Below are 55116 nucleotides of genomic sequence, written 5' to 3' on the forward strand. Positions count from 1 at the left end.
AAGACCTTCCTTTCCGCCATCGCCCTCGCCGCAACCGTCCTGTTCTGGCTTTGACGATCAATGAGTCTGGAGCCTAGTAGACAACATCTCAGAATATCTTGGTGTCGTTTTGAAGGATCAACCGCAAGAAAAGGTTGTCGCTTACCGCGGGCACTCAGACCACACCTTCAAACTTCAGCCAAGGGTGTTTCGGCACAAAAAATCAAAGCAGCATGAGGAACGCATTCTATCCGAACTCCTCACGGAGTCTCCAGACGACTTTAAGGACGACCGGACAGTATTTGAGCAGTTGGTCAGAGCACAGCACTACGATCTACCGACACGTCTGCTCGACGTAACACTAAACCCCCTAGTTGCACTCTACTTTGCGACGCGAGAAAGTATTCATTCTGGCAATGATGGCGAAGTAATCCAATTTATTATTTCGCCGGAGAGAGCAAAGCTATTCGATAGCGATACGGTGAGCTGCATTTCGAACGTTGCTCGCCTCTCCTACGACGAAAAGAATGAGCTATTTAAGTTCCTTAACGCCGCTTCAGGAAAGGGCGGAATATCAGCCTTAGACATAAATGACTTCAACAAAAGGGATGACGTAAAACGCCTTGTTCAATTCATACGCGTCGAAAAACCATACTTTCAAAACACAGTGCGCCCGATAGACCTTCGTCGCTTCATATTCGTGACGCCGAAAAGAAACAACAAGCGCGTTTTGGCGCAAAGTGGAGCATTCATCATCGCAGGTCTACTTAGAAGTGTGGGCGATGAAAGCTCAAGAGCGCTTGAGATTAACAGAATCAGAATAAACAGCCAGCACAAAGATGAAATACTGAGGGATTTGGACAAACTAAACATAAATGAGCGGACGATGTTCCCAGAAGTTGAGAACGCGGCGCGCTATATCACAAAAAAAATCACAAGCTAGTCATCCATCCATCTTCAGCGCATTGATGAACGCCTGCTGCGGGATCTCGACCTTGCCGAACTGGCGCATCTTCTTCTTACCCGCCTTCTGCTTGTCCAGCAACTTGCGTTTGCGCGTCGCGTCGCCGCCATAGCATTTCGCGGTCACGTCCTTGCGCAGTGCCGCGATGGTCTCGCGCGCTATGACGCGGCCGCCGATGGCGGCCTGGACGGGGATCTTGAACATGTGGCGGGGGATCAGATCCTTGAGCTTCTCGACCATGGCGCGGCCGCGGGTTTCGGCACGGTCGCGGTGGACCATGACCGACAGCGCGTCCACCGGCTCGTCATTGACGAGGATCTGCATCTTGACCAGGAAATCCTGTCGATAGCCCGCCATCTGGTAATCGAAGCTGGCATAGCCCTTGGTCACCGATTTCAGGCGGTCGTAGAAATCGAACACCACCTCGTTCAGCGGCAGGTCATAGACCACCATCGCGCGCGAGCCGGCATAGGTCAGGTCAAGCTGTTCGCCGCGCCGGTCCTGGCAGAGTTTCAGCACATCGCCCAGGAATTCGTCGGGCACCATGATCGTGGCCTTGATGCGCGGTTCTTCCAGGTGGTCGACATGGGTCAGGTCGGGCATGTCGGCGGGGTTGTGCAGTTCCAGCATCGTACCGTCGCGCATGTAGACATGATAGACCACCGAGGGCGCGGTGGTGATCAGGTCGATGCCGTATTCGCGTTCCAGCCGGTCGCGCACCACTTCGAGATGCAGAAGCCCCAGGAACCCGCAGCGAAAACCAAAGCCCAGCGCGGCCGAGGTTTCCATTTCAGAGGTGAAGCTGGCATCGTTCAGCGCCAGTTTCTCGATGGCGTCGCGCAGATCCTCGAATTCGTTCGCATCGACCGGGAACAGGCCGCAGAACACCACCGGGATCGAGGGCTTGAAGCCCGGCAGCGGCGTTTCGACGCCCTTTCGTTCCGTGGTGATCGTGTCGCCGACGCGGGTATCTCGGACCTGCTTGATCGATGCGGTCAGAAAGCCGATCTCGCCCGGACCCAGCTCCGCGATGTCCTGCATGGCGGGGCGGAAGACGCCGATGCGGTCGACCTGATAGGCGCCCCCCGTCCGCATCATCTTGATCCGGTCGCCCTTGCGCAACACGCCATCCATGATGCGCACCAGCACGACAACCCCGAGGTAGGGATCGTAATAGCTGTCGACCAGCAGCGCCTTGAGCGGCTTTGCCGGGTCGCCCTCATGCGGGGGGGGCAGGCGGGTGACGATGGCCTCCAGCACATCCGGTATCCCGAGGCCGGTCTTGGCGGAGATCTGGATGGCGTTGGAGGCGTCGATGCCGATCACATCCTCGATCTGGGCGGCGATACGCTCGGGTTCGGCGGCGGGCAGGTCGATCTTGTTCAGGACGGGGACGATCTCGTGATCGGCGTCCAGCGCGGTGTAGACATTGGCCAGCGTCTGCGCCTCGACCCCCTGGGTGGCATCGACCACCAGCAGCGAGCCCTCGACCGCGCGCATGGAACGCGAGACCTCATAGGCGAAGTCGACATGGCCGGGTGTGTCGATCAGGTTCAGGACATAGGTCTTGCCGTCCTTCGCGGGGTATTCGATGCGGACGGTGTTGGCCTTGATGGTGATGCCGCGCTCGCGCTCGATATCCATGGCGTCGAGCAACTGCTCTTTCATGTCGCGCTCGGCGACGGTGCCGGTCATCTGGATCAGACGGTCGGCGAGGGTGGATTTGCCGTGGTCGATATGAGCCACGATCGAGAAGTTGCGGATTTGTGCGAGCTCGGTCATGCGCGGGATATGCGGCGGTTTCGGGGGCCGGTCAAGCGGCGGCGCATTGTGGGGCAACGGATTCTGCGGCAGGGCGCAGGACCGGGTCAACGGCCTTGTTTTTCAGGGCCGGGACGGGCGGCAGGCAATATTGCGGAGCGCCTGCGGCGCAAGACGAGTCCCGGGCGGCCCGTTCCGGGCCGCGTTCGGGTATTTGGACCAGGAAGAAGACGCGGGCGCGGGTCAGCGGCGGGCGATCTCGGCCAGAAGCCCGCGGGCGGCATCCTCGACCAGATCCAGCACCAGATCGAAGCCGCCCTCGTAATAGGGGTCGGGCACCTCGTCGCGGGGGCTGTCGGCATAGTCGAGGAACAGCCGGACGGGGGTGGCATTGCCGGGCGGGCGGATCCTTTCCAGATCGGCAAGGTTGCTGCGATCCATCGCGAGGATCAGGTCGAAACCGTCGAAATCCGCGGCGCGCACCTGCCGGGCGCGCAGCACCGAAAGGTCGTAGCCGCGCCGTGCCGCCTCGCGCGTGGCGCGGGAATCGGGCGGATCGCCCGCATGCCAGCCCCCGGTTCCGGCGCTGTCGATCTGGACCGGCAGGCGGGCGGCCTCGGCCATCTGCGCGACGACCCCGTGGGCGGTGGGCGAGCGGCAGATATTGCCGAGGCAGACGAACAGGATGCGGGTGGTCATGGGCCTCTCCTTTCGGCATTGTGATAGCGGAGGGGCGGGCGATGACCAAGATCGTGATTCTGACCGGGGCGGGAATTTCGGCCGAAAGCGGGCTGGGCACGTTCCGCGACAAGGACGGCATCTGGACGCGCTACGATCTGGCCGAGGTCGCGACCCCCGAGGGCTTTGCCCGCGACCCCGCTTTGGTGCACGAATTCTACAATGCGCGGCGCCGCAATGCCGCCGAGGCGATCCCGAATGCGGCCCATGCGGCGCTGGCGCGGCTGGAACATGCCCTGCCGGGCGAGGTGCGGATCGTCACCCAGAATATCGACGATCTGCACGAGCGCGCGGGCAGCCGGGCGGTCTGGCACATGCACGGGCAGATCACGCGCGCCCGCTGTGCCGCCTGTGGCGAGACCTGGACCGCGCCGATGACGATGCGCGCGGACGATCCCTGCCCGTCCTGTGCCGCCCCGGCGACGCGGCCCGATATCGTCTGGTTCGGCGAGTTTCCCTATCACATGGACGCGATCTGGGACGTGCTGCGCGCGGCCGAGCTGTTCGTGGCGATCGGCACCTCGGGCAGCGTCTATCCGGCCGCCGCCTTCGTGCAGGATGCGGCGCGCGCGGGCGCGCGGACGCTGGAGTTGAACCTGGAGCCGTCCGAAACCGTGGGCGATTTCGCCGAGGCCCGGCATGGTCCGGCCAGCGAGATCGTGCCCGCCTGGGTGGACGAGATCCTGCGCAGGCGGGGTCAGTAGACGCCGAACCCGGCCAGCGCGATATCGGCCCGCTGGTCGCGGCCATAGGCGGCGATGCCGAGGCTGTCGACCGTTTCGGGGTGCAGACTTGCGGCGGCCCCGCCCCGGGGCTGGAAATCGCTCAGCGGGATGCGGATCTCGCGCCAGTCGGGGGTGGTGTCGAACCCGGCCTGATGGAATTGCCAGGGTCGCGTGGCGGCGCTGCGCAGATGGATGAAATAGCGCTGCCCGTCGCCGCGCACATGCAGCACGATGCCTTGCGCATCGGGGGGCAGGGTGACGGGTCGGCGCATCTGGACGAAACCGCCGCGATTGGCGGTGCTGACCATGCCGGTCAGGTGCAGGAAGCCCCTGCCCTGTTCCTCGGCATAGGCGGCGGCGCCGGTCGAAACGCCGCCCATCACCCGGTCGGACAGAAAGGACCAGGCGCGCGCGGTTTCGGGGGTGATGGGCTCGATCATCTCAGCCGCGGCCGGGGCGGCCAGCACAAGGGCAAGGGCCAGCCATGGCCGGATCATCCCCCATTCATCAGCGCGGCGACGATGGCCTTGGCGCTGTCGCTGTCCCATTCGGCATCGCCCTGCATCCGGGCAATCTCCTGTCCTTCGGGGTTCAGGATCACGGTCACGGGCAGGCCCATCACCCCCATCTGCCGGGCCAGCCCCGAATCCGGGTCGCGCCATTTCGGCAGGGTGGCGATGGACAGATCCGAGAACAGCCGGTCGATGCCCTGGGGCGAATTGCGCCCGGTCGCCACCGTGACCACCGCAAAGCCCGCGCCGCCGAATTCGGCATTCAGCCGGTCGAGCGCGGGCATTTCATGGCGGCAGGGCGGGCACCAGGTTGCCCAGAAATTCAGCACCACCCAGCGGCCGCGATGTTCGCCCAGCGCGCGGGGCGCCTCGGCCTCGTCGATCAGGGCGATTGCGGGCACGGGTTTCGGCGCGGCATGGAAGACGAGCTTGCGCATGTCGCCTTCGCGCAGCCCGTTCAGCGCGGCGGGATCGGCGGCGGCGGCATTTGCACCCAGCGCAAGGGCCGTGTAGAGGACGAGCGACCTGACGAACGACATTTTTCCCTCCGAAGGGCCGTGACGATGACCAACGACCAGTCCAACGCGATGTGGGGCGGGCGGTTCGCCGCCGGGCCGGACGCGATCATGGAGGCGATCAATGCCTCGATCTCGTTCGACCAGCGGCTGGCAGCCCAGGACATCGCCGGTTCCCGCGCCCATGCCGCCATGCTGGCAGCCACGGGCATCATAAGCGATACGGATTCGCAGGCGATCCGGGAAGGGCTGCTCACGGTCTTGTCAGAGATCGAAGGCGGGCGCTTCGCGTTTTCCACCGCGCTCGAAGACATCCACATGAATGTCGAGGCGCGGCTGAAAGAGGTGATCGGCGAACCGGCGGGACGGCTGCACACCGCGCGCAGCCGCAACGATCAGGTGGCAACCGATTTCCGGCTCTGGGTGCGCGACCAGATCGACGCCGCGCTGGCGGGGCTTGAGGCGCTGATCCGCGCGCTGCTGGCGCAGGCCGAGGCGGGGGCCGACTGGGTGATGCCGGGCTTCACCCATCTGCAAACCGCCCAGCCGGTGACATGGGGCCACTACATGATGGCCTATGTCGAGATGTTCGCCCGCGACATGGGCCGCTTTGCCGATGCCCGCGCGCGGATGAACGAATGTCCCCTTGGTGCGGCGGCGCTGGCGGGCACGTCCTTTCCCATCGACCGGCACATGACGGCGGCGGCGCTGGGCTTCGACCGGCCGATGGCCAACAGCCTTGACGCGGTCAGCGACCGGGATTTCGCGCTGGAATTTCTGGGCGCCGCGTCGATCTGCGCGATGCACCTGTCGCGTTTTGCCGAGGAACTGGTGATCTGGTCCTCGGCGCAGTTCCGCTTCGTCACCCTCAGCGACCGCTTCTCGACCGGTTCCTCGATCATGCCGCAGAAGAAGAACCCCGATGCGGCCGAACTGATCCGGGCCAAGATCGGGCGGATCATGGGGGCGAATGTCGCGCTGATGATGGTGATGAAGGGGCTGCCCTTGGCCTATTCCAAGGACATGCAGGAAGACAAGGAACAGGTCTTCGACGCCGCCGACAGCCTGATGCTGGCGCTGGCCGCGATGGAGGGCATGGTGCGCGACATGCACGCGAACCGCCCCGCGCTGGAGGCGGCGGCAGCCAGCGGTTTTTCCACCGCGACCGATCTGGCCGACTGGCTGGTGCGGGCGCTGGGCATGCCGTTTCGCGACGCCCACCATGTCACCGGGCGGCTGGTCGCGCTGGCCGAGGCCAAGGGCTGCGATCTGCCCGACCTGACGCTTGCCGACATGCAGGGCGTGCATGCGGGCATCGGGGCGGCGGTGTTCGACGTTCTGGGCGTGCACAATTCGGTCGCGAGTCGGGTAAGCTATGGCGGCACCGCGCCCGATCAGGTGCGGGCACAGGTGGCGCGCTGGAAGGAACGGTTGGGATGACACGGCTTGCCGCGCTGGGGCTGATCCTGCTCGCGGGCTGCGCCGCGCCCTCGGGGCAGGTTGCGGTCACGCCGGACGGGCAGGCCTCGGGGCGGGTGGCCAGCGGGCCGGTGACGGTCTCGGGCGGGCCGGGCGGACCCGGGGCGTCGGTCCGGGTGGTGCAGACGGGGACAAGTGCGGTGCGGGTCGGCACGGATGGGGCGGCGGTGTCGGTGCGGCCCGCCGGATTGCCGGTGCGGATCGGCGCGGGGACTGGAGGGGTAAGCCTTGGCTTCTAGATGGATATGGGCCGCCGTCCTGGTGCTGGCCGGTTGCGGGGTCGACGGACCGCCGGAGCGGCCCCAGACCAGCGTGACGGTTGGCGGCACGGTCGAATTCGGCGTGAAGGGAGGCCATTGATGACGCCCCTGCGAATGATCTTTCTGGCGCTTGCGATCTGGGGCGCCATTCACCCGATGTATTATTTCCTGAGCTGGTATTTCGCCAACGGCCAGGATTTCATGGGCATGATCGACGCCTGGTATGTCAATGACAGCACCACGGGTCTGGTCTGGGATCTGACGATCGCGGCCATCGCGCTGGCGATCTGGATCGTTGCCGACAGCATCCAGCGCCGCGACTGGCTGGGGCCGGTGGCGGTTCTGGCCATCGGCATCGGCGTGTCCTGCGCGCTGCCGCTTTACCTGTTCCTGCGCTCGCGCCCGCGCGACGCCAAGACGGCCTGAGCCCGGAATGGATCATTTCCTCTATCGCGACGGCGTGCTGCATGCCGAGGATGTCCCCCTGCCCGAGATCGCGGCGCAGGTCGGAACGCCGTTCTACTGCTATTCGGTCGCCACGCTGACCCGGCATTACCGCCTGTTCCAGGAGGCGCTGGCGGGCATGGATCACCTGATCTGCTATGCGGTGAAGGCCAATTCCAACCAGGCCGTGCTGAAGCTGATGGGCGATCTGGGGGCGGGCGTCGATGTCGTCTCGGGCGGGGAATACCGCCGGGCACGGGCGGCGGGCATTCCGGGCGAACGGATCGTGTTCTCGGGCGTCGGCAAGACGCGCGAGGAGATGCGGCTGGCGCTGGAGGGCGGGATCCGGCAGTTCAACGTCGAATCCGAACCCGAAATGGCGGCGCTGAACGAGGTGGCGCTGTCCATGGGCGTCGTGGCCCCCATCGCGGTGCGGGTGAATCCCGACGTCGATGCCCAGACGCATGAGAAGATCGCCACCGGCAAGGCCGAGAACAAGTTCGGCATCCCGATCGCCAGGGCGCGCGCCGTCTATGCACACGCCGCCAGCCTGCCGGGCCTGCGCGTCATCGGCATCGACGTGCATATCGGCAGCCAGTTGACCGCGCTCGAACCGTTCGAGGCCGCCTATTCCAAGGTCGCCGACCTGACCCGCGCGCTGCGTCAGGACGGGCATGAAATCATCCGGCTCGATCTGGGCGGGGGGCTTGGCATCCCCTATGAACGCTCGAACGCCGCGCCCCCCCTGCCGCTGGAATATGGCGCCATGGTCAAGCGCGTGGTCGGCGATCTGGGCTGCGAGATCGAGATCGAGCCGGGCCGCCTGATCGCGGGCAATGCCGGGATCCTGGTCGCGCAGGCGATCTATGTGAAGGAGGGTGAGGGGCGGAATTTCCTGATCCTCGATGCCGCGATGAACGATCTGGTGCGGCCCGCGATGTATTCGGCCCATCACGACATCGTGCCGGTGATCGAACCCGCGCCGGGCACCGAACAGGCGCCCATCGACATCGTCGGGCCGGTCTGCGAGACGGGCGATACCTTCGCGAAAAGCCGGATGATGCCGCCCGTTGCCCCCGGCGATCTGGTCGCCTTTCGCTCGGCAGGCGCCTATGGCGCAGTGATGGCCTCGGAATACAACACCCGCCCGCTGGTGCCCGAGGTGCTGGTCAGCGGGGATCACGTGGCCGTCATTCGGCACAGGCCATCCTTTGACGAGATCATAAACCGCGATACCATCCCCGAGTGGCTTTGACCGGCACTCCCGCCGGGATGCCGCGGGATGGCAGGATGACCGAGCCGAAAACGCCCCAAGGCGATGCCCTGAACGCACTGCGCTGGCCCTTGCGGCTGACGCGGGCGGGGATGGTGGCCGAACGGCTGACGCGCGCCTTCTGGCCGCTCGCTAGCCTTGTGCTGGCGGTTGCGGCGGTGCTGTCCTTCGGCCTGCACGAAATGGTCTCGCGCGGCTGGGCGCTGGTCGTGCTGGCGCTGGCCGGGGCGGCGATGATCGCCGCTTTCGCGATGGGACTGCGCCGCTTCCGCTGGCCCTCGCGCGCCGAGGCGCTGGACCGGCTGGACCGCACATTGCCGGGCCGCCCGATCACGGCGCTGCGCGACCATCAGGCGGTGGGCGCGGGCGACGCGGCCTCCGAGGCGGTGTGGCGGGTGCATGTCGCACGGATGGCAGACCGCGCCCGGACGGCGCGGGCGGTGCCGCCCGATCTGCGGGTGGCCGCACGCGATCCCTATGCGCTGCGCTATGTTGCGCTGACGGCGTTTGTCGTGGCGCTGGCCTTCGGCTCGCTCTGGCGGGTGGCAAGCGTCGGCGATCTGGCTGGGGATGGCGGGGCGGCGCTGGCCGCCGGGCCGACATGGGAGGGCTGGATCGAACCGCCCGCCCATACCGCCAAGCCCAGCCTCTATCTGAACGAAATCCGCGCCGAAACGCTGAGCGTGCCGCATGGCAGCCGGTTGAGCCTGCGGCTTTACGGCGAGGTCGGCGCGCTGGAACTGCGCGAAACCGTCTCGGCCCGGCCGGTCGAGGGCACTACCCCCCAAGGCGCGGATGCGATGGCGCAAAGCTTCGAGATGGTCCGCCCCGGCGAGGTCGCGATCGAGGGGCCGGGCGGGCGAAGCTGGCAGATCGTCCTGACCCCCGACACCCCCCCCGCGATCGAGGCGGACGGCCCGCCCGAGGTGCAGGCCAACGGGCAGATGGCGCAGGGCTTCACGGCGCGCGACGATTACGGCGTGGTGGCGGGCCGCGCGGTGGTGACGCTGGATGCGGGGGCCGTGGACCGGCGCTACGGGCTGCTGCCAGACCCCGACCCGCGCGAACCGCTGGTCCTCGATCTGCCGATGACGATCACCGGCGACCGGCGCGACTTTTCCGAAACGCTGATCGAGAACCTGTCGCAACACCCCTGGGCCGGGCTGCCGGTCGAGATGGTTCTGATCGCGCAGGATGCGCTGGGTCAGGAAGGGACCAGCCCGCCCGAGGCGATGATTCTGCCCGGGCGGCGCTTCTTTGACCCGCTGGCGCGCGCCGTTGTGGAACAGCGCCGCGACCTGCTCTGGACCCGCGCGAATGGCGCACAGGTGGCGCAGATGCTGCGCGCGGTCAGCCATGAACCGGACGGACTGTTTCGCACCGAACGCGCCTATCTGCAATTGCGCGTGGCGATCCGGCGGCTGGAGGCCGGGGTTGCCGCCGGTCTGAGTGCCGAGACCCAGGACGAGATCGCCGCCGCGCTATGGGACATCGCCGTTCTGATCGAGGAGGGCGACCTGTCGGATGCGGCCGAACGGCTGCGCCGCGCGCAGGAACGCCTGTCCGAGGCGATGCGCAATGGCGCGAGCAACGAGGAAATCGCCGAACTGATGCGCGAATTGCGCGAGGCGATGCAGGATTACATGCGCCAGCTTTCCCAGCAGCAATCCCAGGACGGCCAGCAACAGGCGCAGAACCAGCAGGACATGCAGGAAATCACCGGCGACCAGTTGGAACAGATGCTGGAGCGGTTGCAGCAACTGATGGAAGAAGGCCGGATGGACGAGGCGCAGCAGCTTCTGGAAATGCTGCGCCAGATGATGGAGAACATGCAGATCACGCAAGGTCAGGGCGGCCAGCAAAGCCCAGGCCAGCAGGCGATGGAAGGTCTGGCAGAGACCCTGCGCCAGCAACAGGGCCTGAGCGACGAGGCGTTCCGGGGGCTTCAGGACCAGTTCAACCCCGGCCAGCAGGGGCAGGACGGTCAGGGTCAGCAGGGCGACGGCCAGCAATTCGGCGAGGGTCAGGGGCAAGGCCAGGGTCAGGGCCAGCAGCCCGGCGCAGGCGGGGACGGGGGCGATCTGGGCCAGCAGCTTGCCGACCGCCAGCGCGCGCTGCAACGCGAGCTTGACCGCCAGCGCGAGGGCCTGCCGGGCATGGGCGGCTCGCCCGAGGGCGAGGCCGCGCGCGAGGCGCTGGACCGCGCAGGCCGCGCGATGGGCCGGGCCGAGGATGCACTGCGCGGCGACGATCTGGCCGGCGCGCTCGACAATCAGGCCGAGGCGATGGAGGCGCTGCGCGAGGGCATGCGCAATCTGGGCGAGGCGCTGGCGCAGAACCAGCAGCCGGGCCAGCAAGGTCAGGGCATGGGGCAGGCGCAGGCAGGCGGCGACCGCCGCGATCCGCTGGGCCGCGATCAGGGCGCGATGGGCCGGGTCGGCACGGATGAGGAAATGCTGCGCGGCGAGGATGGGCACGGCCGCGCGCGCCAGTTGCTGGACGAGATCCGCCGCCGCTCGGGCGAACAGGAACGCCCCGAGATCGAACTGGACTACCTGCGGCGGTTGCTGGACCGGTTCTGAGCCCGCCTTGGCGCGGCCTCAGCCCCCTGCCGATTGCGGCAGCAGCGCATGCAGCCACAGCCGCAGCCCGTCGACCGCCGCGGCATAGCCCTCCATAGGCGCCTCAAGCGCGGGATGCAGCGCGCCGATTTCGGGCGCCATCAGATAGGCCCCCAGCGCCACCGCGGCGACCAGCAGGACAAGGACAAAGCCCAGCCGGAAGCCGCTGCGCTCGGCCCTGGCCTCGGCCTCGGCGGTCACGATGCTGTCGGCACCGCGGTCGGAACTGGCGTCGAGGCTTGCGTTGATCTCTGCTAGGTCCGGCAGCAGGTCACGGCCAGCGGCCGCCGCCCCGCCATCCGGCCCGGGCGCAGGCGCCGGGGCCGAAACGGCCGCCATGACCGCATCCGCAGCGGGCGCGGCGCGGCGCGGCGGCGCGCTGTCGAGCCCCAGATCGGGCTGCGAGGAAAACGTCTCGGTCGCCGCCTCCTGCTCGCGCACGCGCTGTTCGCGCGCGGCCTCCTCCTGAAGGATGTTCAGCACCGAGGCATCTAGTGCGCGCCGCGCGGCGGCGGATGGACCCGGCTCTGGCGCGGGGGCCTGCGGCGCCGTGGTCTCGCCATGCCAGCCGATATCCTCGGCTTCCGGCACGGGCGGCGCGACGGCTGCGGCCCGGGCCGCATGCTGGAACCAGGTATGGCCGCAATTCGAACATTGGACGTCGCGCCCCTCATCGGGGATCACTGCGTCGTCAACCTCGTACTGGGCGTCGCAGTTCGGGCAAATCAGTCGCATTCCGCACCCTGCCTCGACCCGTCGCTGCGCGCGGGCCCTGCCTGTCATTTTGCGGCATGTTGTATCAGCCCCGGCGGAAATTCAAAGGCTTTGAGGGCGCGGCCGATTGAAACCGGGGCGGCTGTCGGGCAATAGGGAAGCCGTAGCAGCGGCGGAGCGGTCCCGTGATCGAGCTGGAAGACGTGTCCCACAGCTATGGCGGAGCCGAGCTTCTGTCGGGCATTTCGCTGCGGCTTCAGCCCGGATCGTTCCATTTCCTGACCGGCCCCTCGGGTGCGGGCAAGACCACGCTGCTGAAACTGTGCTATGCCGAGCTTCGGCCCACACGCGGGCGGGTGCGCCTTTTTGGCGCAGAGCTTGGCGGGATGGATCGCGACGCCGTGGCGCGCACGCGGCGGCGGATCGGCGTGGTGCATCAGGATTGCCAGTTCCTGGACCATCTGCCGCTGACCGACAATGTCAGCCTGCCGCTTCTGGCAGCGGGGCGCGACATGGCGGCCGCAGCCGCGAACCTGCGCGAATTGCTGGCCTGGGTGGGGTTGCAGGCGCATACCGACGCGCTGCCGCCGCAGCTTTCGGGGGGCGAGCGTCAGCGCGCGGCGCTGGCCCGCGCGCTGATCATGGACCCCGACGTGATCCTGGCCGACGAACCGACCGGCAATGTCGATTGGGAAATGTCCTTGCGCATCCTGCAATTGCTGGTCGAACTGAACCGCATGGGCAAGGCGATCCTGGTGGCGACGCATGATCTGAACCTGATCCGCGCGGCCAAGGCGCAGCTTTCGGCGCGGGTGTTGCGGATCAAGGGGCGGCAGGTGCAGCTTGCGGGGGCGGATCTGTGAGGCGTCTGCCGGACCTTGCCGCGGCGCTGGCGGGCGATGCGCGCGCCGACCGGGTGGTGCCGCCCTCGGGCTTTACCGCGCATCTGACCCAGTTCACCGCGGCGGCGATGGCGTTCCTGGCGGTCTTTGCGCTGGCGCTGTCGCTGGCGGCGGGACGGCTGGCCGACCATTGGGACGAGGCGATGGCGCGCACGGCCACGGTGCGGCTGTCAGCCCCCGAGGGGCAGATGGCCGCCCAGACCGAGGCCGTGCTCGAGGTGCTGCGCACGACCCCCGGCATCGCCTCGGCCCGGACGATCCCAGACGAGGAACAGCGCGCGCTTCTCGCGCCGTGGTTCGGCCCCGATCTGCCGGTCGACACCCTGCCCCTGCCCCGGCTGATCGAGATCACCGAAACCGCCGCGGGCATGGATGCCGACGCGCTGCGCTTTCGGCTGGCGGGCGAGGCGCCGGGCGCGGTGCTGGACGATCACACCCGCTGGCGCCGCCCGCTGATCGAGGCGGCGGGGCGGCTGCGCCTGCTGGGCTGGCTGTCGATCGGGCTGATCGGGGCGGCAATGGCCGCGATGATTGCGCTCTCGGCCCATGCCGCCCTTGCCGCCAATGCCCGCGTGATCGAGGTACTGCGGCTGGTGGGCGCGCGCGACGCCTTTATCGCGCGGGCCTTCGTGCGCCGCTTTACCCGCCGGGCGCTGGAGGGCGCCGCCGCCGGAACGGCGCTGGGCATGCTCGCCCTGGCGCTGTTGCCGCGGGCCGATGCCGCGGCGGGGGTGCTGGCGGGCCTGGGGTTTCGCGGCGCCGACTGGCTGGTGCCGCTGCTGTTGCCGCCCATCGCCGCCGCCGTGGCCCTTGTTGCCACGCGGGTCACCGCGATGCGGGTTCTGAAAGGGATCACCTAGGATGCGCCATGCCGTGCAATATCTGCGCTCGCTGGTCTTTGTCGGGCAGATGTACCTGGCCATGCCGGTCATCGGTCTGATCTACGCGCTGCCGACGCTGTTCTCGCGCAGGTTTGCCTTTCGCGCCATCCACGATTATGCCCGCTGGGTGCGCTGGACCGCGCATTGGATGGTCGGGCTGCGTTCCGAAGTGCGGGGCGAGGTGCCGGTGGACGAGGTGCTGATCGCCTGCAAGCACCAGTCCTTCTTCGACATCCTGCTGCTGGTCAGCGTGGTGCCGCGGCCGCGCTTCATCATGAAGGAATCGCTGAAACGGGCGCCGGTACTGGGCTGGTACGCGATGCGCATCGGCTGCGTGCCGGTTGACCGGGGCAAGCGCGGGCAGGCCATATCGGCCATGGTCGAGGGCGTGGCGAGCGGGCGGCATGAGCCCGGCCAGCTCATCATCTATCCGCAGGGCACCCGCGTCGCGCCGGGCGTCAGCCGACCCTACAAGGTGGGGGCCGGGGTGCTATACCAGCAGTTCAACCATGATTGCGTGCCCGCCGCCACCAATGTCGGCGTGTTCTGGCCGCGCACCGGCATCTACCGCAAGCCCGGCCTTGCCGTGGTCGAGTTCCTACCGCGGATCCCGGCAGGCAAGCCCATCGGCGCCTTCATGTCAGAGCTGGAAACGGCGGTCGAACAGGCATCGAACCGGTTGATGGACGAGGCCGGGTTCCGGCCGGGCGGCTGACCCGCCCGGTGCCGGAGTACCGCCCCGCCCCTAACCGGCGATGGCGGGCGCGGGCTGATGGATGTCCAGCGTCGGGCGCAGCTTGCGCACCTTGCGCGGACCGTCCGAGGTGCTGACCCGGCGCGGCTGAACCGTGATCTCGATCGGATCGTCATAGCGCGGCGCGGCCCGTTCCGGCGTGGCCATGCGCTCCTGCATCCGGTCAAGCCGGGACTCGCGGGCGCGGCGGAATACCAGAACGCGGCGCTCGGCACTGCGCGCAAAGGGCCAGCGGCCCACCCGGCAGGGCACGCTTTCGACGCCCGCGAAATCCCATCCGGCAACGCCCATCTCGTTCATGATCTCGGTCAGGGCCGCAGAAAACGTCTCGTCCCCGCGCATCGGACCGTTCCGAAGAACCCTGGCCGGCGCCGGCAAAACCGCAAACTCGAACTGCTGCATCACAATCACCACAATGCCCACTGGGCCCCCACATGGCGATCAAACCCGAACCGGATGCCACGATCAAGCCACAGAGCGGCGGGCCGCCGGCAAAACTGTGTCCACAATATGGCAACGTCCGCCACAATTGCGGCAGCGGCCCGGGCGGGCTCAGGCAGCCAGCCCCTTCGAGCCGATATCGAGGAACTTGCGCCGCCGCTCGGTCACAAGCGCGGCACGGTCCATCCCCTCAAGCTCGGTCAGCATGACGCGCAGGTTGCGCCCGACCGCAGCGACGGTCTGCTCGCGCCCGCGCTGGGCACCGCCCAGCGGCTCCGCGATGATCCGGTCGATCACGCCCAGCTTCAGCAGATCCTGCGCGGTCAGGCGCAGCGCCTCGGCCGCCTCGCGCATCTTCTCGGCATCCTTCCAAAGGATCGAGGCACACCCCTCGGGCGAGATCACCGAATAGACCGAATGTTCCAGCATCGCGACCCGGTTGGCCGTGGCGAACGCGACAGCGCCACCCGATCCGCCCTCGCCGATCACCACCGAGATCAGCGGCACCCCGATCTGAAGACATTTCTCGGTCGAGCGCGCGATCGCCTCGGACTGGCCGCGCTCCTCGGCGCCCTTGCCGGGATAGGCGCCGGGGGTGTCGACCAGCGTGATGACCGGCATCCCGAACCGGTCGGCCAGATCCATCAGCCGCACCGCCTTGCGATAGCCCTCGGGCCGGGCCATGCCGAAATTGCGTTCAAGCCGGGTCTTGGTGTCAAAGCCCTTTTCATGCCCGATCACCACCACCGGCCGGTCGTCAAACCGCGCGATGCCGCCCATCACGGCATTGTCCTCGGCAAAGTTCCGGTCGCCCGCCAGCGGCGTGAACTCGGTGAACAGCGCCTCGATGTAATCCTTGCAATGCGGCCGGTCGGGGTGGCGGGCGACCTGGCATTTGCGCCAGGGCGTGAGGTTCTTGTAGAGATCCTGCAAGAGCGTCGCGGCCTTGCGGTCGAGCGCGGCGGCCTCCTGCTCGACATCCATTTCGGGATTGGCCCGGGCCATCGCCCGCAATTCCTCGGCCTTGCCCTCGATCTCGGCCAGCGGCTTTTCGAATTCGAGATAGTTCATCGGCGGCCCCTCTTGTGGATGGCGGCTATATGACCGCGGCGTGCAGCTTTTGCAACATGACAGCATGGCGCCGGCCTGCGCGGCGGCACTAGCGCGCAGCGCGCCTTCCCCTTGCCAGCATGCCGCACCACCGTATACCGATTAGCACAGGCGCGCGTCATGCACGCGCAGCAAGGACATCCCGAAGGAGGCCGTGCCCTTGACCGAATTCAAGAAAATCCTCGTCGCCAACCGCGGTGAAATCGCCATCCGGGTGATGCGCGCCGCCAACGAGTTGGGCAAGCTCACCGTCGCCGTCTATGCCGAGGAGGACAAGCTGGGCCTGCACCGCTTCAAGGCGGACGAGGCCTATCAGATCGGCGAGGGGCTTGGCCCCGTGCAGGCCTATCTGGCCATCGACGAGATCGTGCGCGTGGCGAAGATGTGCGGCGCCGATGCGATCCATCCGGGCTACGGGCTTCTGTCCGAGAACCCCGCCTTTGTCGAAGCCTGCGCAGCGGCGGGCATCGCCTTCATCGGACCCAGGGCCGAAACCATGCGCGCGCTGGGCGACAAGGCTTCGGCGCGCAAGGTGGCGATGGCGGCGGGCGTTCCGGTGATCCCGGCAACCGAGGTTCTGGGCGAGGACATGGACGCGATCCGGGCCGAGGCCGCCGAGATCGGCTATCCGCTGATGCTGAAAGCCAGCTGGGGCGGCGGCGGGCGGGGCATGCGGCCGATCAACGGCCCCGACGAGCTTGAGGACAAGGTGCGCGAAGGCCGGCGCGAGGCCGAGGCCGCCTTCGGCAATGGCGAAGGCTATCTGGAAAAGATGATCCTGCGCGCCCGCCATGTCGAGGTGCAGATCCTCGGCGACAGTCACGGCAACATCTATCACCTGTGGGAGCGCGACTGTTCGGTGCAGCGGCGCAACCAGAAGGTCGTTGAACGCGCCCCCGCCCCCTATCTCAGCCATGCCCAGCGCGAGCATCTGTGCAATCTGGGCAAGAAGATCGCCGAACAGGTCGGCTATCAGAACGCCGGCACCGTCGAATTCCTGATGGATATGGAGACGGGCGCCTTCTACTTCATCGAGGTGAACCCCCGCATCCAGGTCGAGCATACCGTGACCGAGGAGGTCACGGGCATCGACATCGTGCGCGCCCAGATCCTGATCGCCGAGGGCAAGTCGCTGGTCGAGGCAACCGGCATCGCCTCGCAATACGATGTGGAGCTGACCGGGCACGCGCTGCAATGCCGGATCACGACCGAGGATCCGCTGAACAACTTCATCCCAGATTACGGCCGCATCACCGCCTATCGCGGCGCGACGGGCATGGGGATCCGGCTCGATGGCGGCACCGCCTATTCCGGCGCGGTCATCACGCGCTATTACGACAGCCTGCTGGAAAAGGTCACCGCCTGGGCCCCCACCCCCGAAGCCGCCATCGCGCGGATGGACCGGGCACTGCGCGAGTTCCGCATCCGCGGGGTGTCGACGAACATCGCCTTTGTCGAGAACCTGCTCAAGCACCCGACCTTCCTGAACAACGAATACCACACCAAGTTCATCGACCAGACGCCCGAGCTGTTCCAGTTCGAGAAGCGGCGCGACCGGGCGACGCGGCTCCTGACCTTCGTCGCCGATGTCACCGTGAACGGAAACCCCGAGACCGAGGGCCGCCCGCGCCCGCCCGCCGATATCCGTACCCCCCGCCCGCCCGAGAACCGGCACGAAAGCTTTCTGCCCGGCACGCGGCAGATCCTGGATGAACAGGGGCCGCAGGCGGTCGCCGACTGGATGGCCGCGCAGAAACGGCTGTTGCTGACCGACACGACGATGCGCGATGGCCACCAGTCGCTGCTGGCCACAAGGATGCGCTCGATCGACATGGTGCGCGTGGCGCCTGCCTATGCCCATAACCTGCCGCAGCTTTTCAGCGTGGAATGCTGGGGCGGCGCCACCTTCGACGTGGCCTATCGCTTCCTTCAGGAATGCCCCTGGCAACGGCTGCGCGACATCCGCGCGCGGATGCCGAACCTGCTGACCCAGATGCTTCTGCGCGGCGCGAACGGGGTGGGCTACACCACCTATCCCGACAATGTCGTGCAGGGCTTCGTCCGGCAGGCGGCCGAAACCGGGGTCGATGTCTTCCGCGTGTTCGACAGCCTGAACTGGGTCGAGAACATGCGCGTGGCGATGGATGCGGTACTGGACACCGGCAAGGTTCTGGAGGGCGCGATCTGCTACACGGGCGACATCCTCGACCCGAACCGCGCGAAATACGACCTGACCTACTACGTCGAGATGGCCCGGCAGCTCAAGGCCGCGGGCTGTCATGTGCTGGGGCTCAAGGACATGGCGGGCCTTCTGAAACCCGCATCCGCCAGCGTGCTGTTCAAGGCGCTGAAAGAGGAAATCGGGCTGCCGATCCATTTCCACACCCATGACACCAGCGGCATCGCGGGCGCCACGATCCTGGCCGCGGCCGAGGCGGGCGTGGATGCGGTGGACGCGGCGATGGACGCGTTCTCGGGTGGCACCTCGCAGCCCTGTCTGGGCTCGATCGTCGAGGCGCTGCGCAACACGCCCCGCGATACCGGCATCGACATCGAGGCGGTGCGCGAGATCTCGGATTACTGGGGGCAGGTGCGCGCGCAATATGCCGCCTTCGAATCGGGGCTGATGGCCCCCGCCTCCGAGGTCTATCTGCACGAGATGCCGGGCGGCCAGTTCACCAACCTCAAGGCGCAGGCCCGCAGCCTGGGGCTGGAAGACCGCTGGTCCGAGGTTGCCCGGACCTATGCCGACGTGAACAGGATGTTCGGCGATATCGTCAAGGTCACGCCCAGTTCCAAGGTGGTGGGCGACATGGCGCTGATGATGGTCAGCCAGGGGCTGAGCCGCGCAGATGTCGAGAATCCCGACCGCGAGGTGGCCTTTCCCGATTCCGTGATCGACATGATGCGCGGCAATCTGGGCCAGCCGCCCGGCGGCTTCCCCGAGGCGATCACCCGCAAGGTGCTGAAGGGCGAAACGCCCCTGACCGAACGTCCCGGCGCCAGCGTGCCGCCCGCCGATCTGGACAGGCTGCGCGCCGAGCTTGAGGCACAGTTCGACGGGCTGAAATTCGATGACGAGGATTTCAACGGATACCTGATGTATCCCAAGGTCTTCACCGACTACACCCATCGCCACCAGCTGTACGGCCCGGTGCGCACCCTGCCCACGCGCACCTTCTTCTACGGGATGGAACCGGGCGAGGAGATCACCGCCGAGATCGACCCCGGCAAGACGCTGGAAATCCGGCTCTCCGCCATCGGCGAGACCACCGAGGAGGGCGAGGTGCGCGTCTTCTTCGAACTGAACGGCCAGCCGCGGGTGATCCGCGTGCCGAACCGCAAGGCCAAGGCCACGGTCGCCAAGCGGCCCAAGGTGGAACTGGGCAATCCCGCCCATGTCGGCGCACCGATGCCGGGCGCCGTGGCCTCGGTGGTGGTCGTGGCGGGCCAGAAGGTCAAGCTGGGCGATCTGCTGCTGACCATCGAGGCGATGAAGATGGAAACCGGCCTTCATGCCGAACGCGACGGCACGGTGAAGGCGGTGCATGTCACTCCGGGCGCGCAGATCGACGCCAAGGATCTGCTGGTCGAGTTCGAATAGGGCGCCCCCCTGTTCCGGCCCGGTCCGGCCAGCGCCGCCGGGCCGTACAGGAAAAATTCCTGCAAGCGAGATTTTCCGCTTGCAGCCCCCCGACGGAGTTTATAAATCACGCCTCACCCAATGGATGCGGGCGTAGCTCAGGGGTAGAGCATTACCTTGCCAAGGTAAGGGTCGTGAGTTCGAATCTCATCGCCCGCTCCAAAAAAACTCAATGACATGATGGAAATAGCCCCCTTCGGGGCCATTCCCTTCGGGCGCACCGATGCCGTATCGCCGGGCCGCACGCCCTGCCCGATGCCGAACAGGCAGGGGCGGCCAGCCCGCTTTGGTCAGGCCGCCCGCCCGTTTCGGCGCCGCGCCTCAGCCCAGCCGGTAACCCGGCGTCGAGGCGGAAATCGCGCGTTCCTCGTCGTCCATGTCCTCGGGGATGGTCTCGAACAGGGGCGTCGACAGGTAACGCTCGCCGGTATCGGGCAGCATCGCCAGGATCACCGAACCCGGTTCCGCACGCTCTGCCACCTGCAAGGCAACCGCGAAACTCGCACCGCCCGAGATACCGGTCAGGATGCCCTCCTTGCGCGCCAGCTCCTGCGCCCATCGGACCCCCTCGGCCCCGGCCACGGGCACAAGCTCATCATAGAAGCCCTTGTCCAGCGTCTCTTGCAGCACCAGCGGGATGAAATCGGGCGTCCAGCCCTGGATCGGGTGCGGCTCGAAGGCGGGGTGGCTGGCCGCGGGCTCGCCTTCGGAATTGCGCGCCTGCCCCTGCCCCGAGCCGATCAGCCCGGCATTGGCGGGTTCGCTCAGGATGATCCGGGTCTCGGGCCGTTCACGGCGCAGCACCCGGCCCAGCCCCGTCACCGTGCCGCCCGTGCCATAGCCCGTGACGACGTAATCCAGCCGCTGCCCCGCGAAATCGGCCAGCACCTCGCGCGCGGTCGTGGCCTCGTGGATATCGGCATTGGCCTCGGTCTCGAACTGGTGGGCCAGGAACCAGCCATTCGTCGCGGCCAGTTCCTGCGCCTTGCGGACCATGCCCATCGCCTTGTCGGCCTTGGGCGTCAGCACGACCTTGGCGCCCAGCATGCGCATCAGCCGGCGGCGTTCGACCGAGAATGTCTCGACCATGGTGATGACCAGCGGATAGCCCTTCTGTGCGCAGACCATCGCCAGCCCGATGCCGGTATTGCCGCTGGTCGCCTCGACCACGGTCTGGCCGGGTTTCAGCGCGCCCGACCGCTCGGCGGCCTCGATGATGTTCACCGCCAGCCGGTCCTTGACCGAACCTGCCGGGTTGAACGCCTCGGCCTTGACGTAGATCGTCACGTCCTTCGGGCCCAGATTGTTGATGCGGATCGCGGGCGTGTCCCCGATCGTGTCGAGCACGCTGTCGAAAAGCCGCCCGCGCCCTGCGGTGGTCCGGATGCCGGCAAGATCGGCCATTCTAGTCTCCCTGTCTGGTGTCGCGGATCGGCGCGACCATAGCAGAAAGGGCGGCGGGCGCACGGGGGGCGGGCCATGCGGGCGACAAAAGGGAGGCTGTCGGCCCCTGCCCCGCGCGGGCCGGACGGCGTTCCGCCGGGGCCGGGGCAGACAGGAAAACGGGGCCTTGCGGCCCCGTTTCGTGGTGTCGGCGTTCGCGCGGCATTACTTTCCGGCGATCATCTCGGCCTGCTTGACGATCACCTCGGCCTGCTTGATCGAGGCGATATCGACCAGACGGCCCTTGTAGACGGTCGCGCCCGCGCCTTCGGCCTTGGCCTTTTCCATCGCGGCCAGAATCTCGCGCGCTTCGGTCACGGCTGCTTCCGACGGCGTGAACACCTCGTTGGCCAGCGCCACCTGCTTGGGATGGATCGCCCATTTGCCGACCATGCCCAGCGTGGCCGAGCGCCGCGCCTGGGCATAGAACCCCTCGTCATCCGAGAAATCACCAAACGGCCCATCGACCGGCAGCACGCCATGGGTGCGGCAGGCGGCGACGATGCTGGCCTGCGCCCAGTGCCAGGGATCGGACCAGTATTTCGCGCCCGCATGGTGCATGTAATAGTTTTCCTGCGTGCCGCCGATGCCGGTGGTCTGCATCCCCATCGAGGCGGCGAAATCGGCCGCGCCCAGCGACATCGCCTGAAGCCGGGGGCTGGCGGCGGCGATTTCCTCGACATGGGAAATCCCGGCGGCCGATTCGATGATGACCTCGAAGCCCAGCGGCTTGGTGCGGCCCATCGCCCGCTCGACCGAGGTAACCAGCGCATCGACGGCATAGATATCGGCCGCGCAGCCCGCCTTGGGGATCATGATCAGGTCAAGCCGGTCAGAGGCCTGTTCCAGCAGGTCGACCACATCGCGATACCAGAACCCCGAATCGAGCCCGTTGATCCGCACGCTCAGCGTCTTGTTGCCCCAGTCGATATCGCCGATGGCCTGGATCACGTTCTTGCGGGCCTGCGCCTTGTCGTCGGGGGCGACCGAATCCTCGAGATCGAGGTTGATCACGTCCGCGGCGCTGGTCGCCATCTTGGCGAACAGTTCGGGCCGCGAACCGGGGCCGAAAAGCTGGCAGCGGTTCGGGCGCGCGACGGGGGTGGGCTGGATGCGAAAGCTCATGGTCGGGTCTCCTTGAAAGGATCTGTCCGGTCGTTCGCGTCCGGGGATAGAAAACTGCGCCCGGCTCGGCAAGGGATTTCGCCGCGCCGCAGCGTCAAGCCCCGCGATTCTGCGGATCGGGCGGCCCGAACGGGGGATGGTTCGCACAATTCCGCAATCTGTCGAATATTCTTGTGCGTCACGGCCATTCACAGCGGGAACCTTCACGCCGCAGGCGCATTCCCGGCACAGATCGGCAGGACATCCCCGCGCCGCTCGCTAGGCTCTGGCCGACAAACGCATGGAGCCCCGCGATGATCCGGACCCCCTATCTGCTGTTCCTGGGCGACGCGCCCGATCCGCTGGCCGCCAAGGTCGCGCAGGGCATCCGCGACTGGCGGCCCGAAAACGCGCTGGGCCAGTTCCGGATGGCGGGTTGCAAGGCCGATCTGCGCCTGCCCGACATGACGCTGACCGAGGCGCGCGATGCGGGCGCCAGAACGCTGGTGGTCGGCGTCGCGAACCGCGGCGGGGTCATCAGCCCGGCCTGGAAAAAGGTACTGGTGGCCGCGCTGGAAGAAGGTTTCGATCTGGCCAGCGGGCTGCACAACCTTTTACGCGACGAACCCGATCTGGCCGCGGTCGCCGCCGCCTGCGGGCGGCAATTGCATGACGTGCGGGTGCCCACGGTCGCCTATCCCATTGCCAACGGGGTCAAGCGCAGCGGCAAGCGGTGCCTCGCGGTCGGCACCGATTGTTCGGTCGGCAAGATGTATACCGCACTGGCCATGGATCGCGAGATGCAGGCGCGCGGGATGAAGGCGACTTTCCGCCCGACCGGACAGACCGGGATTCTGATTACCGGGGACGGCGTGCCGCTGGATGCGGTGGTGGCCGATTTCATGGCCGGTGCCGTGGAATGGCTGACCCCCGACAACGACCCCGACCATTGGGATCTGATCGAGGGGCAGGGCAGCCTGTTCCACCCCTCCTATTCCGGGGTCACGCTGGCGCTGATCCATGGCGGGCAACCCGATGCGCTGATCCTCAGCCATGAACCCACGCGCGCCCATATGCGCGGGCTGCCGCACTTTGCCCTGCCCCCGCTGGAGGCGCTGCGCGACCTGTCGCTGGCCATGGCCCGGATGGTCAACCCTGCGGTCCAGGTGGTCGGCATCTCGATCAACACCGCCGCCATGGGCGAGGACGAGGCGCTGGCGCATCTGGAAAGTGTCGAGCGGCAGATGGGGCTGCCCACGGTCGATCCGTTCCGGCAGGGCGCGGGGCGTCTGGTGGACGCGCTGGCGGCGCTGTAGGCTGCGCCCATGCAGATCGTCGTCACACCCGAAAGCTTCGCCCTGAAAGAACCCTTCGCCATCTCTCGCGGCAGCCGAACCGCGGCCGAGGTGCTGACCGTGCGCATCGCCGCCAATGGCGCGATGGTCTGGGGCGAATGCGTGCCCTATGCCCGCTATGGCGAATCGCCCGACAGCGTCGCCGCCCAGATCGCGGGTTTGCCCGACCGCCTTGACCGCGCGGCCTTGCAGGATCTGCTGCCGCCGGGTGCTGCCCGCAATGCCGTCGATTGCGCGCTGTGGGATCTGGCAGCCAAGCGGGCCGACCGGCGGGTGTGGCAACTGGCGGGCCTGCCCGCGCCGAAACCCGTCATCACGGCCTTCACCCTGTCGCTGGACGCGCCCGAAAACATGCGCGCGGCGGCCGAGCGCAACGCGCAGCGCCCGCTGCTGAAGGTCAAGCTCGGCACCGAAGACGACATGGCCCGGATCGAGGCGGTGCGCGCAGGTGCGCCGAAATCGCGGATCATCGTCGATGCGAACGAGGGCTGGACGCCCGAGATCTATACCGAGCTTGCGCCGCATCTGGTGCGGCTGGGGGTCGAGATGGTGGAACAGCCCCTGCCCGCCGGGTCCGACGACATGCTGGCCGAGATCGCCCGCCCCCTGCCCGTCTGCGCCGATGAAAGCTGCCATGACCGCGCCTCGCTGCCGGGGCTCAAGGGCAAGTACGACATGGTCAACATCAAGCTCGACAAGACCGGCGGGCTGACCGAGGCGCTGGCCCTGAAAAAGGCCGCCCGGGCCGAAGGCTTCGGGATCATGGTGGGCTGCATGGTCGGCACCAGCCTTGCGATGGCGCCCGCCGTGGTGCTGGCCCAGGGCGCGGCGGTGACGGATCTTGACGGCCCGCTGCTTCTGGCCGAAGACCGCCCCAATGCGCTGCGCTACGACGCAAAGGGCGTGCATCCGCCCGATGCGTTCCTGTGGGGCTGACGCCGGGCCGCAAGAGCGAAAGGACCAGAGCGATGAGCCGGATCGTCTATGTCAATGGCGAGTATCTGCCCGAAGATCAGGCCAGGGTCTCGGTCTTCGACCGCGGCTTCCTGTTCGCCGACGGCGTCTACGAGGTGACCAGCGTCATCGACGGCAAGCTGGTCGATTTCCCCGGCCATGCCGCGCGGCTGGAACGCTCGCTGGCCGAACTGGACATGCCCTCGCCGATGACATCGGGCGAGTTGCTGGCGATCCATCGCGAACTGGTGGCGCGCAACGATGTGACCGAAGGGATGGTCTATCTTCAGATCACCCGCGGCGCCCCCGCGGACCGCGATTTCGTCTTCCCCGATCCGGCCGAGACGCCGCAGACCGTGGTGCTGTTCACCCAGTCCAAGGGGCTGGTCGACAGCCCCGCGGCGCAGACCGGGCTCAAGGTGATCTCGATCCCCGATATCCGCTGGGGCCGGCGCGACATCAAGACCGTGCAACTGCTCTACCCGTCGGTCGGCAAGATGATGGCCAGGCGCGCGGGCGCGGACGATGCCTGGATGGTCGAGGACGGTTTCGTGACCGAAGGGACCAGCAACAACGCCTATATCGTCAAGGATGGCCGGATCATCACGCGCCAACTGGGCAACGAGATCCTGCACGGGATCACCCGCGCCGCCGTTCTGGCCTTTGCCCGCGAGGCGCAGATGCAGGTCGAGGAACGCCCCTTCACCATCGAGGAGGCACAGGCCGCGGACGAGGCGTTCATCACCTCGGCCTCGACCTTCGTGATGCCGGTGGTGTCGGTCGACGGCGTGGCGCTGGGGGACGGCAAGCCGGGTCCGGTCGCGCGGCGGCTGCGCGAGATCTATATCGAGCAAAGCCGCAAGGCCGCGGTCTGAGACGGCACCGGCGCGGGGGGGCGCTGCCCCCCGTCCTTGCGGACTCCCCCCGGGGTATTTTTGCCAAGAAGAAGGCAGATCGCGCGGGACTTGCTGCGCGGGCCTGCCGATCCCCGCTTCACTCCGGCCGCTTTGCGCTTTAGGCAGGCGGCATGGAAAGCCAAGCCGATCCGGAGATCTTTCTGGCCGCCCCCCCGGGACTGGAGGAGGCGCTGGCCGACGAGGCGCGCGCGCTGGGCTTTCGCGGCGTCGCGCCCTGCCCGGGCGGCGTCGCGCTTTGCGGCGGCTGGCCCGAGATCCGGCGCGCGAATCTTTGGCTGCGCGGTGCGGGGCGGGTGCTGGTACGCATTGCCGCCTTTCGCGCGCTGCACCTGGCGCAACTGGACAAGCGCGCGCGGCGCGTGCCTTGGGCCGATATTCTGCGCCCCGACCGCCCGGTGAGGGTCGAGGCCAGTTGCCGGGGATCGCGCATCTATCATGCGGGGGCAGCGGCGCAGCGGATCGAGCGCGCCATCGCCGAAACGCTGGGCGCGCCCATTGCCGACGATGCGCCGATCCGGGTGCTGGTGCGGATCGAGGATGACCTGTGCACGATCAGCCTGGACAGTTCGGGCGAGCCGCTGCACCGGCGCGGCCACAAGCAGGAAGTGGGCAAGGCGCCGCTGCGCGAGACGCTGGCCGCGCTGTTCCTGCGCCAATGCGGCTATTCGGGCCGCGAGCCGGTGGTCGATCCGATGTGCGGCTCGGGCACCTTCGTGATCGAGGCGGCCGAGATCGCGGCGGGGCTGGCGCCGGGCCGCGGGCGCGGCTTTGCCTTCGAGGAATTCGCGGGCTTCGATCCGGCCGCGTGGGGCGCGATGCGGGCGGTGCCCGCCCCTGCCCTGCCCGATCTGCGGTTTCACGGCTTCGACCGCGATCAGGGCGCCATCGCCGCCAGCCGGGCCAATGCGGAACGGGCGGGCGTCGGCGCGCTGACCAGCTTCACCTGCCAGCCCATCGCCGCGCTGACCCCGCCCGATGGCCCGCCCGGGCTGGTGATGGTGAACCCGCCCTATGGCGGGCGGATCGGTAATGCCCGCGCGCTTTATCCGCTATACGGAACGCTGGGCGAGGTGCTGAGGACGCGGTTTGCGGGCTGGCGGGTCGGGATCGTGACCAGCGAACCGCAGCTTGCCCGCGCGACCGGGTTGCCCTTTGGCCCGGACGGGCCGCCAATCCCGCATGGCGGGCTGAAGATCCGGCTCTATCGGACCGGCCCGCTGGGATGACCGCGCCCGTTGCCGGACGCGGCCCGCGCGCTTACTCGGCGCTGGCAACCTCGACGCTGGCGAAGGCGGCCATCATCTGTTCATAGGCCTTGCCCACCGGCGTCGGTTTCAGCCGGTCATCGACCAGGTTGATCCTGGGTGCGCTTCCGCCCCAGGGATAGGGATTGGCCGCGAACCAGGCATAGCGTTCGACAAAGGGCAGTTCCTCCATCATCTGCATCGCGGACGCGGCAAAGGCGGCGTTGCGTTCATAGCTGGCCGCGCGCGGGCGGTTCCAGTCGATATAGGCGAATTCGGTCACCCAGATCGGCCTGCGATATTCCCGATGCACCTGGATCAGCCAGCGGCGGAACGCCTCGACATCGCCATCGGTCGTGTAATAGTGCACCGCCATGAAATCGACCCGCATGCCGCGCCGCTCGATTTCTGTCATGAAGCGGCGCTGCCAGGAATTCGGCCCCAGCGTCTGGTCGCGCGTCGTTGCCGGGCTGCCAAGCCGAAGCCCGCGCGCCTGAAGCTTGGGCCAGAGCGCAATGGCCTCGGCCACCGTCATTCCCGCCTGATGATCGCCGCCATAGCCGTCGGGCTCGTTGAAGCCCAGGAGCGTCGTGACCCGCCGTTCCGACTGGATCGGCTTGTTCACCTCGCGGGCGTTATGGATCATCGGCACGAATTCGACATCGCGCCGATGTTTCTGGCGCGACCAGATCTGATCCGCCCGCCAGTTGTAATACCAGCCAAGCCCCGGCGCATCCTCGATCCAGCGGATCATGGTATAGCTCGGGTTTTCCCAAGCCCCCACACCCGCCTTCTGAGCCATGCCAGGAGCCGCCGACAAGAATACCCCCACCACGATTAGGATGAGCTTCCCGATCATGATAATACCTCACACACCAAGGATGAGGCTAGGCGGGGTATTGGGTAGGAATTTGTTCGGAATCGTGAATAAGCGTGATGCGGGTCAGGCAGGAACAAGGCTCAACCCAGGGTGATTGCGCCGGGATCGTGTCCACCGCCCGACCGCGCCAAGGGCGTTGCGAGCCTGCGGCCCGATTGGTAAAGCGCCTTGACCAATGTCAGGGAGTCGCAGAATGCCCGTGATCACCACCATCGAGGACCTGCGCCGCATCCATGCCCGCCGCGCGCCGCGGATGTTCTACGATTATTGCGAGTCGGGAAGCTGGACCGAGCAGACCTTTCGCGACAATATCTCGGATTTCGCTCAGATCCGGCTGCGCCAGCGCGTCGCGGTGGACATGGCGGGGCGGTCGACCGCCGCGCGCATGATCGGGCAGGATGTGGCGATGCCGGTGGCGCTGGCGCCGGTCGGGCTGACGGGCATGCAATCGGCCGATGGCGAGATCAAGGCCGCGCGTGCAGCCGAGAAATTCGGCGTGCCCTTCACACTCTCCACCATGTCGATCTGTTCCATCGAGGATGTGGCAGCGCACACGACCAAGCCCTTCTGGTTCCAGCTTTACGTCATGCGCGACGAGGATTTCGTGGCCCGCATCCTGCAACGCGCCAAGGATGCACGCTGTTCGGCGCTGGTGCTGACGCTGGATCTGCAAATCCTCGGCCAGCGGCACAAGGATCTGAAGAACGGGCTGTCCGCCCCGCCCAAGCCGACGCTGCGGACGATGGCGAACCTGGCGACGAAATGGCGCTGGGGGCTGGAGATGCTGGGCACCAAGCGGCGCTTCTTCGGCAATATCGTGGGCCATGCCAGGGGCGTCAGCGATGCCTCGTCGCTGACCGACTGGACGGCCGAGCAATTCGACCACTCGCTTGACTGGGACAAGGTGCGCAAGCTCAAGGAGCAATGGGGAGGCAAGCTGATCCTCAAGGGCATTCTGGACGCCGAGGATGCCCGGCGTGCGGTCGATGTGGGCGCCGATGCGATCGTGGTGTCGAACCATGGTGGGCGGCAGCTTGACGGGGCGTTGTCCTCGATCCGCGCGCTGCCCGGCATCGTGCGCGCCGTGGGCGATCAGGTCGAGGTGCATTTCGATGGCGGCATCCGCTCGGGCCAGGATGTGCTCAAGGCGCTGGCGCTGGGGGCCAGGGGCACCTATATCGGCCGCGCCTTCGTCTACGGGCTGGGCGCGATGGGCGAGGCGGGCGTCACCCGCGCGCTGGAGGTGATCCACAAGGAGCTGGACACCACCATGGCGCTCTGCGGGCGCAGGTCGGTCGCGGCGCTGGACCGCGACATCCTGCTGGTGCCGTCGGATTTCGAGGGCAACTGGGCCTGAGCGCCCGGATTCGCCCTTCCCAAGCGGCGCCGTCTCGGCTAAGGGCACGGCTTCAACCGGGCATACACCCTTGGAGGATGCCCAGAACCTAGGAGAATGACCAATGGCTGGTGAGATTCCGGATCTCTTCGCCACGGAACGGACGGGGACAGGCAAGGGGGCCGCTCGTCAAGCTCGCCGCGAGCAACTCGTTCCGGGCATCGTCTATGGCGGCGGCGCCGAGCCCCTGCCGATCAACCTGAAATACAACGAACTGCTCAAGCGCCTCAAGGCGGGCCGCTTCCTGTCCACGCTGTTCAACCTCAAGGTCGAAGGCCAGGAGGATGTGCGCGTGATCTGCCGCGGCGTGCAGCGCGATGTGGTCAAGGATCTGCCGATCCATGTCGACCTGATGCGCCTGCGCCGAACCTCGCGGATCAATCTGTTCATCCCGGTCGAGTTCGTTGGCCACGAGAAATCCCCGGGCCTCAAGCGCGGCGGCGTGCTGACCGTAGTGCGCCCCGAGGTCGAACTGATGGTGACCGCGGGCGAGATCCCCGAAAAGCTGATCGTGGATCTGAGCGGCCTGAACGTGGGCGACATCGTTCACATTTCGGACGTCGCGCTGCCCGAAGGCACGCGCCCCACGATCACCGACCGCGATTTCGTGATCGCGAACATCTCGGCGCCGTCGGGCCTGCGCTCGGCCGACAGCGAGGAAGGCGAAGAGGGCTGATCGCCCCCGCCTGCCACAGACAGGAACGGGGCCCTGCGGGGCCCCGTTTCCGTTCGCAAGGGGGCAATGCCGCCCTCAGAATCCCGGCGGCGCGTCGGGGGTGATCGTTCCCAGAAGACCCGGCAGGCCGGTGCAGAAACGGTGCATGCGCATCGCCGCCGCGCTGCCCGCCTCTGTGCGCACGCCATCGGGCCACCAGAGGGCCAGCAGGTCGGTCTGGCTGGCGGCGTCGATCACCGGGCGCACCTGCTGCGCCTCGAATTCCTCGACCCAACCGGCCTGCATCCAGAGTTGCTGACGCGCCCGCGACCAGGTGCCCGGCCCGTCCAGCGCGTCGAGCACGCGCCAATGCTGCGCGATCATGTCCCGCGCCCAGGCAACGCACAGGATCCCGGCCTTGAGCCGGGCGGTATCGGACAGATCGGCCTCGCCCGCCGCAATCGCCAGCGGCGCCAGTTCGGCCAGCGCCGCCTCGGGATCGAAGGGTGCCTCGCCGGCCCTCGCGGCGGTGCCGATATTCAGCGCCATGGCCAGCGCACAGGCCGCAACCGCGCCCCTGCCCCGCCGCAGCGCCCCGAAAAGCCGGAAAAGGAAATGCAACATGCGCGTCGCCTCGCTTTTGCACAAGACTAGCGGCGGCGGGGTTTCCAATTCCTTGTCCCGGCGCACGCGCGCAACGCGGCCCGGGGGGGCGCGCCCGATTCACAGGCATTTGCCGTCAGATTGCGCAGAAACGCGGCGGTTCTCAGGCCAGATGCTGCACCGACTCGAACAGTTCCAGCTCGGGCGGCTCGACATACAGATCGGACGGCCCCCTGGCCCCCTTATGCGCGGCCCGGAACGCCTCGGATTTCGTCCAGGCGGCAAACGCGGCCTCGCTGTCCCAGAAGGTATGCGAGGCGTAAAGGCGATAGCCCGCCTTCTCGGGGCCTTTCAGCAGGTGAAACGCGACAAAGCCCGGCACCGATTTCAGATGGCTGTCGCGGCTCTTCCAGACTGCCTCGAACGCCTCTTCGCTGCCCGGTTTCACCTTGAAACGGTTCATCGTCAGATACATTGCGCGTGCCTCCCGGTCTTGCCGCTCTGGAATCCGCGGCCAGTTCACGGCATCAAGGGCAAAGGTTCAAGCAGGGAGAGCGCGCATGCGCCTGTTCGTGGGGCTCGGCAATCCGGGTGCGAAATATGCGGGCAACCGGCACAATATCGGCTTCATGGCCGTCGACCGGATCGCCGCCGATCACGGCTTTGCGCCCTGGCGCGCGAAATTCCTGGGCCAACTGGCCGAGGGGCGGCTGGGGCGCGAAAAGGTCGTGCTGCTGAAGCCCGAAACCTTCATGAACCGCTCGGGCGATTCGGTGCAGGCGGCGATGCAGTTCTTCAAGCTCACCCCGGCCGATCTGACCGTGTTCCATGACGAGCTTGACCTTGCGCCCGGCAAATGCCGGCTCAAGCAGGGCGGCGGGCATGCGGGGCATAACGGGCTGCGCTCGATCCAGTCCCATATCGGGCCGGATTTCGAGCGGGTGCGACTGGGCATCGGGCATCCGGGCCACAAGGACCGGGTTTCGGCCTATGTCCTCAGCGATTTCGCCAAACCCGAGCAGGAGTGGCTGGCGGATCTGCTGCGCGGGATCTCCGATGGCGCGGCGGCGCTGGCCGAGGGGGACGGGGCGCGGTTCCTGAACGCGGTCGCGCTGCGCACCGCCCCGCCGCGCAATGCCGGGCGCGAGGCCGCGGCCCAGCCCGCGCCGGTGGCGGAGCCTGCGCCCGCCGACAGCCGCTCGGCGCTACAGAAACTGGTGGACCGCTTCAGATAGGAGACGAACGATGGCGATGCAAAGGGCCCCTTCGGTCAATGTTCTGGGCGGACCGCTTGCCCCCTGTTCCACCACGCCGCTGACCGGGTTCTTTCGCAACGGCTGCTGCGACACCGGCCCCGACGACCGCGGCAGCCATACCGTCTGCGCGGTGATGACGGCCGAATTCCTGGCCTATTCCAAATATGTCGGCAACGACCTGTCGACCCCGCGCCCGGAATGGGGCTTTCCGGGGCTGAAACCGGGCGATCGCTGGTGCCTGTGCGCAGGCCGCTTCCTGCAAGCCCATGACGAAGGCTGCGCGCCGCGGGTGGATCTCAGCGCGACGCACAGGGCCGCGCTGGAAATCGTGCCGCTCGACGTTCTGGAACGCCACGCCCTGCCCTGAGCGCCGTCAGTACCCGCCCATGTCGAAGCCCAGATGGCGGGCGACGGTAAAGATGTCCTTGTCGCCGCGGCCGCACATGTTCATGCAGATCAGGTGATCCTTGGGCAGCCCGGGCGCGATCTTGGCGACATGGGCCAGTGCGTGGCTGGGTTCCAGCGCGGGGATGATGCCCTCGGTCTCGCAGCACAGCTGAAACGCCGCCAACGCCTCGGCATCGGTGATCGCGACATAGTCGGCGCGGCCGGTCTCGTGCAGCCAGGCATGTTCCGGCCCGATCCCGGGATAGTCGAGCCCGGCCGAGATCGAATGACCTTCGAGGATCTGGCCATCCTCGTCCTGCAACAGATAGGTGCGGTTGCCATGCAGCACGCCGGGCCGCCCGCCGGTCAGGCTGGCGCAATGCTCCATCCGGTCATCCACGCCATGCCCGCCCGCCTCGACCCCGATGATCCGCACATCGGGATCGTCGAGGAAGGGATAGAACAGCCCCATCGCGTTCGAGCCCCCGCCGATGGCGGCGACCAGCGTATCGGGCAACCGGCCCTCGGCCTCGAGCATCTGGGCCCGGGCTTCCTTGCCGATGATCGCCTGGAAATCGCGCACCATGGCCGGATAGGGATGCGGGCCCGCCACGGTGCCGATGCAGTAGAAGGTGTCGCGCACATTGGTCACCCAGTCGCGCAGCGCGTCGTTCATCGCGTCCTTCAGCGTGCCGCGCCCCGAGGTGACGGGAACCACCTCGGCCCCCAGCAGACGCATGCGGAACACGTTGGGCGCCTGCCGCTGGACATCGGTCGCCCCCATGTAGACCACGCATTTCAGCCCGAACTTGGCGCAGACGGTGGCGGTGGCAACCCCATGCTGGCCCGCGCCGGTCTCGGCGATGATGCGGGTCTTGCCCATGCGGCGGGCAAGGATGATCTGGCCCAGCACGTTGTTGATCTTGTGCGCGCCGGTATGGTTCAACTCGTCGCGCTTCATGTAGATCTTCGCGCCGCCCAGCCGCTCGGTCAGCCGTTCGGCATGGTAAAGCGGGCTGGGCCGGCCGACATAATGCTTCCACAGGAACGCCATCTCGTCCCAGAAGCTCTGGTCGGTCTTGGCATGTTCGTATTGCGCCTGAAGCTCTAGGATCAGCGGCATCAGCGTTTCCGACACGAACCGCCCGCCAAAGATGCCGAAGCGCCCCCGCTCGTCCGGGCCTGTCATGAAGGAATTGATCAGATCGTCGGGCATCTCGCGCGCTCCTCCTCGGTCGAGCCTCTGTCTATCGCGTGTCCCCGACGCGGTAAAGCCAGCCCCTCGCCCGGTCGCGCATGGGCCGGGCCGTCACCGCTCGGTGCAGAAGATGCGGGTAAGGGCCCCGATGCAACTGGCGCTTTCGGCATTGCCCAGCCGGACCTCGGCGCGCGAGAACAGCACCTTGTCCTCATATTCCAGCGCGATCAGCGAGCGGATCAGTTGTGCGCATTGCGCCCGGCCCAGCTTGCAGGTGGTGAGCAGGATCGCCTCGACCGGATCGGCCGCCGCCTCGGGATCGGCGGCGTCGATCCGCGCAAGAAGCCGGGCTTCGAGCTGGGCCTCGAAAGCCGCCTGGGTGGGCTTGGTAAAGGCCATGGCCAGCGCGCCAAGCGCCAGCACCGCGATCAGTCCGGCAAGCCCCTTCATTGCGTCTCCTCCCCGCGCGCGGCCGCCACGAACCGCGCGATCAGCGCCGCATCCTTGACCCCCGGCGCGGATTCCACGCCGGAAGACACATCGACCTGCCGCGCGCCGGTCAGCCGGATCGCCTCGGCCACGTTTTCGGGCGTCAGCCCGCCCGCCAGCATCCACGGCACCGGCCAGCGCCGGTTCGCGATCAGCCGCCAGTCGAAGCTGAGCCCATTGCCGCCGGGCAGCACGGCATCCCGTGGCGGCTTTGCATCCACCAGAAGCTGGTCGGCCACCCGGGCGTATTCGGCAAGCCCGGGCAGATCGCCTGCATCGGCCACGCCCACCGCCTTGATCACTGGCAGCCCGAACCGCGCACGGATCTCGGCCACGCGCGCGGGACTTTCATGGCCATGCAGTTGCAGCATGTCGATCGGCACCCGATCCAGCATCGCGGCCAGCGTGGAATCATCGGCATCGACCGTCAGCGCCACCTTGGCGATCCCCGGCGGCACCTCGGCGGCAAGCGTGCGGGCGGCCTCGATCTCCAGATGCCGCGGCGATTTCGGAAAGAACACGAAGCCCAGATAGGCCGCACCCGCGCCCACCGCCGCGGCCACCGCCGCAGAATCCGTCAACCCGCAGATCTTGACCCTGATATCGGACGACATGACGCCGCCTAGCCGGTCTTGCCGCTTGCCTCAAGCAGCGCCAGCACCTCGTCGCGCCCCTCGGTCTTGTGCTTGTCGGCCTTGACCTTGTCGAGTTCGCGCTTGAGCCGGGCCGCCTCGCGGCGCTGCCGGCTGGCCTGCGAACGATACTTGGTCTCGCGCAGCCATTCCCAGAAGAAGCCCAGCAGAACCCCCGCCAGAAGCCCGCCGAACCCGACGACGTAAAGCGGCAACCCGATCGACCAGGCAATCCCCGAAAAGGCGGCCAGTTCGTCGGGCAAGAGGTTCAGCGTCACCACCTGACGGTTCGCCATGGCGACGACGACAAGGCAGATCGCAAGAAGCAGCAGAAAGAGGTAGCGGATGGCGCGCATGGTCTGACTCGGTCATTTTCCGTTCAGGCGATCGCGTAGCAGCTTCCCCGTCTTGAAGAAAGGCACGCATTTCTCGGACACATCCACCGACTCGCCGGTGCGCGGGTTGCGCCCGGTGCGCGCGTCCCGCTTCTTGACCGAGAACGCACCGAATCCGCGCAGTTCCACCCGGTCGCCCCGCGCCATGGCGGCGATGATTTCCTCGAAAATCGTATTCACGATGCGTTCGACATCGCGCTGGTAGAGATGCGGGTTATCTTCCGAAATCTTCTGGATCAATTCGGATCGGATCATTGCTCTGTCCCTGTTCTGCGCCTTTCTGGCCTGCACGGCAGAGGCTTGCGGAATATAGGCATGTTTTGCCCTTCGGAGAAACAGAAAGCCTTTGAAATCCGTGGGGGAAGCGGCGGAAAGACGCGTCACGCAGGCCCGGTGCCCACGGTTTCGGGCGCTGTGCAGGGCTTGCGGCCCCGATAGGCGGGCTCGCGAATTCGTGATTCGGTCAACGGAAAACGGCCCCGCAATTGCTTGCGGGGCCGCGATACGGCCGGCGGGGCCGGTCCCTGTTACCTGCCTTCGCCTTTCAGCGCGGCACCAAGGATGTCGCCCAGCGAGGCACCCGAATCCGAGCTGCCATACTGTTCGACCGCCTCTTTCTCCTCGGCGATCTCGCGGGCCTTGATCGACAGGCCCAGACGACGCGACTTGGAGTCGATGTTGGTCACGCGCACATCGACCTTGTCGCCGACCTGGAACCGCTCGGGGCGCTGTTCCGACCGGTCACGCGACAGATCCGAGCGGCGGATGAAGGACTTCATGCCCTCATACTCCACCTCGATCCCGCCTTCCTCGATCATGGTCACGGTCACGGTGATGATCGAGCCGCGCTTCACGCCGCCCACGGCATCGGCGAACGGGTCGCCTTCAAGCGCCTTGACCGACAGCGAGATGCGCTCCTTGTCGGTGTCGACCTCGGTCACGACCGCCTTGACCATGTCGCCCTTGCGGTAGTCCTGGATCGCCTCTTCGCCGCGCTGGTCCCAGCTCAGGTCAGACAGGTGCACCATGCCGTCGATGTCGTTGTCCAGGCCGATGAACAGACCGAATTCGGTGATGTTCTTGACCTCGCCCTCGACCTCGGTGCCGACCGGGTGCGTCTCGGCAAAGACTTCCCAGGGGTTGCGCATGCACTGCTTGAGACCCAGCGAAACGCGCCGCTTGGCGGTGTCGATCTCCAGCACCATGACGTCGACTTCCTGGCTGGTCGAGACGATCTTGCCGGGGTGGACGTTCTTCTTGGTCCAGGACATTTCGGACACGTGGACCAGACCCTCTACGCCCGGCTCCAGTTCCACGAAGGCGCCGTAATCGGTGATGTTGGTCACGCGGCCCTTGTGAACCGAACCCAGCGGGAACTTGGCCTCGACCGAATCCCACGGATCTTCCTGAAGCTGCTTCATGCCCAGGCTGATGCGGTGGGTGTCCTTGTTGATCTTGATGACCTGAACCTTCAGGGTCTCGCCGATCGACAGGATTTCCGAGGGGTGGTTGACGCGGCGCCAGGCCATGTCGGTGACGTGCAGCAGGCCGTCCACACCGCCCAGATCGACGAAGGCGCCGTATTCGGTGATGTTCTTGACCACACCATCCACGGCATCGCCCTCGGCCAGCTTGCCGATGATCTCGGCGCGCTGTTCGGCGCGGGATTCTTCAAGGATGGCACGGCGGCTGACCACGATATTGCCGCGGCGGCGGTCCATCTTCAGGATCTGGAACGGCTGCTTCAGCCCCATCAGCGGACCGGCATCGCGCACGGGGCGCACATCGACCTGGCTGCCCGGCAGGAACGCCACGGCGCCGCCCAGATCGACGGTGAAGCCGCCCTTGACCCGGCCAAAGATCGCGCCGTCGACGCGGGCATCCTCGGCATAGGCTTTCTCCAGCCGGTCCCATGCCTCTTCGCGGCGGGCCTTGTCACGGCTGATGACTGCCTCTCCGCGGGCATTCTCGACCCGGTCCAGATAGACCTCGACCTCATCGCCCACGGCGATGTCCGGGGCCTCGCCCGGATTGGTGAATTCCTTCAGATCGACGCGGCCTTCCATCTTGTAGCCGACGTCGATGATGGCCTGGCCCGCCTCGATGGCGATGACCTTGCCCCTGACGACACTACCCTCGGCGGGCGTGTCGATCTCGAAGCTCTCCTTCAGAAGGGCTTCGAATTCTTCCATAGCGTTCTTGGCGCACATATGCAGTTGGTCCTTTTCAGATGTTTTCCGGCCAGGCGGTTGGATCCGCCGGTCTTTGATGGCCCCGGTCAGACATGACGCCTATGCCCGGGGATTCCGGGTCAGGGCGACTCGTCTCAAGGATGGGGGCCTATAGCCCGAACGCCCCTCGCTGACAAGCATTCCGGCCACGCACCGCTTAGGGAATTCGCAATATCTGATGCCTATTCCCAAGGCAGTTTGCGAACCAGGCGAGAGGACACCCCATGTTCGGCAGCGCGCGCATCCGCATCGTCTCGGGCCTGATGCTGGCCCTTGCCGCTGCTGCGGTCGGCTACATGATCTTCAGCGCAACCCGGATGGGGCAGGCCAACGAGGCGGTGCGCGACGCCTGGGCAGACCGCTACCAGTCCTACCTGCTGGCCGACGAGTTCAGGCAATCCAGCGACGACCTCACGCGCCTGGCCCGGACCTATGTGCTGACCGGCGATGACCGCTACGAAACGCAGTACATGGACATCCTCGCCATCCGCAACGGCCAGCAGGAACGGCCCGCCGCCTACCATCGCATCTACTGGGATTTTCTTGCCGCCGACCGGCCCGCCTCGGGTGGCAGCGGCGTGACCCGCCCGCTTGCCGACCTGATGAAGGATGCTGGCTTCACCGAGGCCGAATTCGCCCTTCTGGCGCAGGCCCAGGCCAATTCCGACGGGCTGGTGGGGCTGGAGGTGCGGGCGATGAACGCGGTCAAGGGCATCTTTGCCGATACCGCGGGCGCCTACACCGTGCGGGGCGCGCCCGATGCGGCGCTTGCCGCCGGGCTGCTGCATTCGCGCGACTACCATGCGTTCAAGGCCGACATCATGGCTCCGGTGAACGAGTTCCTCGCCACGATGGAACAACGCTTCGACACCCGCATCGCCGCCCTTCAGGCCGGGGCCGACCGGGCGCGGACCCATGTCATCGGTGCGGCCATCCTGCTGGCCGGGGTCACGGCTGCCCTTGCCGCAATGCTGGCCGTGATGATCCTGCACCCGCTCAGCCGGCTCAGCCGGACCATGGCCGCGGTCGCCCGCGACGAACCTGTGGACCAGGTGCCCTGTATCGGCCAATCCGACGAATTCGGCCTGCTCGCGCGCGAGATTGCCGCCGCCATCGCCACGGGCGCGGCCAACCGGGCGATGGTATCCGATGTGGCAATGCTGGTCGACGCGGCGCGCGAGGGCGATTTCAGCCGCACGATCCCGAACCGCCCGGGGCGCGAGGATCTGCAACGCATCTGCGACGGGCTGAACCAGATGATGGCCGCGCTGGACCGCGCCTTTGCAACCATCCTGAACGCGATGCGGGGTCTGGCCGAGGGCGACCTGACCCGGCCCATCGACAGCCGCCTGCCCGGCCGTCTGGGCGAGGTGCTTGCCAATGCCGAAGCCGCACGATCCGGGCTGGCCGAACTGATCCGGCAATCCCGCGACGGCACGCGCGAACTGTCCGGCCGGATCGGCGACATGTCGCATGCCATCGACCAGCTTCAACACCGAACCGAAAGCTCGGCCGCCGCGCTGGAGGAAACCTCGGCCGCGCTGCTCGAACTGTCCTCCTCGGTCTCCGAGGCCAGCAAGCGCGCCACCGATGCCGACCGCATCGCCGACAACGCGCGGCGAACCGCCGGCCACGGCCTTGAGGTCATGGGCGAAGTGACGGCGGCGATGCAGGACATCCGCGGCTCCGCGAACGAGATCACCGCAATCGTCGACATGATCGGCTCGATCGCCTTCCAGACCAACCTTCTGGCGCTGAACGCGCGGGTCGAGGCGGCGCGGGCGGGCGAGGCAGGCAAGGGCTTCGCCGTCGTCGCCTCCGAGGTCAGCGCACTGGCGCTGCGCGCCTCCGAAGCCACCGAATCGATCGGCGCGCTGATCGGCAAGTCGGGCGAACAGGTCGAACGCGGCGCGACCCTGATCGACAGCGCCGCCGGAACGATCAACGAGATCTCGGCCGCCATCGGCGAGATCAGCGACCTGGCCGCGGTCATCGCCGCCGCGATGCGCGAACAGTCTGTTGGCCTGGAAGAGGTGACAACGGCCGTCGGCGAACTCGACCGCTCGACGCAGCAGAATTCCAGCATGGTCTCGTCAACCACCGCCGAAACCGAGGCGCTGCGCAGCGTCGCTGCCGACCTGACCTCGGGGATGGACCGGTTCCGGCTGGCCGAGACCGGCCCGGGCGGGCAGGCGGATTACCGGCTGGCATCCTGAACGGGCGGCGCGCTAGCGCGCCGCCTTTCCGGCAAGCCGCGCCGCGACATGGGCACAGGCCGCCGCAACCGCCCCGTCGATATCCAGGGCGGTCGTGTCGATCAGAACCGCATCCCCGGCTGCCTTGAGCGGCGCATCCTCCCGGCCCGTGTCGCGCGCATCGCGCGCATGCACATCGGCCAGAACCTGCGCCGCGTCGCCGCCCTCTTCCAGCCAGCGCCGATGCGCCCGCACCTCGGGGCTGGCGGTGACGTAAAGCTTCACCTCCGCCTCCGGGCAGATCACCGTCCCGATATCGCGCCCGTCCAGCACCGCGCCCCCCGCCTGCCGGGCAAAACCCCGCTGGAACGCCACAAGTGCCGCCCGCACCTCGGGGATCGCGGCAACCTCGCTGGCCGCCCGGGCGACATCGGCCGCGCGCAGGTCGGACCGGGCCAGATCCGCCGGGGCCAGCCCGCGCGCCGCCGCGACCGGATCGGCGCCCTCCAGCATCCGCGCCCCCACCGCACGGTAAAGAAGCCCGGTATCGAGATGGGCGAACCCGAACCGCGCCGCCACCGCCCGCGCGATCGTGCCCTTCCCCGCCGCGGCGGGGCCGTCGATGGCAACGGTAAAGCTCATGCGCCCACCCGGGCAAAGACCGCGCCCAGCCGCTCCATCAACGGCTCGAACACCGGAAAGGACGTGGCAATGGGCCCGGCATCATCCACCGTCACCGGATGCTGCGCCGCCATCCCGGCGCAGAGAAACGACATCGCGATCCGGTGGTCCAGATGCGTGGCGCAGGTCGCGCCCCCCGGCAACCCGCCCGGCCCCCTGCCGGTCACCGCCATCCAGTCCGCCCCCTCCTCGACCATGGCACCGCAGGCCCGCAAGCCCGCCGCCATCGCCGCGATCCGGTCGCTTTCCTTGACCCGCAATTCCCCGATCCCCGGCATCCGTGTGACGCCTTCGGCAAAGGCCGCGACCACGGCCAGGATCGGGTATTCGTCGATCATGCTCGGCGCCCGCTCGGCCGGCACCTCGATGCCCTTCATCGCGGGCGAAAACCGCGCGCGCAGATCGGCAACCGGCTCGCCGCCCTCCTCGCGCGGGTTCTCATAGCTCAGATCGGCCCCCATCTCGATCAGCGTCGTGAACAGCCCCGCCCGCGTCGGGTTCAGCCCGATCCCCGGCACCAGCACGTCCGAGCCCTCGACGATCAGCGCCGCACAGACCGGAAAGGCCGCGGAACTGGGATCGCGTGGCACCGCGATGCTTTGCGGCCGCAATTCCGGCTGGCCCGTCAGCACGATGACCCGGCCCTCGTCCGTCTGCTCGATACGCAGCGACGCCCCGAACCCCGCCAGCATCCGCTCGGTATGATCGCGCGTCGGCTCGCGCTCTTTCACCACTGTCTCGCCCGGCGCATTCAGCCCCGCCAGCAACACCGCCGATTTCACCTGTGCGGACGGCACCGGCACCGCATAGCGCACCGGCACCGGCTCGACCGCGCCCACCACCGTCATCGGCAGCCGCCCGCCCGCGCGCCCATAGGCCGCCGCCCCGAACAGCGCCAGCGGCTCGGTCACCCGCCCCATCGGCCGCGCCCGCAACGAGGCATCGCCGGTAAAGGTCGCGGTGATCGGCGAGCTTGCCATCGCCCCCATGATCAGCCGCACGCCGGTTCCCGAATTGCCGCAATCGATCACGTCGGCGGGCTCGGCAAACCCGCCCACGCCGACCCCGTTCACCACCCATTCGCCCGGGCCCAGATGCGCGACATCGGCCCCGAAGGCCCGCATCGCGCGCGCGGTGTCCAGAACGTCCTGCCCTTCCAGCAGCCCCGTGATCCGGGTCTCGCCCACGCTCAGCGCACCCAGGATCAGCGCCCGATGGCTGATCGACTTGTCACCGGGCACCTCGGCCACACCGCTCAGCGGGCCGGCCCGGCGGGCACTCATCGGGATCGGGTCGCCATGGGCGGACATGCGGGGGCTCCTCTCGCAGCGGATCGCGCCCGGCCGGATTAGCGAAAGCGGCGCGGCCCGTCCAGCAGCCCGGCACACGCCCCCCTGCTTCTTCTTGGTCCAAATACCCAATTCCGACGCCCGCCCCCCGGCGCACCGCCCGGGGCAGTGCCTCAGCGGCGGCGGAAGGTCAGGTAATGCGGCACCCGCCCCTCGCGCAGCGCCTTCTGCTCGTAGCGGGTGGACAGCCAGTCGCCCCAGGGCTGGCGCCAGTCGCCCGGCCCCTCGGCCAGCCAGTCGAACCCGGCCTTCGGCACCTCGATCAGGGTCTGGCGCACATAATCGGGAATGTCGGTCGCCACGCGCAACTCGGCCCCGGGGCGCATCACCCGCGCCAGCGGCTCCAGGAAATCCGGCGTCACGAAGCGGCGTCGATGATGGCGCTTCTTCGGCCAAGGATCGGGATAAAGCAGGAAGGCGCGCGCGATCCCGGCCTCGGGCAACACGTCGAACAGGTCGCGCACATCGCCCGGATGGACGGCGACATTCTCGACACCGGCTGCGCGGATCTTGCCCAGCAGCATCGCCACGCCGTTGATGAAGGGCTCGCAGCCGATGATCCCCACATCCGGGCGATGCGCGGCCTGGTGGACCATGTGCTCGCCCCCGCCAAAGCCGATCTCCAGCCAGACCTCGCGCCCGCCGAAACGCGCGGCCAGATCCAGCGGCTGCCGCTCGGGGTTGACATCCCAGCCGACCGGACCGGGCGACAGCGCCGCAAGATCGGCGTCGAGATATTCCCGTTGCCGGTCGCGCAGGGTCTTGCCATGCCGACGGCCATAGAAATTGCGCCATTCCCGGCGCGGGCCTTGGGGGTCTGGGGGCGGCTCGCTCATGGTCCGCGCCCTAATCCGGACCGCCCCGCCCGTCAAGGCCAACCGCCCGGCCCGAACACCCGCTCCGAACGCCAAGGGGGCGCGCGCCGCAAGGCGCGCGCCCCCCCGGGCGACGGGCGTCAGCCCGGCGCAATCTCTCAGACAGCGGCCTTCAGTTCCGCGGCCAGATCGACCCGTTCCCAGCTGAACCCGCCATCGGCCTCGGGCGCACGCCCGAAATGGCCATAGGCCGCGGTGCGCGAATAGATCGGCCGGTTCAGCGTCAGATGTTCGCGGATGCCGCGCGGGGTCAGGTCCATCACCTGCGAGACCGCGCGCTCGATCACCTCGTCGGGCACCTCGCCCGTGCCATAGGTGTCGACATAGATCGACAGCGGCTTGGCCACCCCGATCGCATAGGACACCTGAAGGCAGCAGCGCCGCGCAAGCCCGGCCGCGACCACGTTCTTCGCCAGATAGCGCGCCGCATAGGCCGCCGAGCGGTCCACCTTGGTCGGATCCTTGCCCGAGAAGGCCCCGCCGCCATGCGGCGCCGCGCCGCCATAGGTATCTACGATGATCTTGCGCCCGGTCAGCCCCGCATCGCCATCGGGCCCCCCGATCACGAAGGTGCCCGTGGGGTTCACGTGCCACTCGGTCTTGTCGTGGATCCAGCCCTCGGGCAGCACCTCGCGGATATAGGGCTCCACGATCTGGCGGATGTCATGCGAGGTCTGGCTTTCAAGCTCGTGCTGGGTCGACAGCACGATCGAATCGACCGCCACCGGCTTGCCGCCCTCATAGCGTACGGTCAGCTGCGACTTGGCATCGGGGCGCAGCGTCGGCTCGGCGCCGGATTTGCGCGCTTCGGCCAGGCGGCGCAGGATCGCATGGGCATACTGGATCGGCGCGGGCATCAGTTCCGGCGTCTCGTCGGTCGCATAGCCGAACATGATGCCCTGGTCCCCCGCCCCGTCGCGGTCGACACCCTGGGCGATATGGGCCGACTGCTCGTGCAGGAAGTTCAGCACATGGCAGGTATTCCAGTGGAACTTCTCCTGCTCGTAGCCGATATCGCGGATGCAATCGCGCGCGATCTCGCCGATCCGGCCCATGTAGTTCTTCAGCCGCTCGCGGTCGGTCAGCCCCACCTCGCCGCCGATCACCACCATGCCGGTTGTGGCGAAGGTCTCGCAGGCGACACGGGCGTTCGCCTCCTCTGCGAGGAAGGCGTCGAGAACGGCATCGGAAATCCGGTCGCAGACCTTGTCGGGGTGCCCCTCCGAAACGGATTCGGAGGTGAAAAGGTAGTTCTGGCGCGTCATATGGAAGTGCTCCGTTGGGTCAATCCCCGCCACGCCAGGAAGCCGTTGTGGCGGTCCGACGCCCGACTTACGCCGCGCCCCCAGCGGAATCAATGGCTATTTCCGGCGCCGGGCTGCGACCATTCCAGACAGCGCGGCAACCAGCACCAGCAGAACCGGCCAGTCGCCACTCTGCGCATAGGGCGTGGGCGGCAGGGCGGGGGGCAGCGGCGCGGTCACCTGGCCCGCCGTGTTCAGGGGCAGGCTGTGGGTGATCCGCCCGCGCGCGTCGATCACCGCCGAAACGCCGGTATTCGCCGAACGCAGCAGCGGCAGGCCCTGTTCGACCGCGCGCAGCCGGGCAAGCGCCAGATGCTGATAGGGGCCGGTCCAGTCGCCGAACCAGGAATCGTTGGTCAGCTGGGCGATCCAGCGCGGCCGCTCCGGCACCCGCAAACCCTGGGGAAACACCGCCTCGTAGCAGATCAGCGGCAGCGCGGTGCCCAGCCGCGGTCCCAGATCCAGCACCACCGGCCCCGGCCCCGCGCCATAGCCCCAGACATCCTGCGCGGCAAGCCCGCGGATGCCGAACCGGCCCAGCACCTCGCCGAAGGGGATGTATTCGCCAAAGGGGACGAGGTGATGCTTGTCATAGACATGGGCAACCGCGCCGCCCGGCCCGATCACCGCAAGGCTGTTGAAGACCGCGTTTCCTTCGCCGCGCTGGATGCCCATCATCACCGGCACGCCGCCCGACACATCCGCGATCAGCGCCAGCGCCCCGCCAGAGCGTTCCAGCAGCCAGGGCACCGCGGTTTCGGGCCAGAGGATCAGCTCGGGCACCGGGTCCGAGGGTTCGGCACTCAGGTCAAGCAGCCGTTCCCAGAACAGTTGCTGCATGTCGGGCCGCCATTTCAGATGCTGCGCCGCATTGGGCTGGACCAGCCGGATCTGCGGCGGATCGGGGTCGGCGGGCATCGGTGCCTCCAGCCGCAGCGCGCCCCAGACCCCCGCCCCCGTGACCATCAGCGCCGCCAGAACCGCGCCCGCCGACCGGCCGGGACCAAGCGGCAGCAGAAGCGGCAGCGCCGCGACCAGCGTGGTGAACAGCGTCAGCCCGTTCTGCCCGAACAGGGCCGCCAACTGCATCTGCGGCGCCCCGATCCAGACATGCCCCGGCAGCGCCCAGGGAAAGCCGGTCAGCACATGACCGCGCGCCAGTTCCACCGCGGCCAGCGCCAGCGCAAAGCCCAGCGCCCGGCGGCGCAGCCCCTGCCCCGCCCAGCCCGCAAAGCCCCCCGCCGCGCCCCAGAACAGCGCCAGCCCCCCGGCCATGCCGACCATCGCAAAGGGCGCCATCCAGCCATGGGCATGCAGGTCGATCAGAAAGGGTTCGACGATCCACGCCAGCGCCAGCGCGAAATGCCCCACGCCCCCGGCCCAGCCGACCAGCGCCGCCTGTCGCGGCCCCGGCGCACGCGCCACCAGCCAGGTCAGCCCCGCCAGCGCCACAAGTGCGACGGGCCAAAGCCCGAAGGGCGCCTGCCCCGTTGCCGCCAGCGCGCCCAGCCCCAGCGCCGCCACCGGCGCGCGCGCCAGCGCCTGCACGATCCGGGGCCGGTGGGCGGTCATGGTCTCAGCCGGCCATCACCGGCAGCCGCACCCGCAGCCGCTTGATCCGGCGCGGATCGGCATCGACCACCTCGAACTCGGTGCCGCTTTCGTGGCGGATCACCTCGCCGCGCGCGGGCACCCGGCCGATCATCATGAAGACCAGCCCGCCCAGCGTATCCACTTCCTCGATATCCTCGCCCTCGACCAGCCTCAGCCCGATCTCGGTCTCGAACTCGTCCAGCGGCGCGCGCGCCTGGGCCAGATAGACACCGGGCTTTTCCAGCGTCCACAGCGCGGCTTCCTCGGTGTCGTGCTCGTCCTCGATCTCGCCCACGACCTGCTCGATCAGATCCTCGATCGTCACCAGCCCGTCGACCCCGCCATATTCGTCGATCACCAGCGCCATGTGCATCCGCTGGGTCTGCATCTTCTGCAACAGCACCCCGATCGGCATCGAGGGCGGCGCGTAAAGCAGCGGGCGCACCATGTCGTTCAGCGCAAAATCCGTGCCCTTGCCGTTGAAGCCGTAGCGCAGCGCGAAATCCTTGAGGTGGATCATGCCCACCGGCGAATCGAGCGTGCCGTCATAGACCGGCAGCCGGGTCATCCCCGTCTCGCGGAACACCCGCACCAGATCGTCGCGTGAAATGTCCAGCGGCACCGCCTCGATCTCGGCCTTGGGGATGGCCACATCCTCGATGCGCAAGCGGCTGAGATTGCCGATGCCAAGGGGCACCTGCGGCCGCGCCGCGGTGCCATTCACCCCCTGTTCGTCCGAATCATCCCCGGCAGCAGGCCTGATCGCCGCCACAAGCCGACCCAGAATGCCCCGGCTTTCCAGATTGTCGGTCTCAAGCGCGCCTTGCGCAGCGCTAGACGACCCGTCCGTCTCGTCGCCCATCAATCCTTACCAGAATGCGCGGGCTCTCGGCCCGCCTTCAGCCATATGGGTCAGCCACCCCGAGTTTTGCAAGTATTTCCACCTCCAGCCCCTCCATCAGGGCGGCATCTTGCGGACGGATGTGGTCGTAACCCAACAGATGCAGGCATCCATGTACCACAAGATGCGTGACATGATGGTTAAACGAAATCCCCTGCTCGCAGGCTTCCCGCGCGCAGGTCTCATAGGCGATGGCGATATCGCCCAGTTCGGTCGGCATGCCTTCGGGCGGCTGCTCGGGGGGATGGGGCGCATCGCCATCCTCCTCGGCCGCCAGATCCTCGGCCGGCCAGGACAGGACGTTGGTGGGCGCGGGCTTGCCGCGAAACTCGGCGTTCAACCCGGCGATGCGGGCATCGTCGCAGGCCAGCAGGCTGATCTCGCAGGTCTCGGGATCAAGGCCCAGATGCGCCAGCGCGGCGGCACAGGCTGCCTCGGCCAGCGGGGCCAGACCCGCCGCGTCCCAGCGGTCATCCTCGAAAACGATCTCGACACTCATGGCCGGGATCTATCCGGGATCGCCGCCCGGCGTAAGGGGAAACGCATCCCCAAGTGGGGTCCGCAGGACCGGAGCATCCTGCGGACCCGGGTTCCGCGCCCGGTGCGGGGGCAGGCGGCCCTTGGTCGGCAGAGGGCCGCGCGGAACCATCTCTCGGGCGCGGGCGGTCAGGATCCCGCGGGCCAGGCGAATTCCGGACGCAAGCCTTCGTAGACGGGGCGGCCGTCATTCGGTTTGGGCACGCCGGTCTTGGGATCGTAGAAGGCGTGATAGGTCGCCTCCAGCCCGCGCGACTGATAGCCCATCAGGTTCGGCACGATCACCCGGATGCGGTGCTGCTTGTCGTCCAGCATGATCGGCGCACCGCAGGTCTTGCAGGTACACAGCTCCAGCGGCCCGCCGGGGTTCTCGCTGTTGAAGGGCTGGCGGTTCATGTTGTGCTCGTTCGCGGCGCTCAGGTCGCCATGCTTGAAGAACACGACATGCGTTGTCGGCTGGCCGGTCACGCGCTTGCAGACCGAACAGTGACAGGTGTGGTTGTCGATCGGATCGTGATCGGCCCAGGTGCGCACATGCTCGCACCCGCCGACATATTTGTGAGACATGGTTTCTCCCTCCCTCGGGCAACAAGGCCGCCCGCCACCCGGACGGGAATGGCCCGGGCAAGGAAAGGATAACGCCCGAATCGCGGGCCGGTCGATCTAGACTTCCGTCTGCGGTGGGGGGCGGGCCTGCCACGCGGCCGTCGTTTTCCGGCCCACAGGAACGGGCCGCCCGGGACGGGTCGGGGCGCGGTTCGCTACCGCCCCTCGCCCCGCTCCTGATCCGCGTCATAGGCTTCGATGATCCGGGCCACCAGCGGGTGACGGACCACGTCCTTGGCGGTGAAATAGCTGAACGAGATGTTGGGGATGCCCTGCAACAGCCGTTCCGCATCGGCCAGCCCGCTGGCCACCCCGCGCGGCAGATCGACCTGGCTGCGGTCGCCGGTGATGACCATGCGCGAGCCTTCGCCAAGGCGCGTCAGGAACATCTTCATCTGCATCGTCGTGGCATTCTGCGCCTCGTCCAGCACCACGAAGGCATTGGCCAGCGTGCGGCCGCGCATGAAGGCAAGCGGCGCGATCTCGATGCGCTTTTCCTCGATCAGCTTGGCGGTCTGCTTGCCCGGCAAGAAATCGTTCAGCGCGTCGTAAAGCGGCTGCATGTAGGGATCGACCTTTTCCTTCATGTCGCCGGGCAGGAAACCCAGCCGCTCGCCCGCCTCGACGGCGGGGCGGCTCAGCACGATGCGGTCGACATGGCCGCCGATGAACATGTTCACCGCCACCGCGACCGCCAGATAGGTCTTGCCGGTGCCCGCAGGCCCGATGCCAAAGCACATCTCGTTCTCGTAAAGCGCGCGGACATAGGCTTTCTGTGCCTCGGTGCGCGGCTCGATCAGCTTGCGCCGGGTATGGATCTCGACCCGGCCGCGCTGGAACATCTCAAGCTGGTCGCCCGGCTGCGTGCCGGTGCCCAGGGCGGACTCGCCCAGCCGGATCGCGCCGTCGATATCGCCCGCCTCGACCCCCTTGCCGGTTTCCAGCCGGGTGTAAAGCTGCCGAAGCACCTGGGCCGCCTGGCCCCGCGGCCCGCCCTCGCCCACCACGGCCAGACGGTTGCCGCGGCGCAGGATATGCACGCCAAGCTTGTGCTCGATCTGGGCAAGGTTGCGGTCGAATTCGCCGCAAAGGTCGATCAGAAGGCGATTGTCAGGGAACTCCACGAGCGTCTCGTGAAGCTCGCTCGAGTCCGTCGGGGGGGTCAGGGCGCTGATTCCCAAGAACGACTCCGTTGGCTGAAGGTCGCACAAATATGGTGCCAACCGCGTGCCCGCATCGCAAGCGATAGCTGCGTCATTCGGCCCGATTGATGTAAAATTCACATTAAGGCGCCGAACCGATGCCCGCAAAACGGCAGCGCAGGGGATCGCCGGGCCCCGCCAGCCGGGGTCAGGACGCCTTTCTCAGCGCCCTGATCTCGGGCCGTTTGCGCGGCTTGTCGGCCAGTTCCAGCAGCAGCGCGGCCAGATCGGGTTCGTCGACACGGCGCGCGGCCGCCCTTGCCTTGAACCAGCGCCGCTTGCGCTGGCGGCGTTCCTTCCAGTCGCGCTTGAGCCGCTCGACCAGCATCGGAAAGACCTCGACCACGCAGGGCAGCGCGGTGCCGTTGTCCAGGATCTTGTCATAGCGATAGCGCCCGATCGGCGCGGTGCCGACCCGTCCCAGCGCGCCGGCCTCCTCCAGCGCCTCGATCTCGGCGGTGCGCCAGGGTTTCTTGACATCCATCCGCCAGCCCTTGGGCATGATCCAGCGCCCGGTCCCGCGCGAGGTGACCATCAGCACGCGCAACGCCCCCTTGTCGTCCCAGCGCAAGGGCAAGGCGGCAATCTGCACGCCTGTCGCGGTTCTGGTGTCCTCGGTCATCTCGGGCCTGCTCGCCGGGCTTTGGCTGCCCGTTCGGTCGGGTTGCGCGCGGGGTGTTCGGGTCTCCGGGTCGATATGGACCCCCGCGACATTATCGCCAGAGTCCATAGTATTTCGTTGACTCTGACAACATAATTCCGGTGTCAGGCCATTCTTTTCACGACCGGCGGGCCGTCCTGCGCCGGAAAATCTCAGCCCGCAGCCAGCCGCCCGGCCAGCGAATTGGGCGCCGCCGCCAGGATCTCGACCGGCGCGATCCGGCCCAGCCAGTCCTCGCCCGCCTCGACATGCACCGCTTGCAGATGGTCGGACTTGCCCACCACCTGCCCCTGCATCCGGCCCGGCTTTTCGAACAGCACGCCGACCACGCGCCCCACCATGGCCTGTTGCGCCGCCTGCTGCTGGGCGTCAAGCAGCGCCTGCAACCGCGCCAGCCGGTCGGATTTCACGTCCTCGGGCACCTGCCCCTCACGCTCGGCCGCCGGGGTGCCGGGGCGGGGCGAATACTTGAAGGAATAGCACTGGCCATAGCCCACCGCCCGCACCAGCGCCATCGTCGCCTCGAAATCGGCCTCGGTCTCGCCGGGGAAACCGACGATGAAATCGCCCGAGATCAGGATATCGGGCCGCGCGGCACGGATGCGCGCGATCAGCGCAAGGTATTGCTCGGCGCTGTGCTTGCGGTTCATCGCCTTGAGGATGCGGTCAGACCCCGACTGCACCGGCAGATGCAGATAGGGCATCAGTTCCCGACAATCGCCATGCGCGGCGATCAGGTCATCCTCCATGTCGTTCGGATGCGAGGTGGTATAGCGGATGCGGTCCAGCCCCTCGATCCGCGCCAGTTCGCGGATCAGCCGCGCCAGCCCCCAGGCCCCGTCCTGCCCCTCGCCGTGATAGGCATTGACGTTCTGGCCCAGCAACGTGATCTCGCGCACCCCGCGCGCGACCAGATCGCGCGCCTCGTCCAGCACCCGCGCGGCGGGGCGGCTGACCTCGGCGCCGCGGGTATAGGGCACGACGCAGAAGGCACAGAACTTGTCGCAGCCCTCCTGCACCGTCAGGAACGCGGTCGGCCCGCGCTGCGCCTTGGGCCGCCCGCCCAGCCGGTCGAACTTGTCTTCCTCGGGGAAATCGGTGTCGAGCGCCCTGCCCCCCGCCCGCGCGCGCGCCTCAAGCTCGGGCAGGCGGTGATAGCTTTGCGGCCCCACCACCAGATCGACCAGCGGCTGACGGCGCAGGATCTCCTCGCCCTCGGCCTGCGCGACACAGCCCGCCACGCCGATCTTCAGATCCGGGTTCGCCGCCTTCAGCCCCTTCAGCCGGCCAAGCTCGGAATAGACCTTCTCGGCGGCCTTCTCGCGGATATGGCAGGTGTTCAGCAGGATCATGTCCGCCGTCTCGGCGGTATCGGTCACGACATAGCCCGCGGCACCCAGCGCCTCGGCCATCCGCTCGCTGTCATAGACGTTCATCTGACAGCCATAGGTCTTGATGAATAGCTTTCTGGGCGTGGTCATGGCGCGTTCCCGACGATCTGACGGGCGTCCTACACGAAAGCGCCCCCCTGCCGCAACGCTTGCATGGGCGGCGGGTTTGTCGGAACGTGGCGCACAACCCCAAGAGGTGGCAGGAAGCGGCCCACGATGGCAGAGCGGTATCAGGGCCTGGACGATTTCCTGAAACGCGGGCGCACGGCGCTGGCGCAGGGGCCGGTCGCGCTGATCTTCGTCGAGGACCGGGCCGAGGTGGACAGCACCATCCGCCACCATGCCGGGCTCGGCTTTCGCGCGCTGGTGCTGTTCGCCCCGGACGAGTTGGACCTTGCCCCCGACGCTACCGCGCTGGTCCATCGCGTGCGCCATGCGCCCTGCGATGCGGGCGCGGTGCCCGCCGCGGTCAACCGGGTGATCGCCGCCGCGCCAGGGCTCTGGCTTTATTACTGCTACAATGCCGAATACCTGTTCTTCCCGTTCTGCGAGACGCGCAGCGTGGGCGAGATGCTGGCCTTTCATGCCGAGGAACGGCGCGACGCGATGCTGACCTATGTGATCGACCTTTACGCGGGCGATCTGGGCCGCTTTCCCGATGCCGTCTCGCGCGAGACGGCGATGCTGGACCGCACGGGCTATTACGCACTGGCCCGGCCCGATCCGGCAAACCACGGCCACCCCAAGGAACGGCAACTCGATTTCTTCGGCGGGCTCAGGTGGCGGTTCGAACAGCATGTCCCCGAGGCGCGGCGCCGGATCGACCGGATCGCGCTGTTCCGGGCAAAGCGGGGGCTGCATCTGCTGGACGGGCATCTGTTCGATGACGAGGAATACAACACCTATGCCTGCCCCTGGCATCACAACCTGACCGCCGCGATCTGTTCCTTCCGCGCGGCCAAGGCGCTGAAGACCAATGCGGGCTCGACCTTCGACATCCCCGATTTCCGCTGGCGGGGCTCGGTGCCGTTCGAGTGGAATTCGCAGCAACTGATGGATCTGGGGCTGATGGAGCCCGGGCAATGGTTCTGAGGAGCACCATATGAGGATCGAACGCCGGGAGTGGGCCGTGTTCTGGTTCACCATGGCCTATGTCGCGGGCTTCACCATCTGGTTCTTCTCGCGCGGGAATTACGAGTTCATCTGGTACGTGCTGACCATGATGGGCATGATCGCGCTGGCCGCCCTCGGCCTGCGCAAGGCCGAGTTTCCGGCCGCGCTCCTCTGGGCGCTCAGCCTTTGGGGGCTGGCCCATATGGCGGGCGGCGGCGTGCCGGTGGGCGGCAGCGTCCTTTACAACTGGATGATCTGGCATGTCGGCGGCGAGGGCGAGCTTGCCATCCTGAAATACGACCAGGCGGTGCATGCCTATGGCTTTGGTGTGACGGCCTGGATGCTGTGGCACCTGATGGTGCGCCACTACCCCGCCACCGCCGGAAGCTGGACGGCGCTGACCTACCCGGCCTTCGGCGCGATGGGGCTGGGGGCGCTGAACGAGATCATCGAGTTCGTCGCGGTGCTGTCGATCCCCGACACCAATGTTGGCGGCTATCTCAATACCGGGCTGGATCTGGTCTTCAACGCCATCGGCGCGACCGTCGCTGTGCTGACGATCGCGCTGGTCCGTACGGTTCGCTAGCGGTCAGATCCGGCGCAGCCGGATCACGACATCAACCTTCGAAATCTCCGAGCCGGGCGGCGCCTCGGGCAGGCGCGAGATCTCGATCGAGCCATGGGGGGCATCGGTCAGCCGACCCTCGTCCTCCCAGAAGAAATGCGGGTGGTCGTCGACCCGCGTATCGAAATAGCTTTTCGTGCCGTCGACCATGACTTCCTGCATCAGGCCCGCATCGCAGAAGGCCCGCAGCGTGTTGTAGACGGTCGCCAGCGACACCCGCTCGCCGGTCTCGCAGGACGCGGCATACAGGGTCTCGGCCGTCACGTGACGGTTCATCCCGTCGCCGATCAGCAAGGCGGCGAGACTGACGCGCTGGCGCGTGGGACGCAGACCGGCCTTGGACAGCCAGCGGCTGCTGCGCTCGATCGCGTCAGGATGGGTGGGGTTGTCATTCAGCTTTGCCATACGAAAGTATATGGTCCCGCCCAGTCGAGAATTCAAATGATTCCGAATTGCAGCGTCGCTTTGGCGCGGCATAAGCGCACTATTGCCACTCGGCGAGGCCGGGTGCTACAGGGGGCCGATTGCAAAAACGCCTGAGGCAGGGGGCTGCGCCCGTATGACCGACTATCCCACAAGCTTCGACCGGGACGAGCTTCTGAAATGCGCAAGGGGGGAACTGTTCGGCCCCGGCAACGCGCAACTGCCCGAACCGCCGATGCTGATGATGGACCGGATCACCGAGATCAGCGCCGATGGCGGCGCCCATGGCAAGGGTCATGTGGTGGCCGAATTCGACATCCACCCCGACCTGTGGTTCTTTTCCTGCCACTTCCCCGGCAACCCGATCATGCCGGGCTGTCTGGGGCTGGACGGGCTGTGGCAGCTGACCGGCTTCAACCTGGGCTGGCGCGGCTGGCCGGGGCGGGGCTATGCGCTGGGCGTGGGCGAGGTGAAGCTGACCGGCATGGTCCGCCCCGACCGCAAGATGCTGCGCTACTTCGTCGATTTCACCAAGGCCGTGCAGACAAGGCGGCTGACCATGGGTGTGGCCGATGGCCGGGTCGAAGCCGATGGCGAAACGATCTATCATGTCAGGGACATGAAGGTGGCTCTGTCCGAGAGCTAGGAGGTGCAGGATGCGAAAGTTATCCAACTTTGAGAGGCTTATGATCCTCGTGACCGCGAGCCAAGGTCGGAAGGATCCGTGGGTAGATGTAGACCTCGTTGCCGAACTGGTGGCTCGTGGTGACGAGTGGGCGCTCAACTGGGAATATGAGTGGCTAGACGAGGAGTACCACCCAAAGCAGCCTATCGTTGATGAGACCGTCAAGATCTTCGAGATGATGCAGCACGCTAGGCGGAGTGCGGAAGAACTCGGAAAGCCAGAGTTGTTCGCAGCCCTCGGGTTCGAGGGCTTCGACTTGAACAACGATGACCACTATGGCGTCGCCAAGGTACTAGTCGAGAAACTGAACCGTTTCACTGATCTTCCCAATGCTTCTGCCAACTCACACTCAGTCGCTTCACTCCCCCGCTACAGGCAGCTCTTGGAACGTTATGAACCGATCCGGAGGACACTCTTGGCTGGCAGCAACTACGGCCTCATGAGCGAGGATCAACTGAAAGAACTGGCAGGAGTCTGAATATGCGCCGCGTCGTCATCACGGGGCTGGGCATTGTCTCGCCCATCGGCAACAACGCCGCAGAGGTCGAGGCCAGCCTGCGTGCCGGCCGCTCGGGCATCCGGTTCGAGCCCGCCTATGCCGAAAACGGGTTCCGCAGCCAGGTCGCGGGCATCCCGCAGATCGACCTGGAGGCCGCCATCGACAAGCGCAACCTGCGCTTCATGGGGCCGGGGGCGGCCTACAACTTCATCGCCATGGAACAGGCCATCGCCGATTCCGGCCTGGAGGCGGGCGATGTGTCGAACGAACGCACCGGCCTTGTGATGGGCTCCGGCGGGCCGTCGACCTCGAACCTGTTCGCCGCCCATGCCATCGTGCGCGAAAAGGGCAGCCCCAAGCGCATGGGCCCGTTCATGGTGACGCGCTGCATGTCGTCGACCAACTCGGCCTGTCTTGCGACGCCGTTCCGCATCAAGGGCGTGAACTACTCGATCACCTCGGCCTGTTCGACCAGCGCCCATTGCGTCGGCAATGCCGCGGAACTGATCCAGATGGGCAAGCAGGACATCGTCTTTGCCGGTGGCGGCGAAGAAGTGGACTGGACGCTCTCCTGCCTGTTCGACGCGATGAACGCGATGTCGTCCAAGTACAACGACACCCCCGAAACCGCCTCGCGCCCGTTCGACGCCACGCGCGACGGCTTCGTGATCGCGGGCGGCGGCGGCGTTCTGGTGCTCGAGGAGCTTGAGCACGCGAAGGCGCGCGGCGCGAAGATCTATGCCGAGGTCACGGGCTATGGCGCCACCTCGGACGGGCATGACATGGTCGCGCCTTCGGGCGAGGGCGGCGAACGGTCGATGCGGCTGGCGCTCTCCACCCTGCCCGCGGGGCGCAGGATCGACTACATCAACGCGCACGGCACCTCGACCGTGGCGGGCGACGTGACCGAGGTGCAGGCGATCCGCCGCATCTTCGGCGAGGGCAACATGCCCCCCATTGCGTCCACCAAGTCGCTGACCGGCCATTCGCTGGGCGCAACCGGGGTGCACGAGGCGATCTATTCGCTCATCATGATGGACAAGGGCTTCATCGCGGCCTCGGCCAATGTGACCGAACTGGACCCCGAGATCCTGCCGGGCGAGATCTGCACCGAACTGCGCGAGGGTGTCGAGATCGACAGCGCGCTGTCCAACAGCTTCGGCTTCGGCGGCACCAACGCCACGCTCGTTTTCAGCAAGTTTCACGGATAAGCGTCCATGCCTGAACTGATGAAGGGAAAGCGCGGCCTGATCATGGGCGTCGCGAATGACCGCTCGATCGCCTGGGGCATTGCCAAGGCCATGGCCGACGAGGGCGCCGAGCTTGCCTTTACCCATCAGGGCGAGGCGTTCGGCAAGCGGCTGCAACCGCTGGCCGAACGCGTGGGCTCGTCCTTCATGGTCGATGTCGACGTGACCGACGACGCCTCGATGGACCACGCCTTTCAGCGGCTGGCAACCGAATGGGGCACACTGGATTTCGTGGTCCACGCCATCGCCTATTCCGACAAGAACGAGCTGACCGGGCGCTTCATCAACACCACACGCGACAACTTCAAGAATTCGCTGGCGATTTCCTGCTATTCGCTGATCGACGTGGCGCGGCGCGCGCAACCCTTGAT

The 55116-nt window shown here is 67.2% G+C and carries 56 protein-coding genes, 1 tRNA gene and 1 riboswitch (1 of these 58 only partly in view); of the genes, 27 read left to right on the top strand and 30 right to left on the bottom strand.

The annotated features are described in order from the left end of the window. Positions 1 to 109 precede the first annotated feature (109 nt). Entirely contained in the window at positions 110 to 922 is an 813-nt protein-coding gene (locus GH815_RS09140; protein WP_153748470.1) for an FRG domain-containing protein, read from the top strand. Here the strand turns inward: GH815_RS09140 and lepA are convergent, their stop codons facing one another. Next, positions 923 to 2725, bottom strand: coding sequence for a translation elongation factor 4 (gene lepA, locus GH815_RS09145; protein ID WP_153748471.1), 1803 nt, complete (start codon positions 2723 to 2725; stop codon positions 923 to 925). 222 nt (positions 2726 to 2947) lie between these two features. After that, positions 2948 to 3403: a low molecular weight protein-tyrosine-phosphatase gene (locus GH815_RS09150; RefSeq protein ID WP_153748472.1), complete on the bottom strand. Its 456-nt coding sequence runs from the start codon at positions 3401 to 3403 to the stop codon at positions 2948 to 2950. A gap of 41 nt (positions 3404 to 3444) precedes the next feature. Here GH815_RS09150 and GH815_RS09155 point away from each other — a divergent pair, with 41 nt between their 5' ends. Further along, positions 3445 to 4146: an NAD-dependent deacylase gene (locus GH815_RS09155; RefSeq protein WP_153748473.1), complete on the top strand. Its 702-nt coding sequence runs from the start codon at positions 3445 to 3447 to the stop codon at positions 4144 to 4146. Here GH815_RS09155 and GH815_RS09160 read toward each other — a convergent pair. After that, complete coding sequence (locus GH815_RS09160) at positions 4140 to 4664, bottom strand: CIA30 family protein (protein WP_153748474.1); 525 nt, start codon at positions 4662 to 4664, stop codon at positions 4140 to 4142. The two genes, GH815_RS09155 and GH815_RS09160, sit on opposite strands and share 7 nt — an antisense overlap. Then, positions 4661 to 5218 carry a TlpA family protein disulfide reductase gene (locus tag GH815_RS09165; protein ID WP_153748475.1) on the bottom strand — a complete coding sequence of 186 codons (558 nt, stop codon included), beginning with the start codon at positions 5216 to 5218 and terminating at the stop codon, positions 4661 to 4663. Before GH815_RS09165 ends, GH815_RS09160 begins: the two co-directional genes overlap by 4 nt. A 24-nt stretch (positions 5219 to 5242) precedes the next feature. On the opposite strand from GH815_RS09165, the gene argH reads away from it, so the two are divergent. From argH to GH815_RS09190, 5 genes are all read left to right on the top strand, one after another. After that, entirely contained in the window at positions 5243 to 6634 is a 1392-nt protein-coding gene (gene argH, locus GH815_RS09170; protein WP_153748555.1) for an argininosuccinate lyase, read from the top strand. After that, positions 6631 to 6912: a hypothetical protein gene (locus GH815_RS09175; RefSeq protein WP_153748476.1), complete on the top strand. Its 282-nt coding sequence runs from the start codon at positions 6631 to 6633 to the stop codon at positions 6910 to 6912. Before argH ends, GH815_RS09175 begins: the two co-directional genes overlap by 4 nt. 120 nt (positions 6913 to 7032) lie before the next feature. Beyond that, complete coding sequence (locus GH815_RS09180) at positions 7033 to 7359, top strand: DUF2834 domain-containing protein (protein WP_153748477.1); 327 nt, start codon at positions 7033 to 7035, stop codon at positions 7357 to 7359. 7 nt (positions 7360 to 7366) lie between these two features. Further along, the gene (gene lysA / locus GH815_RS09185; RefSeq protein WP_153748478.1) at positions 7367 to 8632 is read left to right on the top strand and encodes a diaminopimelate decarboxylase; all 1266 of its coding nucleotides are present in this window, start codon (positions 7367 to 7369) and stop codon (positions 8630 to 8632) included. 35 nt (positions 8633 to 8667) lie between these two features. After that, on the top strand, positions 8668 to 11232 hold the full coding sequence (locus tag GH815_RS09190) for a TIGR02302 family protein (protein ID WP_153748479.1): 2565 nt from the start codon (positions 8668 to 8670) through the stop codon (positions 11230 to 11232). Between the two features lie 18 nt (positions 11233 to 11250). On the opposite strand, the gene GH815_RS09195 is transcribed toward GH815_RS09190, so the two are convergent. Then, the gene (locus tag GH815_RS09195; RefSeq protein WP_170290325.1) at positions 11251 to 12006 is read right to left on the bottom strand and encodes a zinc-ribbon domain-containing protein; all 756 of its coding nucleotides are present in this window, start codon (positions 12004 to 12006) and stop codon (positions 11251 to 11253) included. Positions 12007 to 12170: 164 nt separating this feature from the next. On the opposite strand from GH815_RS09195, the gene GH815_RS09200 reads away from it, so the two are divergent. The 3 genes from GH815_RS09200 to GH815_RS09210 are packed head-to-tail and all read left to right on the top strand — an operon-like array spanning position 12171 to position 14483. Then, positions 12171 to 12848 carry a cell division ATP-binding protein FtsE gene (locus GH815_RS09200; RefSeq protein WP_343030764.1) on the top strand — a complete coding sequence of 226 codons (678 nt, stop codon included), beginning with the start codon at positions 12171 to 12173 and terminating at the stop codon, positions 12846 to 12848. Beyond that, positions 12845 to 13747: a cell division protein FtsX gene (locus GH815_RS09205; protein ID WP_407072170.1), complete on the top strand. Its 903-nt coding sequence runs from the start codon at positions 12845 to 12847 to the stop codon at positions 13745 to 13747. Before GH815_RS09200 ends, GH815_RS09205 begins: the two co-directional genes overlap by 4 nt. A gap of 1 nt (position 13748) precedes the next feature. Beyond that, positions 13749 to 14483, top strand: a complete 735-nt coding sequence (locus GH815_RS09210) for a lysophospholipid acyltransferase family protein (protein ID WP_153748481.1) — start codon at positions 13749 to 13751, stop codon at positions 14481 to 14483. 30 nt (positions 14484 to 14513) lie between these two features. Here the strand turns inward: GH815_RS09210 and GH815_RS09215 are convergent, their stop codons facing one another. Both GH815_RS09215 and GH815_RS09220 read right to left on the bottom strand, forming a co-directional pair. Next, positions 14514 to 14864, bottom strand: coding sequence for a hypothetical protein (locus GH815_RS09215; protein WP_153748482.1), 351 nt, complete (start codon positions 14862 to 14864; stop codon positions 14514 to 14516). Positions 14865 to 15074: 210 nt separating this feature from the next. Next, entirely contained in the window at positions 15075 to 16034 is a 960-nt protein-coding gene (locus tag GH815_RS09220) for an acetyl-CoA carboxylase carboxyltransferase subunit alpha (RefSeq protein WP_153748483.1), read from the bottom strand. Between the two features lie 199 nt (positions 16035 to 16233). Between GH815_RS09220 and GH815_RS09225 the strand changes: the two genes are divergently transcribed. Then, entirely contained in the window at positions 16234 to 19677 is a 3444-nt protein-coding gene (locus GH815_RS09225) for a pyruvate carboxylase (protein ID WP_153748484.1), read from the top strand. A 126-nt stretch (positions 19678 to 19803) separates the two neighbouring features. Beyond that, positions 19804 to 19878 (top strand) — tRNA-Gly (locus GH815_RS09230). Between the two features lie 159 nt (positions 19879 to 20037). On the opposite strand, the gene cysK is transcribed toward GH815_RS09230, so the two are convergent. Further along, positions 20038 to 21120 (bottom strand): cysteine synthase A, encoded by a 1083-nt coding sequence (gene cysK, locus GH815_RS09235; RefSeq protein WP_153748485.1) that lies wholly within the window; start codon positions 21118 to 21120, stop codon positions 20038 to 20040. Positions 21121 to 21324: 204 nt separating this feature from the next. After that, complete coding sequence (locus GH815_RS09240) at positions 21325 to 22284, bottom strand: L-malyl-CoA/beta-methylmalyl-CoA lyase (protein ID WP_153748486.1); 960 nt, start codon at positions 22282 to 22284, stop codon at positions 21325 to 21327. 293 nt (positions 22285 to 22577) lie between these two features. Here GH815_RS09240 and dgcN point away from each other — a divergent pair, with 293 nt between their 5' ends. The 4 genes from dgcN to GH815_RS09260 all read left to right on the top strand — a co-directional run bounded on the left by dgcN (position 22578) and on the right by GH815_RS09260 (position 26715). Continuing rightward, a complete protein-coding gene (dgcN, locus tag GH815_RS09245; RefSeq protein WP_153748487.1) occupies positions 22578 to 23579 on the top strand; it encodes an N-acetyltransferase DgcN in 1002 nt (333 codons plus the stop codon). 9 nt (positions 23580 to 23588) lie between these two features. Next, entirely contained in the window at positions 23589 to 24554 is a 966-nt protein-coding gene (gene dgcA, locus GH815_RS09250) for an N-acetyl-D-Glu racemase DgcA (RefSeq protein WP_153748488.1), read from the top strand. A 32-nt stretch (positions 24555 to 24586) separates the two neighbouring features. Continuing rightward, positions 24587 to 25447, top strand: a complete 861-nt coding sequence (locus GH815_RS09255) for a D-amino-acid transaminase (protein ID WP_153748489.1) — start codon at positions 24587 to 24589, stop codon at positions 25445 to 25447. A 152-nt stretch (positions 25448 to 25599) separates the two neighbouring features. Beyond that, entirely contained in the window at positions 25600 to 26715 is a 1116-nt protein-coding gene (locus GH815_RS09260; RefSeq protein ID WP_153748490.1) for a THUMP domain-containing class I SAM-dependent RNA methyltransferase, read from the top strand. A gap of 31 nt (positions 26716 to 26746) precedes the next feature. On the opposite strand, the gene GH815_RS09265 is transcribed toward GH815_RS09260, so the two are convergent. Beyond that, positions 26747 to 27535, bottom strand: a complete 789-nt coding sequence (locus tag GH815_RS09265) for a glycosyl hydrolase (protein WP_153748491.1) — start codon at positions 27533 to 27535, stop codon at positions 26747 to 26749. Positions 27536 to 27806: 271 nt separating this feature from the next. Here GH815_RS09265 and GH815_RS09270 point away from each other — a divergent pair, with 271 nt between their 5' ends. After that, positions 27807 to 28970, top strand: coding sequence for an alpha-hydroxy acid oxidase (locus GH815_RS09270; RefSeq protein WP_153748492.1), 1164 nt, complete (start codon positions 27807 to 27809; stop codon positions 28968 to 28970). 103 nt (positions 28971 to 29073) lie between these two features. Then, positions 29074 to 29685: a 50S ribosomal protein L25/general stress protein Ctc gene (locus GH815_RS09275; RefSeq protein ID WP_153748493.1), complete on the top strand. Its 612-nt coding sequence runs from the start codon at positions 29074 to 29076 to the stop codon at positions 29683 to 29685. Positions 29686 to 29760: 75 nt separating this feature from the next. Here the strand turns inward: GH815_RS09275 and GH815_RS09280 are convergent, their stop codons facing one another. Both GH815_RS09280 and GH815_RS09285 read right to left on the bottom strand, forming a co-directional pair. Next, positions 29761 to 30288, bottom strand: coding sequence for a hypothetical protein (locus tag GH815_RS09280; protein ID WP_153748494.1), 528 nt, complete (start codon positions 30286 to 30288; stop codon positions 29761 to 29763). 142 nt (positions 30289 to 30430) lie between these two features. Beyond that, a complete protein-coding gene (locus tag GH815_RS09285; protein WP_153748495.1) occupies positions 30431 to 30742 on the bottom strand; it encodes an antibiotic biosynthesis monooxygenase family protein in 312 nt (103 codons plus the stop codon). Positions 30743 to 30827: 85 nt separating this feature from the next. Between GH815_RS09285 and pth the strand changes: the two genes are divergently transcribed. Together pth and GH815_RS09295 are read left to right on the top strand one after the other, a co-directional pair. Next, positions 30828 to 31502: an aminoacyl-tRNA hydrolase gene (gene pth, locus GH815_RS09290; protein ID WP_153748496.1), complete on the top strand. Its 675-nt coding sequence runs from the start codon at positions 30828 to 30830 to the stop codon at positions 31500 to 31502. A 16-nt stretch (positions 31503 to 31518) separates the two neighbouring features. Continuing rightward, the gene (locus GH815_RS09295) at positions 31519 to 31890 is read left to right on the top strand and encodes a DUF2237 family protein (RefSeq protein ID WP_153748558.1); all 372 of its coding nucleotides are present in this window, start codon (positions 31519 to 31521) and stop codon (positions 31888 to 31890) included. A gap of 6 nt (positions 31891 to 31896) precedes the next feature. Here GH815_RS09295 and trpB read toward each other — a convergent pair whose 3' ends face one another. From trpB to rpsA, 6 genes are all read right to left on the bottom strand, one after another. Further along, entirely contained in the window at positions 31897 to 33126 is a 1230-nt protein-coding gene (gene trpB / locus GH815_RS09300) for a tryptophan synthase subunit beta (protein ID WP_153748497.1), read from the bottom strand. A gap of 93 nt (positions 33127 to 33219) precedes the next feature. Beyond that, positions 33220 to 33558 (bottom strand): hypothetical protein, encoded by a 339-nt coding sequence (locus GH815_RS09305; protein ID WP_153748498.1) that lies wholly within the window; start codon positions 33556 to 33558, stop codon positions 33220 to 33222. Further along, entirely contained in the window at positions 33555 to 34211 is a 657-nt protein-coding gene (locus GH815_RS09310; RefSeq protein WP_153748499.1) for a phosphoribosylanthranilate isomerase, read from the bottom strand. The genes GH815_RS09305 and GH815_RS09310 overlap by 4 nt, the downstream gene beginning before the upstream one ends. 8 nt (positions 34212 to 34219) lie before the next feature. After that, complete coding sequence (locus tag GH815_RS09315; protein WP_153748500.1) at positions 34220 to 34585, bottom strand: lipopolysaccharide assembly protein LapA domain-containing protein; 366 nt, start codon at positions 34583 to 34585, stop codon at positions 34220 to 34222. A gap of 12 nt (positions 34586 to 34597) precedes the next feature. Next, on the bottom strand, positions 34598 to 34879 hold the full coding sequence (gene ihfB / locus GH815_RS09320; protein ID WP_153748559.1) for an integration host factor subunit beta: 282 nt from the start codon (positions 34877 to 34879) through the stop codon (positions 34598 to 34600). A gap of 272 nt (positions 34880 to 35151) precedes the next feature. Then, on the bottom strand, positions 35152 to 36834 hold the full coding sequence (gene rpsA, locus GH815_RS09325; RefSeq protein ID WP_153748501.1) for a 30S ribosomal protein S1: 1683 nt from the start codon (positions 36832 to 36834) through the stop codon (positions 35152 to 35154). Positions 36835 to 37079: 245 nt separating this feature from the next. Here rpsA and GH815_RS09330 point away from each other — a divergent pair, with 245 nt between their 5' ends. Next, positions 37080 to 39071 (top strand): methyl-accepting chemotaxis protein, encoded by a 1992-nt coding sequence (locus tag GH815_RS09330; protein WP_153748502.1) that lies wholly within the window; start codon positions 37080 to 37082, stop codon positions 39069 to 39071. A 12-nt stretch (positions 39072 to 39083) separates the two neighbouring features. Here the strand turns inward: GH815_RS09330 and GH815_RS09335 are convergent, their stop codons facing one another. From GH815_RS09335 to miaB, 11 genes are all read right to left on the bottom strand, one after another. Continuing rightward, the gene (locus GH815_RS09335; RefSeq protein ID WP_153748503.1) at positions 39084 to 39692 is read right to left on the bottom strand and encodes a (d)CMP kinase; all 609 of its coding nucleotides are present in this window, start codon (positions 39690 to 39692) and stop codon (positions 39084 to 39086) included. Continuing rightward, the gene (aroA, locus tag GH815_RS09340; RefSeq protein ID WP_153748504.1) at positions 39689 to 41041 is read right to left on the bottom strand and encodes a 3-phosphoshikimate 1-carboxyvinyltransferase; all 1353 of its coding nucleotides are present in this window, start codon (positions 41039 to 41041) and stop codon (positions 39689 to 39691) included. Before aroA ends, GH815_RS09335 begins: the two co-directional genes overlap by 4 nt. A gap of 152 nt (positions 41042 to 41193) precedes the next feature. Further along, positions 41194 to 41916, bottom strand: coding sequence for a tRNA (guanine(46)-N(7))-methyltransferase TrmB (trmB, locus tag GH815_RS09345; RefSeq protein WP_153748505.1), 723 nt, complete (start codon positions 41914 to 41916; stop codon positions 41194 to 41196). 137 nt (positions 41917 to 42053) lie between these two features. Then, complete coding sequence (gene metK, locus GH815_RS09350; protein WP_153748506.1) at positions 42054 to 43220, bottom strand: methionine adenosyltransferase; 1167 nt, start codon at positions 43218 to 43220, stop codon at positions 42054 to 42056. A gap of 7 nt (positions 43221 to 43227) precedes the next feature. After that, positions 43228 to 43277, bottom strand: a riboswitch (SAM-SAH riboswitch). A 39-nt stretch (positions 43278 to 43316) separates the two neighbouring features. After that, a complete protein-coding gene (gene lnt, locus GH815_RS09355; protein WP_153748507.1) occupies positions 43317 to 44831 on the bottom strand; it encodes an apolipoprotein N-acyltransferase in 1515 nt (504 codons plus the stop codon). A 4-nt stretch (positions 44832 to 44835) separates the two neighbouring features. Continuing rightward, on the bottom strand, positions 44836 to 45714 hold the full coding sequence (locus tag GH815_RS09360; protein WP_153748508.1) for a hemolysin family protein: 879 nt from the start codon (positions 45712 to 45714) through the stop codon (positions 44836 to 44838). A gap of 37 nt (positions 45715 to 45751) precedes the next feature. Then, positions 45752 to 46252, bottom strand: coding sequence for an rRNA maturation RNase YbeY (gene ybeY, locus GH815_RS09365; RefSeq protein ID WP_153748509.1), 501 nt, complete (start codon positions 46250 to 46252; stop codon positions 45752 to 45754). Positions 46253 to 46419: 167 nt separating this feature from the next. Beyond that, positions 46420 to 46857: a GFA family protein gene (locus tag GH815_RS09370; protein ID WP_153748510.1), complete on the bottom strand. Its 438-nt coding sequence runs from the start codon at positions 46855 to 46857 to the stop codon at positions 46420 to 46422. 194 nt (positions 46858 to 47051) lie between these two features. Next, positions 47052 to 48077 (bottom strand): PhoH family protein, encoded by a 1026-nt coding sequence (locus tag GH815_RS09375; protein ID WP_153748511.1) that lies wholly within the window; start codon positions 48075 to 48077, stop codon positions 47052 to 47054. 169 nt (positions 48078 to 48246) lie between these two features. Beyond that, entirely contained in the window at positions 48247 to 48720 is a 474-nt protein-coding gene (locus tag GH815_RS09380; protein ID WP_153748512.1) for an NUDIX hydrolase, read from the bottom strand. 191 nt (positions 48721 to 48911) lie between these two features. Next, a complete protein-coding gene (gene miaB / locus GH815_RS09385) occupies positions 48912 to 50240 on the bottom strand; it encodes a tRNA (N6-isopentenyl adenosine(37)-C2)-methylthiotransferase MiaB (protein ID WP_153748513.1) in 1329 nt (442 codons plus the stop codon). Between the two features lie 126 nt (positions 50241 to 50366). Here miaB and GH815_RS09390 point away from each other — a divergent pair, with 126 nt between their 5' ends. Then, positions 50367 to 51242, top strand: a complete 876-nt coding sequence (locus tag GH815_RS09390; protein ID WP_153748514.1) for a glycosyltransferase family 2 protein — start codon at positions 50367 to 50369, stop codon at positions 51240 to 51242. Between the two features lie 10 nt (positions 51243 to 51252). Further along, a complete protein-coding gene (locus tag GH815_RS09395) occupies positions 51253 to 51849 on the top strand; it encodes a DUF2238 domain-containing protein (RefSeq protein WP_153748515.1) in 597 nt (198 codons plus the stop codon). 3 nt (positions 51850 to 51852) lie between these two features. Here GH815_RS09395 and irr read toward each other — a convergent pair whose 3' ends face one another. Beyond that, positions 51853 to 52293 carry a Fur family transcriptional regulator Irr gene (gene irr, locus GH815_RS09400; RefSeq protein WP_153748516.1) on the bottom strand — a complete coding sequence of 147 codons (441 nt, stop codon included), beginning with the start codon at positions 52291 to 52293 and terminating at the stop codon, positions 51853 to 51855. Between the two features lie 154 nt (positions 52294 to 52447). Here irr and fabA point away from each other — a divergent pair, with 154 nt between their 5' ends. The 4 genes in view from fabA to GH815_RS09420 are tightly spaced (at most 10 nt apart) and all read left to right on the top strand, a layout consistent with a single transcriptional unit that may run on beyond the window. Continuing rightward, the gene (gene fabA / locus GH815_RS09405) at positions 52448 to 52957 is read left to right on the top strand and encodes a bifunctional 3-hydroxydecanoyl-ACP dehydratase/trans-2-decenoyl-ACP isomerase (protein WP_153748517.1); all 510 of its coding nucleotides are present in this window, start codon (positions 52448 to 52450) and stop codon (positions 52955 to 52957) included. 10 nt (positions 52958 to 52967) lie between these two features. Further along, positions 52968 to 53474, top strand: a complete 507-nt coding sequence (locus tag GH815_RS09410) for a YfbU family protein (RefSeq protein WP_153748518.1) — start codon at positions 52968 to 52970, stop codon at positions 53472 to 53474. A 2-nt stretch (positions 53475 to 53476) separates the two neighbouring features. Continuing rightward, on the top strand, positions 53477 to 54706 hold the full coding sequence (gene fabB / locus GH815_RS09415) for a beta-ketoacyl-ACP synthase I (protein WP_153748519.1): 1230 nt from the start codon (positions 53477 to 53479) through the stop codon (positions 54704 to 54706). Positions 54707 to 54712: 6 nt separating this feature from the next. Next, positions 54713 to 55116, top strand: the 5' portion of a protein-coding gene (locus tag GH815_RS09420) for an enoyl-ACP reductase FabI (protein ID WP_153748520.1). It continues 385 nt past the right edge of the window; 404 of the gene's 789 nt are visible here — the first part of the coding sequence; its start codon is at positions 54713 to 54715; the stop codon falls past the right edge of the window.

It is taken from the genome of Rhodovulum strictum, from assembly GCF_009649175.1.
Classification (GTDB): Bacteria; Pseudomonadota; Alphaproteobacteria; order Rhodobacterales; family Rhodobacteraceae; genus Rhodovulum; species Rhodovulum strictum.

Bases quoted from the DNA above. Each gene is read 5' to 3' on its own strand.
- GH815_RS09150 (WP_153748472.1), bottom strand. From the start codon at position 3,403: ATGACCACCCGCATCCTGTTCGTCTGCCTCGGCAATATCTGCCGCTCG.
- GH815_RS09160 (WP_153748474.1), bottom strand. From the start codon at position 4,664: ATGATCCGGCCATGGCTGGCCCTTGCCCTTGTGCTGGCCGCCCCGGCC.
- metK (WP_153748506.1), bottom strand. From the start codon at position 43,220: ATGACGCGCCAGAACTACCTTTTCACCTCCGAATCCGTTTCGGAGGGG.
- rpsA (WP_153748501.1), bottom strand. From the start codon at position 36,834: ATGTGCGCCAAGAACGCTATGGAAGAATTCGAAGCCCTTCTGAAGGAG.
- fabA (WP_153748517.1), top strand. From the start codon at position 52,448: ATGACCGACTATCCCACAAGCTTCGACCGGGACGAGCTTCTGAAATGC.
- GH815_RS09370 (WP_153748510.1), bottom strand. From the start codon at position 46,857: ATGTCTCACAAATATGTCGGCGGGTGCGAGCATGTGCGCACCTGGGCC.
- GH815_RS09310 (WP_153748499.1), bottom strand. From the start codon at position 34,211: ATGTCGTCCGATATCAGGGTCAAGATCTGCGGGTTGACGGATTCTGCG.
- GH815_RS09330 (WP_153748502.1), top strand. From the start codon at position 37,080: ATGTTCGGCAGCGCGCGCATCCGCATCGTCTCGGGCCTGATGCTGGCC.
- lepA (WP_153748471.1), bottom strand. From the start codon at position 2,725: ATGACCGAGCTCGCACAAATCCGCAACTTCTCGATCGTGGCTCATATC.
- GH815_RS09380 (WP_153748512.1), bottom strand. From the start codon at position 48,720: ATGACCGAGGACACCAGAACCGCGACAGGCGTGCAGATTGCCGCCTTG.
- GH815_RS09275 (WP_153748493.1), top strand. From the start codon at position 29,074: ATGGCTGGTGAGATTCCGGATCTCTTCGCCACGGAACGGACGGGGACA.
- ihfB (WP_153748559.1), bottom strand. From the start codon at position 34,879: ATGATCCGATCCGAATTGATCCAGAAGATTTCGGAAGATAACCCGCAT.
- GH815_RS09165 (WP_153748475.1), bottom strand. From the start codon at position 5,218: ATGTCGTTCGTCAGGTCGCTCGTCCTCTACACGGCCCTTGCGCTGGGT.
- lysA (WP_153748478.1), top strand. From the start codon at position 7,367: ATGGATCATTTCCTCTATCGCGACGGCGTGCTGCATGCCGAGGATGTC.
- GH815_RS09215 (WP_153748482.1), bottom strand. From the start codon at position 14,864: ATGCGCGGGGACGAGACGTTTTCTGCGGCCCTGACCGAGATCATGAAC.
- GH815_RS09220 (WP_153748483.1), bottom strand. From the start codon at position 16,034: ATGAACTATCTCGAATTCGAAAAGCCGCTGGCCGAGATCGAGGGCAAG.
- GH815_RS09190 (WP_153748479.1), top strand. From the start codon at position 8,668: ATGACCGAGCCGAAAACGCCCCAAGGCGATGCCCTGAACGCACTGCGC.
- cysK (WP_153748485.1), bottom strand. From the start codon at position 21,120: ATGGCCGATCTTGCCGGCATCCGGACCACCGCAGGGCGCGGGCGGCTT.
- GH815_RS09255 (WP_153748489.1), top strand. From the start codon at position 24,587: ATGAGCCGGATCGTCTATGTCAATGGCGAGTATCTGCCCGAAGATCAG.
- GH815_RS09210 (WP_153748481.1), top strand. From the start codon at position 13,749: ATGCGCCATGCCGTGCAATATCTGCGCTCGCTGGTCTTTGTCGGGCAG.
- lnt (WP_153748507.1), bottom strand. From the start codon at position 44,831: ATGACCGCCCACCGGCCCCGGATCGTGCAGGCGCTGGCGCGCGCGCCG.
- ybeY (WP_153748509.1), bottom strand. From the start codon at position 46,252: ATGAGTGTCGAGATCGTTTTCGAGGATGACCGCTGGGACGCGGCGGGT.
- aroA (WP_153748504.1), bottom strand. From the start codon at position 41,041: ATGTCCGCCCATGGCGACCCGATCCCGATGAGTGCCCGCCGGGCCGGC.
- GH815_RS09360 (WP_153748508.1), bottom strand. From the start codon at position 45,714: ATGGGCGACGAGACGGACGGGTCGTCTAGCGCTGCGCAAGGCGCGCTT.
- dgcA (WP_153748488.1), top strand. From the start codon at position 23,589: ATGCAGATCGTCGTCACACCCGAAAGCTTCGCCCTGAAAGAACCCTTC.
- GH815_RS09305 (WP_153748498.1), bottom strand. From the start codon at position 33,558: ATGAAGGGGCTTGCCGGACTGATCGCGGTGCTGGCGCTTGGCGCGCTG.
- GH815_RS09315 (WP_153748500.1), bottom strand. From the start codon at position 34,585: ATGCGCGCCATCCGCTACCTCTTTCTGCTGCTTCTTGCGATCTGCCTT.
- dgcN (WP_153748487.1), top strand. From the start codon at position 22,578: ATGATCCGGACCCCCTATCTGCTGTTCCTGGGCGACGCGCCCGATCCG.
- GH815_RS09410 (WP_153748518.1), top strand. From the start codon at position 52,968: ATGCGAAAGTTATCCAACTTTGAGAGGCTTATGATCCTCGTGACCGCG.
- miaB (WP_153748513.1), bottom strand. From the start codon at position 50,240: ATGACCACGCCCAGAAAGCTATTCATCAAGACCTATGGCTGTCAGATG.
- irr (WP_153748516.1), bottom strand. From the start codon at position 52,293: ATGGCAAAGCTGAATGACAACCCCACCCATCCTGACGCGATCGAGCGC.
- trpB (WP_153748497.1), bottom strand. From the start codon at position 33,126: ATGCCCGACGATCTGATCAATTCCTTCATGACAGGCCCGGACGAGCGG.
- GH815_RS09335 (WP_153748503.1), bottom strand. From the start codon at position 39,692: ATGAGCTTTACCGTTGCCATCGACGGCCCCGCCGCGGCGGGGAAGGGC.
- GH815_RS09395 (WP_153748515.1), top strand. From the start codon at position 51,253: ATGAGGATCGAACGCCGGGAGTGGGCCGTGTTCTGGTTCACCATGGCC.
- GH815_RS09180 (WP_153748477.1), top strand. From the start codon at position 7,033: ATGACGCCCCTGCGAATGATCTTTCTGGCGCTTGCGATCTGGGGCGCC.
- GH815_RS09260 (WP_153748490.1), top strand. From the start codon at position 25,600: ATGGAAAGCCAAGCCGATCCGGAGATCTTTCTGGCCGCCCCCCCGGGA.
- GH815_RS09175 (WP_153748476.1), top strand. From the start codon at position 6,631: ATGACACGGCTTGCCGCGCTGGGGCTGATCCTGCTCGCGGGCTGCGCC.
- GH815_RS09390 (WP_153748514.1), top strand. From the start codon at position 50,367: ATGGCAGAGCGGTATCAGGGCCTGGACGATTTCCTGAAACGCGGGCGC.
- fabB (WP_153748519.1), top strand. From the start codon at position 53,477: ATGCGCCGCGTCGTCATCACGGGGCTGGGCATTGTCTCGCCCATCGGC.
- argH (WP_153748555.1), top strand. From the start codon at position 5,243: ATGACCAACGACCAGTCCAACGCGATGTGGGGCGGGCGGTTCGCCGCC.
- GH815_RS09280 (WP_153748494.1), bottom strand. From the start codon at position 30,288: ATGTTGCATTTCCTTTTCCGGCTTTTCGGGGCGCTGCGGCGGGGCAGG.
- GH815_RS09265 (WP_153748491.1), bottom strand. From the start codon at position 27,535: ATGGCTCAGAAGGCGGGTGTGGGGGCTTGGGAAAACCCGAGCTATACC.
- GH815_RS09285 (WP_153748495.1), bottom strand. From the start codon at position 30,742: ATGTATCTGACGATGAACCGTTTCAAGGTGAAACCGGGCAGCGAAGAG.
- GH815_RS09155 (WP_153748473.1), top strand. From the start codon at position 3,445: ATGACCAAGATCGTGATTCTGACCGGGGCGGGAATTTCGGCCGAAAGC.
- pth (WP_153748496.1), top strand. From the start codon at position 30,828: ATGCGCCTGTTCGTGGGGCTCGGCAATCCGGGTGCGAAATATGCGGGC.
- GH815_RS09270 (WP_153748492.1), top strand. From the start codon at position 27,807: ATGCCCGTGATCACCACCATCGAGGACCTGCGCCGCATCCATGCCCGC.
- GH815_RS09195 (WP_170290325.1), bottom strand. From the start codon at position 12,006: ATGCGACTGATTTGCCCGAACTGCGACGCCCAGTACGAGGTTGACGAC.
- trmB (WP_153748505.1), bottom strand. From the start codon at position 41,916: ATGAGCGAGCCGCCCCCAGACCCCCAAGGCCCGCGCCGGGAATGGCGC.
- GH815_RS09240 (WP_153748486.1), bottom strand. From the start codon at position 22,284: ATGAGCTTTCGCATCCAGCCCACCCCCGTCGCGCGCCCGAACCGCTGC.
- GH815_RS09295 (WP_153748558.1), top strand. From the start codon at position 31,519: ATGCAAAGGGCCCCTTCGGTCAATGTTCTGGGCGGACCGCTTGCCCCC.